Source organism: Pseudaminobacter soli (ex Zhang et al. 2022) (assembly GCF_014595955.1).
GTDB lineage: Bacteria > Pseudomonadota > Alphaproteobacteria > Rhizobiales > Rhizobiaceae > Kumtagia > Kumtagia pseudosoli.
Genome location: NZ_JABVCF010000002.1, coordinates 1 through 56,631 on the forward strand (window position 1 = coordinate 1; position 56,631 = coordinate 56,631).

Annotated in this window: 52 protein-coding genes (1 of these 52 only partly in view); 18 read left to right on the top strand and 34 right to left on the bottom strand. The window is 64.5% G+C overall.

Annotated features, from left to right (window positions below):
* From HUI96_RS03240 to HUI96_RS03275, 8 genes are all read right to left on the bottom strand, one after another.
* Positions 1–2,030: molybdopterin-dependent oxidoreductase (locus tag HUI96_RS03240; protein WP_188253213.1), on the bottom strand; the 2,030-nt coding region annotated here is incomplete at its 3' end.
* A gap of 7 nt (positions 2,031–2,037) precedes the next feature.
* The gene (locus tag HUI96_RS03245; RefSeq protein WP_188253214.1) at positions 2,038–2,247 is read right to left on the bottom strand and encodes a formate dehydrogenase; all 210 of its coding nucleotides are present in this window, start codon (positions 2,245–2,247) and stop codon (positions 2,038–2,040) included.
* A 51-nt stretch (positions 2,248–2,298) separates the two neighbouring features.
* Positions 2,299–2,970 (bottom strand): TorD/DmsD family molecular chaperone, encoded by a 672-nt coding sequence (locus tag HUI96_RS03250; RefSeq protein ID WP_188253215.1) that lies wholly within the window; start codon positions 2,968–2,970, stop codon positions 2,299–2,301.
* Positions 2,971–3,083: 113 nt separating this feature from the next.
* Complete coding sequence (locus HUI96_RS03255; RefSeq protein ID WP_188253216.1) at positions 3,084–3,827, bottom strand: DUF3306 domain-containing protein; 744 nt, start codon at positions 3,825–3,827, stop codon at positions 3,084–3,086.
* Complete coding sequence (locus HUI96_RS03260) at positions 3,824–4,336, bottom strand: DUF3305 domain-containing protein (protein WP_188253217.1); 513 nt, start codon at positions 4,334–4,336, stop codon at positions 3,824–3,826. Before HUI96_RS03260 ends, HUI96_RS03255 begins: the two co-directional genes overlap by 4 nt.
* A gap of 11 nt (positions 4,337–4,347) precedes the next feature.
* Entirely contained in the window at positions 4,348–5,364 is a 1,017-nt protein-coding gene (locus tag HUI96_RS03265) for a DUF6352 family protein (protein WP_188253218.1), read from the bottom strand.
* The gene (locus tag HUI96_RS03270) at positions 5,361–5,903 is read right to left on the bottom strand and encodes a DUF6505 family protein (RefSeq protein ID WP_188253219.1); all 543 of its coding nucleotides are present in this window, start codon (positions 5,901–5,903) and stop codon (positions 5,361–5,363) included. Before HUI96_RS03270 ends, HUI96_RS03265 begins: the two co-directional genes overlap by 4 nt.
* Entirely contained in the window at positions 5,894–6,622 is a 729-nt protein-coding gene (locus HUI96_RS03275; protein ID WP_188253220.1) for a biotin/lipoate--protein ligase family protein, read from the bottom strand. Before HUI96_RS03275 ends, HUI96_RS03270 begins: the two co-directional genes overlap by 10 nt.
* A gap of 102 nt (positions 6,623–6,724) precedes the next feature.
* Here HUI96_RS03275 and HUI96_RS03280 point away from each other — a divergent pair, with 102 nt between their 5' ends.
* Positions 6,725–8,764, top strand: a complete 2,040-nt coding sequence (locus tag HUI96_RS03280; protein ID WP_188253221.1) for a 4Fe-4S binding protein — start codon at positions 6,725–6,727, stop codon at positions 8,762–8,764.
* A 3-nt stretch (positions 8,765–8,767) separates the two neighbouring features.
* Here HUI96_RS03280 and HUI96_RS03285 read toward each other — a convergent pair whose 3' ends face one another.
* The gene (locus HUI96_RS03285; protein ID WP_188253222.1) at positions 8,768–10,057 is read right to left on the bottom strand and encodes a c-type cytochrome; all 1,290 of its coding nucleotides are present in this window, start codon (positions 10,055–10,057) and stop codon (positions 8,768–8,770) included.
* 101 nt (positions 10,058–10,158) lie between these two features.
* Between HUI96_RS03285 and HUI96_RS03290 the strand changes: the two genes are divergently transcribed.
* The 3 genes from HUI96_RS03290 to HUI96_RS03300 all read left to right on the top strand — a co-directional run bounded on the left by HUI96_RS03290 (position 10,159) and on the right by HUI96_RS03300 (position 13,595).
* Positions 10,159–10,365 carry a DUF6494 family protein gene (locus HUI96_RS03290; protein ID WP_188253223.1) on the top strand — a complete coding sequence of 69 codons (207 nt, stop codon included), beginning with the start codon at positions 10,159–10,161 and terminating at the stop codon, positions 10,363–10,365.
* Positions 10,366–10,504: 139 nt separating this feature from the next.
* The gene (locus HUI96_RS03295; protein ID WP_188253224.1) at positions 10,505–11,635 is read left to right on the top strand and encodes a molybdopterin-binding protein; all 1,131 of its coding nucleotides are present in this window, start codon (positions 10,505–10,507) and stop codon (positions 11,633–11,635) included.
* Positions 11,636–11,645: 10 nt separating this feature from the next.
* Positions 11,646–13,595, top strand: a complete 1,950-nt coding sequence (locus HUI96_RS03300; protein ID WP_188253225.1) for a molybdopterin biosynthesis protein — start codon at positions 11,646–11,648, stop codon at positions 13,593–13,595.
* 158 nt (positions 13,596–13,753) lie between these two features.
* Here the strand turns inward: HUI96_RS03300 and mobA are convergent, their stop codons facing one another.
* Together mobA and HUI96_RS03310 are read right to left on the bottom strand one after the other, a co-directional pair.
* Positions 13,754–14,383, bottom strand: a complete 630-nt coding sequence (gene mobA / locus HUI96_RS03305) for a molybdenum cofactor guanylyltransferase MobA (RefSeq protein ID WP_188253226.1) — start codon at positions 14,381–14,383, stop codon at positions 13,754–13,756.
* Complete coding sequence (locus tag HUI96_RS03310) at positions 14,373–15,266, bottom strand: formate dehydrogenase accessory sulfurtransferase FdhD (protein ID WP_188253227.1); 894 nt, start codon at positions 15,264–15,266, stop codon at positions 14,373–14,375. Before HUI96_RS03310 ends, mobA begins: the two co-directional genes overlap by 11 nt.
* Before the next feature lie 169 nt (positions 15,267–15,435).
* Between HUI96_RS03310 and glp the strand changes: the two genes are divergently transcribed.
* The 4 genes from glp to fdhF all read left to right on the top strand — a co-directional run bounded on the left by glp (position 15,436) and on the right by fdhF (position 21,636).
* Positions 15,436–16,692, top strand: coding sequence for a gephyrin-like molybdotransferase Glp (gene glp / locus HUI96_RS03315; RefSeq protein ID WP_188253228.1), 1,257 nt, complete (start codon positions 15,436–15,438; stop codon positions 16,690–16,692).
* An 88-nt stretch (positions 16,693–16,780) separates the two neighbouring features.
* On the top strand, positions 16,781–17,017 hold the full coding sequence (locus HUI96_RS03320; RefSeq protein ID WP_188253229.1) for a sulfurtransferase TusA family protein: 237 nt from the start codon (positions 16,781–16,783) through the stop codon (positions 17,015–17,017).
* A gap of 153 nt (positions 17,018–17,170) precedes the next feature.
* Positions 17,171–18,844, top strand: a complete 1,674-nt coding sequence (locus tag HUI96_RS03325; protein ID WP_188253230.1) for an NAD(P)H-dependent oxidoreductase subunit E — start codon at positions 17,171–17,173, stop codon at positions 18,842–18,844.
* Positions 18,844–21,636, top strand: a complete 2,793-nt coding sequence (fdhF, locus tag HUI96_RS03330) for a formate dehydrogenase subunit alpha (RefSeq protein WP_188253231.1) — start codon at positions 18,844–18,846, stop codon at positions 21,634–21,636. Before HUI96_RS03325 ends, fdhF begins: the two co-directional genes overlap by 1 nt.
* A gap of 225 nt (positions 21,637–21,861) precedes the next feature.
* Here fdhF and HUI96_RS03335 read toward each other — a convergent pair whose 3' ends face one another.
* From HUI96_RS03335 to HUI96_RS03375, 9 genes are all read right to left on the bottom strand, one after another.
* Positions 21,862–22,326, bottom strand: a complete 465-nt coding sequence (locus tag HUI96_RS03335) for a DUF1801 domain-containing protein (protein ID WP_188253232.1) — start codon at positions 22,324–22,326, stop codon at positions 21,862–21,864.
* Positions 22,327–22,477: 151 nt separating this feature from the next.
* A complete protein-coding gene (locus tag HUI96_RS03340; RefSeq protein WP_188253233.1) occupies positions 22,478–23,005 on the bottom strand; it encodes a DUF1801 domain-containing protein in 528 nt (175 codons plus the stop codon).
* 10 nt (positions 23,006–23,015) lie between these two features.
* Positions 23,016–24,470: an amidase gene (locus HUI96_RS03345; protein WP_188253234.1), complete on the bottom strand. Its 1,455-nt coding sequence runs from the start codon at positions 24,468–24,470 to the stop codon at positions 23,016–23,018.
* Between the two features lie 185 nt (positions 24,471–24,655).
* The gene (queC, locus tag HUI96_RS03350; RefSeq protein WP_188253235.1) at positions 24,656–25,387 is read right to left on the bottom strand and encodes a 7-cyano-7-deazaguanine synthase QueC; all 732 of its coding nucleotides are present in this window, start codon (positions 25,385–25,387) and stop codon (positions 24,656–24,658) included.
* A 3-nt stretch (positions 25,388–25,390) separates the two neighbouring features.
* A complete protein-coding gene (queD, locus tag HUI96_RS03355; protein ID WP_188253236.1) occupies positions 25,391–25,744 on the bottom strand; it encodes a 6-carboxytetrahydropterin synthase QueD in 354 nt (117 codons plus the stop codon).
* Positions 25,741–26,376 (bottom strand): 7-carboxy-7-deazaguanine synthase, encoded by a 636-nt coding sequence (gene queE, locus HUI96_RS03360; RefSeq protein WP_188253237.1) that lies wholly within the window; start codon positions 26,374–26,376, stop codon positions 25,741–25,743. Before queE ends, queD begins: the two co-directional genes overlap by 4 nt.
* Before the next feature lie 167 nt (positions 26,377–26,543).
* On the bottom strand, positions 26,544–27,218 hold the full coding sequence (locus HUI96_RS03365) for a 3-oxoacid CoA-transferase subunit B (RefSeq protein WP_188253238.1): 675 nt from the start codon (positions 27,216–27,218) through the stop codon (positions 26,544–26,546).
* Between the two features lie 4 nt (positions 27,219–27,222).
* The gene (locus HUI96_RS03370) at positions 27,223–27,870 is read right to left on the bottom strand and encodes a CoA transferase subunit A (protein ID WP_188253239.1); all 648 of its coding nucleotides are present in this window, start codon (positions 27,868–27,870) and stop codon (positions 27,223–27,225) included.
* A gap of 11 nt (positions 27,871–27,881) precedes the next feature.
* Positions 27,882–28,664: a 3-hydroxybutyrate dehydrogenase gene (locus HUI96_RS03375; protein WP_188253693.1), complete on the bottom strand. Its 783-nt coding sequence runs from the start codon at positions 28,662–28,664 to the stop codon at positions 27,882–27,884.
* 681 nt (positions 28,665–29,345) lie between these two features.
* Here HUI96_RS03375 and glnA point away from each other — a divergent pair.
* A complete protein-coding gene (gene glnA, locus HUI96_RS03380) occupies positions 29,346–30,767 on the top strand; it encodes a type I glutamate--ammonia ligase (protein ID WP_188253240.1) in 1,422 nt (473 codons plus the stop codon).
* A 324-nt stretch (positions 30,768–31,091) separates the two neighbouring features.
* On the opposite strand, the gene HUI96_RS03385 is transcribed toward glnA, so the two are convergent.
* From HUI96_RS03385 to HUI96_RS03410, 6 genes are all read right to left on the bottom strand, one after another.
* Complete coding sequence (locus tag HUI96_RS03385) at positions 31,092–31,565, bottom strand: aminoacyl-tRNA deacylase (RefSeq protein ID WP_188253241.1); 474 nt, start codon at positions 31,563–31,565, stop codon at positions 31,092–31,094.
* A gap of 142 nt (positions 31,566–31,707) precedes the next feature.
* A complete protein-coding gene (locus tag HUI96_RS03390) occupies positions 31,708–32,088 on the bottom strand; it encodes a cytochrome C oxidase subunit IV family protein (RefSeq protein WP_188253242.1) in 381 nt (126 codons plus the stop codon).
* Between the two features lie 9 nt (positions 32,089–32,097).
* Positions 32,098–32,820 (bottom strand): heme-copper oxidase subunit III family protein, encoded by a 723-nt coding sequence (locus HUI96_RS03395; RefSeq protein WP_188253243.1) that lies wholly within the window; start codon positions 32,818–32,820, stop codon positions 32,098–32,100.
* Positions 32,821–32,832: 12 nt separating this feature from the next.
* The gene (locus HUI96_RS03400; RefSeq protein ID WP_188253244.1) at positions 32,833–33,534 is read right to left on the bottom strand and encodes a cytochrome c oxidase subunit 3; all 702 of its coding nucleotides are present in this window, start codon (positions 33,532–33,534) and stop codon (positions 32,833–32,835) included.
* Positions 33,531–35,306, bottom strand: a complete 1,776-nt coding sequence (gene ctaD, locus HUI96_RS03405) for a cytochrome c oxidase subunit I (RefSeq protein WP_188253245.1) — start codon at positions 35,304–35,306, stop codon at positions 33,531–33,533. The genes HUI96_RS03400 and ctaD overlap by 4 nt, the downstream gene beginning before the upstream one ends.
* An 87-nt stretch (positions 35,307–35,393) precedes the next feature.
* Entirely contained in the window at positions 35,394–36,221 is an 828-nt protein-coding gene (locus HUI96_RS03410; RefSeq protein ID WP_188253246.1) for a cytochrome c oxidase subunit II, read from the bottom strand.
* 479 nt (positions 36,222–36,700) lie between these two features.
* On the opposite strand from HUI96_RS03410, the gene HUI96_RS03415 reads away from it, so the two are divergent.
* The 4 genes from HUI96_RS03415 to HUI96_RS03430 all read left to right on the top strand — a co-directional run bounded on the left by HUI96_RS03415 (position 36,701) and on the right by HUI96_RS03430 (position 41,503).
* Positions 36,701–38,173 carry an ABC transporter substrate-binding protein gene (locus HUI96_RS03415; RefSeq protein ID WP_237683947.1) on the top strand — a complete coding sequence of 491 codons (1,473 nt, stop codon included), beginning with the start codon at positions 36,701–36,703 and terminating at the stop codon, positions 38,171–38,173.
* 66 nt (positions 38,174–38,239) lie between these two features.
* A complete protein-coding gene (locus HUI96_RS03420; protein ID WP_188253248.1) occupies positions 38,240–39,379 on the top strand; it encodes a carbohydrate ABC transporter permease in 1,140 nt (379 codons plus the stop codon).
* Between the two features lie 17 nt (positions 39,380–39,396).
* Positions 39,397–40,422, top strand: coding sequence for a carbohydrate ABC transporter permease (locus HUI96_RS03425; RefSeq protein ID WP_237683948.1), 1,026 nt, complete (start codon positions 39,397–39,399; stop codon positions 40,420–40,422).
* Between the two features lie 4 nt (positions 40,423–40,426).
* Positions 40,427–41,503 carry an ABC transporter ATP-binding protein gene (locus tag HUI96_RS03430; RefSeq protein WP_188253250.1) on the top strand — a complete coding sequence of 359 codons (1,077 nt, stop codon included), beginning with the start codon at positions 40,427–40,429 and terminating at the stop codon, positions 41,501–41,503.
* A gap of 418 nt (positions 41,504–41,921) precedes the next feature.
* Here the strand turns inward: HUI96_RS03430 and HUI96_RS03435 are convergent, their stop codons facing one another.
* On the bottom strand, positions 41,922–42,734 hold the full coding sequence (locus HUI96_RS03435) for an iron-sulfur cluster assembly protein (RefSeq protein WP_188253251.1): 813 nt from the start codon (positions 42,732–42,734) through the stop codon (positions 41,922–41,924).
* A complete protein-coding gene (locus tag HUI96_RS03440; RefSeq protein WP_188253252.1) occupies positions 42,731–43,732 on the bottom strand; it encodes an amidohydrolase family protein in 1,002 nt (333 codons plus the stop codon). The genes HUI96_RS03435 and HUI96_RS03440 overlap by 4 nt, the downstream gene beginning before the upstream one ends.
* A 397-nt stretch (positions 43,733–44,129) precedes the next feature.
* Here HUI96_RS03440 and HUI96_RS03445 point away from each other — a divergent pair, with 397 nt between their 5' ends.
* Entirely contained in the window at positions 44,130–44,807 is a 678-nt protein-coding gene (locus HUI96_RS03445) for an adenylate/guanylate cyclase domain-containing protein (protein ID WP_188253253.1), read from the top strand.
* 17 nt (positions 44,808–44,824) lie between these two features.
* Here the strand turns inward: HUI96_RS03445 and HUI96_RS03450 are convergent, their stop codons facing one another.
* The 3 genes from HUI96_RS03450 to HUI96_RS03460 all read right to left on the bottom strand — a co-directional run bounded on the left by HUI96_RS03450 (position 44,825) and on the right by HUI96_RS03460 (position 48,495).
* Complete coding sequence (locus HUI96_RS03450) at positions 44,825–45,544, bottom strand: Crp/Fnr family transcriptional regulator (protein ID WP_188253254.1); 720 nt, start codon at positions 45,542–45,544, stop codon at positions 44,825–44,827.
* Positions 45,545–45,720: 176 nt separating this feature from the next.
* Entirely contained in the window at positions 45,721–46,125 is a 405-nt protein-coding gene (locus HUI96_RS03455) for a response regulator (RefSeq protein WP_188253694.1), read from the bottom strand.
* A 51-nt stretch (positions 46,126–46,176) separates the two neighbouring features.
* Positions 46,177–48,495 (bottom strand): PAS domain S-box protein, encoded by a 2,319-nt coding sequence (locus tag HUI96_RS03460; RefSeq protein WP_188253255.1) that lies wholly within the window; start codon positions 48,493–48,495, stop codon positions 46,177–46,179.
* 321 nt (positions 48,496–48,816) lie between these two features.
* Between HUI96_RS03460 and HUI96_RS03465 the strand changes: the two genes are divergently transcribed.
* The gene (locus HUI96_RS03465) at positions 48,817–50,313 is read left to right on the top strand and encodes a CoA-acylating methylmalonate-semialdehyde dehydrogenase (protein ID WP_188253256.1); all 1,497 of its coding nucleotides are present in this window, start codon (positions 48,817–48,819) and stop codon (positions 50,311–50,313) included.
* 111 nt (positions 50,314–50,424) lie between these two features.
* Here the strand turns inward: HUI96_RS03465 and HUI96_RS03470 are convergent, their stop codons facing one another.
* Positions 50,425–51,033, bottom strand: coding sequence for a thermonuclease family protein (locus tag HUI96_RS03470; protein ID WP_188253257.1), 609 nt, complete (start codon positions 51,031–51,033; stop codon positions 50,425–50,427).
* Between the two features lie 259 nt (positions 51,034–51,292).
* Between HUI96_RS03470 and HUI96_RS03475 the strand changes: the two genes are divergently transcribed.
* Both HUI96_RS03475 and HUI96_RS03480 read left to right on the top strand, forming a co-directional pair.
* Positions 51,293–52,189, top strand: a complete 897-nt coding sequence (locus tag HUI96_RS03475) for an NAD(P)-dependent oxidoreductase (RefSeq protein WP_188253258.1) — start codon at positions 51,293–51,295, stop codon at positions 52,187–52,189.
* Between the two features lie 79 nt (positions 52,190–52,268).
* Positions 52,269–54,041 carry an SLC13 family permease gene (locus HUI96_RS03480; protein ID WP_188253695.1) on the top strand — a complete coding sequence of 591 codons (1,773 nt, stop codon included), beginning with the start codon at positions 52,269–52,271 and terminating at the stop codon, positions 54,039–54,041.
* Between the two features lie 30 nt (positions 54,042–54,071).
* Here the strand turns inward: HUI96_RS03480 and lpdA are convergent, their stop codons facing one another.
* Positions 54,072–55,469, bottom strand: a complete 1,398-nt coding sequence (lpdA, locus tag HUI96_RS03485) for a dihydrolipoyl dehydrogenase (RefSeq protein ID WP_188253259.1) — start codon at positions 55,467–55,469, stop codon at positions 54,072–54,074.
* A gap of 170 nt (positions 55,470–55,639) precedes the next feature.
* Entirely contained in the window at positions 55,640–55,861 is a 222-nt protein-coding gene (gene rpmE, locus HUI96_RS03490) for a 50S ribosomal protein L31 (protein ID WP_188253260.1), read from the bottom strand.
* Positions 55,862–56,027: 166 nt separating this feature from the next.
* On the opposite strand from rpmE, the gene HUI96_RS03495 reads away from it, so the two are divergent.
* Positions 56,028–56,631, top strand: the 5' portion of a protein-coding gene (locus HUI96_RS03495) for an ABC transporter transmembrane domain-containing protein (protein ID WP_188253261.1). 1,178 nt of this gene lie beyond the right edge of the window; the window shows 604 of its 1,782 coding nt (coding positions 1–604); the start codon lies at positions 56,028–56,030; the stop codon falls past the right edge of the window.

The window sequence follows — 56,631 nt, forward strand, 5'->3', positions numbered from 1 at the left end:
TCCATCACATGCAAGCCGGTGCTGTAGAGATTGGCGGTTCCGGGATGGCGGATCTCCGGCTTTCCCCAGCACGGCCATGGCAGGCCGTAATAGTCGCCGCCGACCTCCGGATCATCCTTGGGGGCGCGCAAAGTCACCAGATCGAACTTCGCCTGGTTCTTCATGTGCGCCTTGAGCCGCTCGGGTGACTGTCCGCAATAGCCGGTCGACCAGCTTCCGCGGTTCATCTCGCGCAATATGTCCTCGGGTACCGGGCGGTCGCCCTCGACGGCGATCCTCTTGAACATCCAGTCGGCGAGGCCGAGCTTCTTCGAAAGGAGATAGAGGACCTGATAGTCGTCCTTCTGCTCGAAGCTCGGCTTGACGATCTGTTCGCCCCACTGGAGGGCGCGGTTGGAGGCAACGCGCGACCCCGATGTCTCGAACTGAGTGCAGACCGGCAGGAGGTAGGTGTTCTCCTTGCGCCCGGCCTGCACCGCCAATGATGCCCAGGTCGTCGGATGCGGGTCCGCGATGACGAGCAGTTCCAGGCCGGCCAGACCTTTCATGGACTCGGGTATGCGGGTGATACTGTTGCTGGCATGGCCCTGGACGAACATCGCCCGCGTTACGTCGGGTTGCTGGACGTCTTCCTTCGGCAGCGAAACCGAGTCGAACCACCGGGTCAGCGGTATGCCGGGCGTCTCCATCAGTTCCTTGGAGCTGAACTGGCCCAGCAGGTCCTGGTAAGGAATCTCCCAGACCCGCGCCCAATGCTTCCAGGCGCCCTCGGTCAGACCGTAGTAGAAGGGCAGGGTGACCACATCGAGCCCGATATCCGTCGCCCCCTGCACGTTGTCGTGGCCACGGAAGATGTTCGCGCCGGTGCCGGGCTTGCCGATATTGCCGGTGGCGAGGCACAGGATGCAGCTTGCCCGCGTATTGGCCGTTCCAACCGTGTGGTGTGTCTGGCCCATGCACCAGATAATCGTTGCCGGCTTCTGCGTCGCGAACGTCTCGGCGATGCGCTTGAGCTGATCGCCGGGAACGCCGGTGATCGTTTCCACCTCGTCAGGCGTGTACTTCGCGACCTCCTTGCGGACCTCGTCCATCCCGTAGACGCGCTGGGCGATGAATTCCTTGTCCTCCCAGCCGTTCTCGAAGATGTGCCAGAGCATGCCCCAGATGAGCGCGATGTCCGTGCCGGACCGAAACCGGACGTATTCCGTAGCGTGGGCGGCCGTGCGGGTGAAGCGCGGGTCCATGACGATGAGGTTGGCGTTGTTGAGTTCCTTGCCCTCGAGCAGGTGCTGCATCGCGACCGGATGCGCCTCGGCCGGGTTCCCGCCCAGGATGAGCATCGTCTTGGAGTTTCGGATATCGTTGTACGAGTTGGTCATTGCGCCGTAGCCCCAGGTATTGGCTACGCCGGCGACTGTCGTCGAATGGCAGATGCGGGCCTGGTGGTCCTGATTGTTCGTTCCCCACAAGGCGGCGAGCTTGCGGAAAAGATAAGTCCCCTCGTTGGAGAACTTCGCCGATCCCATCCAGTAGACGGATTCCGGCCCGGACTTCTCACGAATTTCGAGAAGCTTGTCGCCGATGCCGTTGATAGCTTCATCCCAGGACGTGCGCTCCCATCGCCCGCCGACGAGCTTCATGGGGTACTTCAGGCGGCGGTCGCTGTGCACCAGTTCGCGCACGCTGGCCCCCTTGGCGCAATGCGAGCCACGGTTGAATGGGCTGTCCCAGGACGGTTCCTGACCGGTCCATACGCCGTTCTGGACTTGGGCGGTGACGGTACACCCAACCGAGCAATGCGTGCAGATGTTCTTCTTCAGCTCGATTGGCACGCCCGGCTGAGGCGGGCTGATCGCGGCGGCCTTCTTGACCGTGCCGAACTGGAAGGTGCCGAGTGCCGCCATGCCGCCGACGGCGAGGCCGGAGCGCTGAAGGAAGGTTCGACGGTCCATGGGAGCCGACACGGCGCTCCCCATCAGACCCCGAAGTTTCGTGCGGCTCGCTTGCCCGCTCTTGCGCTTCGTCAGCATGGCGCCCTCACTTCTTCTTGGGATAGCCGTTCACGCGGTAGAAGGCCTTGACGTGATCCGTCTCTCGATAGCGGGCCCGCGCCTCCTCCTGGCCGGGGTTGTAGGCCTGCGCCTCGCCCGGAGTGAGCGCCACGGCCGCTACAGCGGTAGTGGAGGCACCGCCGAACGCTCGGAGGAAGTTGCGCCGGCTGAGTTCCGTCGGTCGCTTGTCGTGCATCTTCCGTCCTCCCTTTGTGTCCAGGCTTTCACCTGGCGGTGTCTTTCGGTTCTATGCGCTCCGCCGCGTCTCCATGGCGAAGGCCTCGTTCTCGATCTCGATGAAGAGCCGCCCGACCGTGCCGACAGCTCGGTAGAATTTTGCGGCTGTCGCGCTTTCCAGATCGGCGAAGAAGCGACCGGCCCAAGGCGCGACGTGCCTTTCGAAGAAATCCTGTTCCTCGCCGGCAGGAACCACGAAGTGTTTGCCGGCAAAGCCGCTCATCATTTCGCAAAGCGTACCGAGGTGATCCTCGGGGTCGGAATGGCCGTCGGCGCATTCGATGCCGAGGCGCATCATGTCCCCGCGCAGACGCGCAAGCGGCCGTTCGTTGAGGAAGCCGGTCAGGTAGTATGACGCGTAGGGGAGAAGCTCCCCGCGGGCGACACCGATGAACAGGTCGGAGTATTCCCGACCGACCGCATCGGCGGAAGCAGAACCAGCCGCCTGTCCGAGAGCGGCGTGAGCACGGCCGAGCGGCGTGTCGCTGCTGTCCTGCAGGAAGGCAAGGCGGGCGAGGAAGTCGGCATCGGGCGGGGTGAGCAGCAGCGAGGCGAGGAGGGCGTACTCGTCCGCGCGGGCTTGGTCGAGGTCGATAAGATCAGCAGCCCCCGCGCCGAAGATCGAAGCATCCGCTCCGTCTGACGATCCATGCGCCTGGTCCAGGGGCAAGTCTGAGTTCATCGTCTGACCTCGACCGTGCTGCCCAAGATTGGGTGGCTCATAGTAGCCCTACCTGAAACGATTGCAACAGCTTAAACCGGCTAACAATGGTCCGGTTCCTGGCATGAGCCGCGTCAGCGCGGCATCGCGCCACCGTGGCGCGGCCGGGTGAGGGGTTCGGGAGCCTGCGAAGGCTTGTCCGGGTCGGAAAATTGCGAGGGCGTGGCCGGTTCGGTCTCGCCTGAGGCGGCCGCGGTTGCATCCGGCGAAGCATCTGGTGGGCGCGATGCAATCGGCTCGGTTGTTGGGGAAATCTCTGCTGGGTCGGGATCAGCGACGCCGTCCGACGCAACGCTCGCCTGCTCGGGCGGCACATCGTCGGATGGCTGCGTCCGGGCAAACTCAGCTGATTCTTCTGTGTCTGTTCCGATCGCGCGAGCCGTCCTCGACAGGAACCCCACCACTGTCTCCTTAGCGTCGAGCGGGCCGAACCCTGCCATCGAGCCCGGCTGGTTGAAGTCCCAGGCATATTCGGCGGGACCGACATAATCGCGGATTCCCGGATCGAGCGACCACATCTTGCGCATCGCGGCGCTCCTCAGCGCCAAGGGTACGCCCTTCCTCAGGAAGGCGGATAGATCGCTTTCGGCAGTCAGATCTTCGATGCGGGGGAGGGGCTCTGCGGGTTCAGCCGCTTCGGTCTCCGGCGCTTCCGGTTCAGGGATATTCGATCGCGGGATGAGAACGTTTGCGTCACTCTCCGTAGCGGCCTCGTCAAGCGGGTGCTCTCTTTCCTCCGGCGCCTGAGCCTCGCTCGTCTGAGGAGCCAGTTTGCGGCGCGACCAGCGGGCGAGAAAACTATCGTTTCCGCCGCTCATTCCGCGTCCTCCCTCCGCTGCGAACTGGGCTCCCGTCTTGCCAACGCCTCGGGATTCGCTGGATCGCGCTTGCGTTTGACGAAGGGGCGTTCGACGTGGTGGGCCTCCACGAAGGCGGCCAGCCGCTGCTGTACCTCAACGGGCATCGACACAGCCTCGATGATATCCGTACCGGTCTCCGTCAGCGACTCGGCATCGGAGGGATCAGCGGTCACCAGGTGCAGCACGACCCCGGGAGGCGCATCCGTGTGCCGGAGTGACACCCATAGGCTCGGTTGCTGAGAACGAAGATTCTCCCTGTACATGGTCGTGTCCGTTCCGAAGAATTCGAGCTCCACCTTTCCCGCATAATAGCGGGTCACCTCGGTGGTTTCATGGAGTGCCGTCCAAGGTGCGGCCGCCGGTACGCCGACGAGCACGGCCACGGGCACCCAGGCGTGATCGACCCAGGGATTCTTCAGAGCCCGCCGCTCCACGACGACACCGACTTCGACTGTTTCCCGAATCAATCCGAAATCCTCTAGTTCGCCGGCCCCGCGGCGCGCAGCGGCAGACCGGCGATGAGATTCTGCGGCTTCATGCGGATCGTCCGATCGGGCGCCACTGCCATGATCAGCCAGATCGGCCGCGCACCCACTTCCGGCATGACTTCGCCGATGTCGGAAAAGCCGAGCCGGAACAATGCTATGATGCGCTCCCCTGCCTCGGGGTCAAGGTCCTTGCCCGTCCACAACGCGTTGCCGATGCGCGTCGCCTCGGTGTCCAGGCCGACGAACCATGCCCAGTTGTCGTCCTCGATCCGCTCGACCGGCTCGATCGTCACCTCAACAGCGAGCAGGTGGCGTATCCAGGCCTCCATCGCGGCGGCGAGGCCGCGCCTCGTCGGGCTGTCGGCGCCGCCGAGACTGAGCACCGTGTCGAAGGTATCACTCCTCTCGAAATAGCTGTCGGCATTCTCCTCCTCGAGGATTTCGAGCTCGGTGACGGCTGGTCCGCCAAGCATGCTCAGAAGGGGGGAGGCGTGACGGTTCTGCTCATGAACTTCTATGGTTTCCGCGTCGGCGAGCAGCAGCGCTCCTTCGTGGAAGGTTACCCGCTGCGCACGGTAGAACAACTCGGCCGCACGCAGCACGAAGGGATCGTTCTCGCCATCGAGCGCATTTCGCAGCACCACCTGCGCAAGCTGGTTCATGAAGAGCGGGGGAGTGTCGGCGGCCGAACTGCGCGCCAGCCTGAGATAGGCGGCCTCCAGGGAGGGTGCGGTCAGGAGGCGGTCGCGGAAGGCCATCATGAACTCCCAGTTCTCCCGCGCATCCGGATCCTGCATGGCGGCGATCTCGTCCGGCCCGACCGGCCGGCGCGGATGGTGCATCAGGAGGTCATGATGCAGGCGCAGTTCCGCCTCGCAGGCCGATTCCGGAGGAACAAGCTCGGGGCGGGCGAGATAGGCCTTGAGGAAGGCATCGGTCACCGTCAGCCGTCCTGCCTCGTCTCGGTCGAGGAGGTGGTGACCCGAAGAAACCCAGAAGTCCTTCACGTTTGTCTCCCTGCCAGCGCCCGGATATCGACTTCTTCCGCCGGCCCGTCCTCCTCATCGATCTCGATGACGCGAAATGCCCTTGCCGGATCGAGCCGGCTTACCTTCTGGTGGAGAGTGCGGAACGACTCCCTAATACCCGCCTCCTCGTCTGCGCGGTGAAGGGCAAGCAGGGTGTTTGGCGGGTGGTCGCAAAGGGACTGAACGAAGGCGATTTCTTCCTCGGCAGCCGGGCGCGCGGCCTCCATGCCGGGCGCTCCGCAACGCGCGACGAGTTGCTCGGCGAGTCTTTCGACCGCAGCCGCGCGCTCCTCCGCGGTAGCCTCGGTCACGACGACGAGCGTGGACCAGCCGAAGCTCTCGACGCCCAGGAAGCCCCCGCGGAACGCCTGCCGTTCCTTGCCGGAGAGGTTTTCGACATCGGCGCCGAAGAACAGGAAGGTGCCGGTAACGGCCCACTCGCCGGGTTCCGCGGCACGGGCATAGACGAAGGTATCCGAAGGATCGAGACGGATCGTACGCGGCAGCTTCAGAGCCATGGCATTCCAGTCGCGGGATCAAACCAGGTGGGCGACGCAAGAGCCTCCGCCAGGCTTTGTCTTTCGAACCCTGAAAGCAGCAGGTCGCCGTTGTCGGCGATCCGGACATTCTGGCCGCTTGGCGACACGCGGTCGAGCCACCGCCTGGCGAGGGGTGCGAAACCGGCGTCGCTCCATTCATCGAACGCGGTCATCAGATGGCGGGAGAAGCTGGCGATGATCTCGCCGGAATCGGCGCTTTCGAAGCCCAGTTCGTCGAGCGCGCCGAGCAGCGGCCGCAGGCCCGGCTCGTGAGTGTCGACGACCGCGGTGCGGATCATGGCCGAGAAGACGAGCCAAGCCGGCGTCTCGTCGTCGCGCGTTCCCTCGGGCCAGCCCAACCGCCCGCCGCCCACGAGAACCCCGTCGACACGGATCGCGTCGGGCCAGTCGAAGGTGACCGGCCGCGACGGCGGCGCAAGCGCAGTAAGCGCGTCGGCCAGCGCGCTCATGCCGGCATAGATTGCCAGGCGCGAATGTGCGAACGCCTCTTCCGGCTCCAGAACGACGGCGAATTCGGCCACATCAAAGCGTCGCACCCAGACCATCGCCCCGGCGCCCTGCTCGCCGGCAATGGCGCAGGCGTGCGCGAAAGCGTCGCCGGCCTCTCGCAGGACAACGAGGCTGTAGGGCGGGGGCAGATCGAGGGCGCGGTCGATGACCGAAGCGCACTGGGACATGATGCCGGTCCATTTCTGATGACGGCGGCCGTATTGTCCTTATAATGCTTCTAAAGTGAAGGCGCTACCGCAGCGGGCGGTGTCGCGCCGCGGGGAGGCGCAATGAGCCTGGACAAACCGCGCAAGGTGTTCGTCTGCTCCTGTGAGCGGAGCATGCCTGGATTTGGCGACAGCGTGGCCCGTGGATGCAAAAACGCTCAGATCCAGTCTGGGGATCAGCTCTGCGGCGCCGAACTCGATCGCGTCCGAAGCGCATTGAGCGCGGGTGAAGCTGTCACGATAGCCTGCACGCAGCAGGCGCCGCTTTTCCGAGAGGTCGCGGAGGACATCGGCTTCTCGGGCGATCTCGCTTTCGCGAACATCCGCGAGACGGCAGGCTGGTCGCGGGAGGCCGCGTCCGCCGGCGCGAAGGCCGCAGCACTCGTCGCAATGGCGGCGGAGCCGGTCGCGCCGCCAGCGCTCGTCACACTCACGAGCAACGGCGTGGTGCTGGTCTACGGCCGCGACGAGGCGGCGATCGAGGCCGGCCGGCAACTCGCCGACGAACTGGACGTCACCGTCGTGCTGACGCGACCGGACGAAGTTGCACCCAACCGCGTCTGGGATTTCCCCGTCGTGCAGGGCACGATCCGGAATGCGCGGGGTCATCTCGGCGCCTTCGAACTGACGGTCGACGATTTCGCGGTGCCGGCGCCCTCTTCGCGCGACCGTCTGCGCTTCGGGCCCTCACGCGACGGTGCGGTCTCGAAGGCGGACGTCATTCTCGACCTTTCCGGCGGCATGCCCCTTTTTCCGGCCCACGACCTGCGCGAGGGCTATCTCAAGGCGGATCCTGCCGACCGTGCCGGAGTCACCGCCGCGATTGCCAAAGCGGCCCGTCTCGTCGGGGAATTCGACAAGCCGCGCTACGTCAATTTCTCCGCCGATCTGTGCGCCCATTCGCGCTCGCGCATCACCGGGTGCACGCGCTGCCTCGACCTGTGTCCGACCGGTGCGATTGCGCCAGCGGGCGACCACGTCGCCATCGACGCGGAAATCTGTGCCGGCTGCGGCAGTTGCGCGGCGGCCTGTCCGACCGGCGCCGCCGCATATGCCTTCCCGGATGCCGAGGCGCTGCTGCGGCGCCTGCGTACGCTGCTGGTCACCTATCGGGAAGCAGGCGGCCACGAGCCGATCGTGCTGTTCCACGATGTCGACCATGGCGAGGCGCTCATCGATGCCCTTGCGCGCTTCGGTCCGGGGCTGCCGGCGAACGTCCTTCCAGTGGCGGTGAACGAGATCACGCAGTTGGGGGTGGAAGCCTGGACGGCGCCGGTGGCCTGGGGCGCCGTCGCGGTGAGGGCGCTCTGTTCGGCGCGGCCGAAGCACGATCTCACCGGGGTTGGCAGGAACGTCACCATCGCGAACCTTCTTGGAAATTCGCTCGGCTACGGCGCGGAAATCTGCGGGGTGATCGAAGCCGACGACCCGGATATCCTGAGATCGGCGCTCGATCAGGTGAAGCCGGGCTCCAACGCGCGGAAGCCGGCGACCTTTCTGCCGCTCGGCGACAAGCGCAGCCTGCTGAGAAGCACGATGTCCGAACTGCATCGCGCCGCGCCGACGCCGGTCGACCGCGTGGTGTTGCCGGCGGCAGCGCCGTTCGGGGGGCTCGACGTCAATGTCGAAGGCTGCACGCTCTGCCTCTCCTGCGTATCGGCCTGCCCGACCGGCGCGCTCTCCGACAGCGAGGATCATCCCGCATTGTATTTCTCCGAGAGCGCCTGCGTCCAATGCGGCCTCTGTGCGGCGACCTGTCCTGAGAAGGTGATCACCCTCGCGCCGCGGGTGGATTTTCCCGCATGGAGCGCACCGCGCCAGGCGATCAAGGAAGAAGAGCCCTACGAGTGCGTCCGTTGCGGCAAGCCGTTCGGCACCAGGAGCACGGTCGAACGGATCGTCGCCAAGCTCGAAGGCAAGCACTGGATGTTCGCGGGGGAGAACGCGCGGCGGCTGGAACTGGTGCGGATGTGCGACAATTGCCGTGTCGATGCTGTCATGAACGAAGGTTTCGACCCGTACCAAGCTCCAGCCCGCCCGGCGCCACGAACGACGGAGGATTATCTGCGGGAGCACGAGAAACCCGACACCAAGCCGGTGTGAGGCTCAGTCGCTGCGGGTCTCGGCCTGAAGGAAGCGGATCAGCGCCGCACGATCCTCGGGATTGCTGATCCTCTGCTCGGGCATCTTGGTGCCCGGCGTGTATTTGCTGGGGCCAAGCTCGAACAGCTTCGACACGGTCTCCGGCGTCCAGACTATGTCCATCTCCCGAAAGGCGGGCGAGTAGTGGTAGCCTGGCACCGAAGCGATGCGCCGGCCAAAAATGCCGTGCAGCGTCGGGCCGGCACGATTGCCGTCATCCGGATCGAGTGTGTGGCATGCGATGCAGGCGCGGAAAACCTGCGCGTCCGGATTGCCGGCATACCGAGCCATGAGATCGGTTTCAGCGGCCACGCTCGACCCGAGGCGCTCTCCCGATTGCACATCCCACTCGCGTACCAGCCGATCGGCGCCGCCAGCCAGAAGCGTCCTGCCCTCTGCCGTGAAGGCGAGCGACCAGACCGGTACGCCCGATGTGTCGAGCGTGCGAAGCGGGGAGAGATCTTTCGCGTCGAGCAACCGAATGGAATCACCGACAGCCGCGGCAGCGATGCGCTTTCCGTCGGGTGACACAGCGAGGGCGATGAGCGGACCGGACGAAATCTGCGTTTCGATGAGAACGGCGCCGCTGCGGTCGATCAGGCGCAGCTTTCCGTCGGCCCCACCCACCGCCAGTCGATCCTCCGCGACGGCCACGAGCGCGTTGAGCGGCGCAGGAATCTCCACCCGCAAAGGCGCGGTCCCTTGATCCCGCGGCCAGAAGAACACGGCGGCATCATACCCGGCGCTGACGAGCGTGCCGTCGGAGAGGAAAGCAACGGCGTTGACATTGCCGTGATGGCCTTCGAGGACACGCGGCTGTCCACCGGAGAGCGGCCAGAGCCGCACGGTCGTGTCCCAAGATGCGGAAGCGAGCGTCGAGCCATCAGGCGATACGGCAAGCGCTGAGATCGGCCCCGTGTGCCCTTCCAGGAGAGAAACAGGCGCGCTTCGGCCGCTGTCCCAGATCGCGATGCGGCCGTCTGCACCTGCGGTTGCGAAGCGGCCGTCCGGCAGGGCCGCGACGGCATTGACCTGGCCCTCATGAAACAGCAGCACTTCGCGCGCTTCGCCGGTCTCGAGCGACCAGACGATCGCCTTGGTATCGAAGCTGCCGGTGATCGCCGTCTGACCGTCGGCCGTCACGGCGATCGCCCGCACCGGGCCGCCATGGCCGCGCAGTTCCGCGCTATACGCGGCCGCGCCGAAGATGAGGGGGGCAACTGCCATCAGGCGTATCGCGAGCTTCGTCTTCATTGCGCACCAGCCCGTTCCGTGCTCCGTTGGCGGCAGCGCCGCCGTCACATGCGATGAGCATGCCGGAGGGCCATACCGTTCACACTGTCCGAGGTAATCATATGACCCAGAATATGGAAACCGATCCCTTCAACGTGTCGATGCGCAAGTTCCTCAAGCAGGTCGGCGTGACCTCGCAGCAGGCTATCGAGAAAGCGGTGGAGCAGAATGGGCTGAGAGGCCAGGGGCGACTGACCGTGAGGGCCGTCATCACGTCTGAGGCTGCCGGCCTGAACCATGTCGTGGAAGGCGAGATCGATCTCGGATGAGATGGTCGCGGCCCCGATCGGGGCCGCCAGTAGCTCTTTTCCCGAACGCAGAGCAGAAGCGTTCCTAGGTTCGTAGATCCCCGGCCGTGACGGCCTGTCAGGCTTGCAAAGCGGTTTGCGTCTGTCCCATCATCGGGACATGATGAGAACGCTTCCTCCGACCGGCATGCTGACCAGCCTCGAAGCGGCGCTCGGTGCGCTGCTCGACGGTCTGGTGCCGGTCGCCCCTAGCTTTTTGCCGCTTGACCAGGCGCTCGGCCGCGTCGCGGCCGAAATGCCGGCTCTCCTGGAGGCGCAGCCGGCGCATAGCATCGCTGCGCTGGACGGCTGGGCGTGCCGTGCCCTCGACCTCGTCGGTGCGTCGGCCTACTCGCCCCTGGCGCTGCCGGCCGTTCCGGCCTGGGTGGAGGCGGGCGATGCCATGCCGGAGGGCTGCGACTGTGTCCTCCAGGCCGATCTCGTCGATTGCAGCGGCCCGATCCCCCAAGCCGTCGGCGAAGCTGCGCCCGGCCAGGGCGTTCGCCGGGCGGGCGAGGACATGGCGGCGGGCCGCCCCGTCGCGTTGTCAGGGCAAAGCCTATCGGCCGCAGACCTGCTGGTCGCGCGCAAGGCAGGCTATCGCGAGTTGGCCGTGCGGGCTCCGCGTATCCGCGTCATCGATGTCGCCGCGGGGAGCGGTGAGACGTTTTCGACGCTTCTCGTTGCGGAGAGCCTGAAAGCCTGGGGCGCGACGGTGGTCGCCACCGATGCCGCGGGGCGGGAGGCTGCCTCGATCGCCGCCGCGCTTGATGGTGAGGCCTGCGATCTACTCCTCCTGGTCGGAGGCACGGGCGACGGCCGCACCGATGAGAGCGCAGAGGCCCTTGCTCGGCGCGGGGTGCTGCTTGCACACCGGATCGCTTTGCGGCCCGGCGGGACTACGGCGATCGGCCGCCTCGGCAGCACGCCGGTTGTCGTGCTGCCCGGCGCGCCCGACCAGGCCTTCGCCGCATTCCTCTCCCTCGTGCAGCCGGTTCTGGACCGCTTGTCGGGGCGACACCAACGGCGAAGCATCGTCTTGCCGCTCTCGCGAAAGATTGCATCAACAGTCGGGCTGAGCGAGATCGCCCTGCTCAATGAGCACCAAGGCGCCTGGACGCCGCTCGCCGTCGGCGATTTTTCGCTGGACGCCATGCGGCTTGCCGACGCCTGGCTTGCAGTCCCGGGCGACAGCGAGGGATATGCCGCGGGCACACCCATTGCCGCTGTTCCGCTCCCCGATTCGAATTGAGCCTGCCGACATGACGAATACTCCACCTCCTATCCGGCAGGACGCCGATCAGGAGCAGTTCCTGACGATACTGTCGCGCGAGGACGCGCTGGCGCGATTCCAAGCGGCGCTGTTTCCCCGGCCCGTGCCGACCGAAGAACGGGTCTTGGCCGATGCGCTCGGGCTGGCTCTTGCCGAAGACGTTGCGGCACCGGTCGACGTACCACCCTTCGACCGTTCCAACGTCGATGGTTTCGCGGTGCGCGCGGCCGACCTGGCCGCCGCCTCCGAAACGCGTCCCATCCGGCTCGTGCTCAATGCGGAGGCGATTGCCTGCGGCATCGTCCCGCAACTTCCGGTGTTGCCGGGCACCGCCACCGCCATCGCCACCGGGGGGCCGCTGCCACGCGGCGCCGACGCGATCGTCATGGTCGAGCATACCCAGCCGGCGGATGCTGGCGCGATCGAGGTGAGGCGCGGTGTCTCCCCTGGCCAGTTCATCTCCAATGCCGGCTCGGACATGGCCCGAGGCGAGGTCGTGCTGCGCGCCGGAACCGTGATTGGCTCCCGCGAGATCGGCATGCTCGCCGCCTGCGGCATCGCGCGCGTGACGGTCGCTCGCAAGCTGCGCGTCGCGATCCTCTCCACCGGCGACGAACTCGTCCAACCCGGCGAGCCGCTGCGGCCGGCCGGCATCTACGACGCCAACGGGCCGATCATCAGGGCGGCGGTGATCGAAAACGGCGGCGAGGCGCATTTTCTCGGCGCCATGCCCGACGACGAAGGCGTCCTTGAGCGCGCGATGCGCGAGGCGCTTGCGGCCCACGACGTGCTGATCCTCTCGGGCGGAACATCGAAGGGGGCGGGGGATGTCAGCCACCGCATCCTCGGCCGGCTCGGCAAGCCAGGCATTATCGCCCATGGCGTGGCGCTGAAGCCCGGCAAGCCGCTCTGCCTGGCCGTCTGCGACGGCAAGCCGGTCATCATCCTGCCGGGATTTCCCACCTCGGCCATGTTCACCTTCCACGATATGGTCGTGCCCGTGCTGCGGCGCGTGGCGGGTCTGCCGCCGCGTATCGATGCGCAGGTCGCGGCAAGGCTTCCGTTCCGGGTGCCATCCGAACTCGGACGTACCGAATTCGTGATGGTCTCCCTCGTGCAAGGGCAGGACGGGCTGGCTGCCTATCCGACCGGCAAGGGTTCAGGGGCCATAACGTCCTTCACCCAGGCCGATGGCTTCATCCGCATCGAGGCCCTGGCCGATCACATGCCCGCCGGCGCTGAAGTGCCAGTGACGCTGTTCACGCCGCAGGTACGCGTTCCAGATCTCGTCGTCATCGGTAGCCACTGCACGGGCCTCGATCTGGTCGTGGGCGAACTGTCGCGCAGCGGGATTTCGGTGCGTTCGCTCGCTGTCGGAAGCCTGGGCGGACTTGCCGCCGTGAAACGCGGTGAGTGCGACCTCGCGCCAATCCATCTCTTCGACCCGAACACGCACACCTACAATGCACCCTTCCTCAGCGACGGCCTCGAACTCGTGCCGGGCTGGCGGCGCATGCAGGGTCTCGTGTTCCGCCGGGGCGACGAGCGCTTCGAGGGCCGCAGCGCGGAGGAGGCGGTGCGCGCCGCGCTCGCCGATCCCGAATGCATGATGGTCAACCGCAACCAGGGTTCGGGAACGCGCATCCTGATCGATCAACTGCTCGGCTCGGACCGCCCAGACGGCTACTGGAACCAGCCGCGTTCCCACAGTGCCGTCGCCGCCGCGGTGGCGCAGATGCGCGCCGACTGGGGAATCACCATCGCGCCCGTCGCCGGGGCGGCCGGACTCGGCTTCATTCCGCTGACGGAAGAGCATTACGATTTCGCGCTGGTCTCGGCCCGCAAGGATCGGCCGGCCGTGCAGGCGTTCCTTGCTGCCCTCCAGTCGGCCGACATACAAGCAGCGCTGGAACGGGCGGGGTTCAGCCGGGCCGTCTAACGCGTCCAGGAAAGTCGGTATGCCCCTCATCCGCCTGCCGGCATCTTCTCCCCGTCAGTCACGGGGAGAAGGACGAGGCGGCTACGCCGGTGTCTCCCTCTCCCCGTCCTTCACGAGGAGAGGGTAAGGGTGAGGGGCAGCGCCACAGGCCATCTTCTCTAACCTTGAAGGAGCCCTGCAAGACGCTCGGCTTCGTCAAGGTCCTCGACCGTGTTGGCGTTGAAGAACGGATCCACGGGCTCGGCCGGCCATGACACCGTGGCGAGGTGGTAACGGGCGGTCCAGCGGTCGATCTTGCGCATGTCCTCCTCGACGAGCGCGTGGCGCAGTTCATCTCGCAGGGCGACTTTCCAGAGACCGATCACCGGGTGAGGACGGCCGCCGGATGCCGCCACCGCGAGGTCCGCATCCTCGGTCATGCGCGCCTGCTGCAGGCGTGCCACGAGGTCGCGCGGCAGGAAGGGGCAGTCGCCGGCGGCGCTGACGACCCATTCGACGCCCGGCCTGTTCGCCGCCGTCCAGTCGAGCGCGGCGAGGATGCCGGCGAGCGGCCCCGGATAGCCTTCGATCGTGTCGGCCACTACCGGGAGCCCGAAACGGGCGAAGCGCGAAGGGTCGCCGTTGGCATTGAGCACCAGCCCGTCGCATTGGGGCTCCAGCCGGTCGATGACGTGGTCGAGGATCATGCGTCCGCCGATCTCGCGCATCGGCTTGTCGCCGCCGCCCATGCGGCGGCCGAGTCCTCCTGCGAGCACGACGCACAGGGTCTCAGGCCGGTCAGTCGTCATGCTCGGCGCCTTTGCGTCTGCTGCGGGGCGCTTCTTCGTCGACAGAGGCAATATCCTGGTCGAAGATGATCCGCTCCTGGCCCGACAGCGCGATGAACCGCTTGCCGCGGGCCCGGCCGACCAGCGTCAACCCAACCTCACGCGCCAAGGCGACGCCCCAGGCCGTGAAACCCGAGCGCGACACGAGGATCGGGATGCCCATCCTCACGGTCTTGATCGTCATTTCCGACGTTAGTCGCCCGGTGGTGTAAAGGATCTTGTCGGAGGGATCGACGCCGTGGCGGTACATCCAGCCGGCGATCTTGTCGACGGCATTGTGGCGGCCGACGTCCTCCATATAGCAGATCGGCGTCCCTTCCCGGCAGAGCACGCATCCGTGGATGGCGCCTGCCTCGAGATACAGCGATGGCGTGGTGTTGATCTTGCGCGTCAATTGGTAGAGCCAGGAGGTGCGCAATTCCGATGCGGGCAGGCTGATGTCCTCGATCGCTTCGAGGAGATCGCCAAACGCCGTACCTTGCGCGCATCCCGACGTCTGCGTGCGCTTCCTGAGCTTCTGCTCGTAGTCGGTGTTGCGCTCCGTGCGCACAACGACGACCTGCAGGTCCTCGTCGTGCTCGACCTCCGTCACCACGTCGTCAGGCAGCAGCATGTTCTGGTTGAGCAGATAGCCGAGCGCCAGATATTCGGGATAGTCGCTGATCGTCATCATCGTGACGATCTCTTGCGCATTGAGGTAAAGCGTCAGTGCCCGCTCCACCGGCACGCGTATGTCGACTGCCGCGCCGTTATGATCGAGGCCGCCAACCAGTTCCGTCAGCCTCGTGTCTCCAGGGTCCGGCATGATGATGGCGAGGTCTGCTGAACTTGTCGTCTGATCCATGGTCGTTCCCTGAACAGCCACCGACGGCCGGCACAGCGTGCCAGTTCCGGCTTGACCCCTACCTTATAGCCTGTTCAAACCAAGGTCGGTCAAAAAACGCCTTGATCGAATGCGCACTCTGCTGGGTGCCGATTGCGTGGTCGATCACGTCGTTGAAGCTGAAGAGAGCATGGCGCAACTTTCCGACGACTGCTTCGCCTTCGGGGGGCCTTTGCGGCCGCTCGACGAAACCGCCGCTCTCATTGCATCGCGGCTCAGCGCCGTCGATGAGAGCGAAACCGTCCCGCTCACGCTCGCCGACGGACGCGTCCTTGCAAGAGACCTCGTCGCGCCCTTGCCGCTGCCGCCCTTTACCAACTCCGCCGTGGACGGCTACGCCCTAGGTGGCGACGACCTGCCCAGGGATGCCGAGAAGACATTTGCCGTCGTGGACAGGATCCAGGCGGGTATGTCGCCGCATCAGGTCGTCACCCCCGGACAGGTCGCCCGCATCTTCACAGGCGCGCAGATGCCCGAAGGCGCCGACACCGTATTCATGCAGGAGGACGTGCGAATCGATGAGACGGGCCGAATTGTTCTCCCGCCCGGATTGAAGCGCGGCGCCAATGTCCGGCCGGCAGGCGAGGATATCCAGATGGGGGAGGCGGTTCTGCCCGCCGGCCAGCGCATCCGCCCGCAGGACGTGGCACTCGCCGCCGCACTCGGCCTGACGGGGCTCGAGGTCCGGCGGAGGGTCCGCGTCGCCGTCTTCTCGACAGGAGACGAGATCGTCCCGCCGGGGAGCCATCGGGGGCCAGCGCAGCTTTTCGATTCCAACCGCTTCATGCTGATGGCGATGCTCACGCGGCTCGGCTGCGAGATCACCGACCTGGGCATATTGGCCGACGATAGTGAACTGATCGCCGACCGCCTGAGCGAGGCCGCTTCGGCGCATGACCTGATCCTGACCTCGGGCGGGGTGTCGACTGGCGAAGCCGACTGCGTGAGAGCCGGGATCGAGAGAGTCGGAACGCTGGTGTTCTGGCGGGTGGCGATCAAGCCGGGACGGCCTGTGGCCATGGGGGTGATCAAGGGAACTCCGTTGATCGGCCTGCCCGGCAACCCCGTCGCGAGCTTCGTCACTTTCGCGCATATCGCGCGGGTGGCGATCCTTGCACTGGCCGGTGCCCGGCCGCAACCATCGATCTCGACGCCGCTGCGGGCCGCCTTCTCCTACCGCAAAAAGGAGGGGCGTCGCGAATATGTGCGCGTAAGCTTACGCAATGCCGGCGACGGATCCGTGGAGGCCGTGAAATTTCCGCGCGAGGGTGCCGGGCTGCTTTCCTCACTGGTCGCTACCGACGGTCTGGTGGAACTGGGCGAGGAGGTCACCCGCGTCGAGCCGGGGCAGACGGTTCAGTTCCTTACTTATTCCAGCCTGCTCTGAAATCCGTCTCTGTGCCCATTTCCGACAATGCTGCGACGCCGGTGTTCAATTGACGACGCGCCGCGGCGTCGGGCATCATGAGAGCATGATGACCACGACGAAACTCGATCTCACCGGGTTGAAATGTCCCTTGCCCGCTCTCAAGACTCGCAAGGCCTTGAAGGGCTTGCAACCGAGCGAGCGGCTGGAGGTGCATTGCACCGATCCTTTGGCCATCATCGACATCCCCAATTTGCTCAACGAGGTGGGGGATAGCCTCGTAGCGACGGAACGCGACGGCAATCGCATCGTGTTCCTGATCGAGAAAGGGCATGTCACCACCTGACGCTGGTCGACAAGGCCCCACCACATATGCGAAGCCTTCCGCCACCAGCGCAGACTAGCCGCTCAGGGAAAAAATCTTGCCTCATAATAAACATCCTCACTGGCCCGAATTGTCATTAAGAGGTAAGGAAATTGCGCTGGGTGAGGTGAGAGTATGACGATGCACGAACGGCGGCCGCGAGATCGAGGCCCGAAGGGGCGCCCGCTGGACGATGCCGCGTTGGCCGAGGTACGCGAACTGCTCGGCGCGCGCGAACGGCGCCGCGATCTTCTGATCGAGTTCCTTCACCTGATCCAGGACCGCTATGGCTGCCTGTCGGCGCGGCATTTGCGGGCGCTGGCCGAGGATATGCGTCTGTCGCAGGCCGAGATCTACGAGGTGGCGACCTTCTACGACCATTTCGATGTGGTGAAAGAAGGCGAGACGCCGCCGGCGCCGCTGACGATCCGTGTGTGCGATTCGGTGAGCTGCATGCTGGCGGGCGCCGAGACGCTCATTGCCGAGTTGCAGGCGGGCGCCGATCCGGCGGCGATCCGGGTCATGCGCGCCCCCTGCATGGGCCGTTGCGCCGGCGCGCCTGCCGCGCGCATAGGTGATCGCGAAGTCGACGAGGCGAGCGCCGAGGGCCTGCTGCGCATGGCCGCGGCAAGTGAGACCGATGTCAGGGTGCCCGACTATGTCGGGTTCGAGGCGTATCGCCAGGCCGGCGGCTACCAGCTTTTGCAGCGGGTCCGGGACGGGGCGCTGGCCACGGACGAGATCATCGCCGTGCTGGGCGACGCAGGCTTGAAGGGGTTGGGCGGCGCCGGTTTTCCCGCTGGGAAGAAGTGGCAGTTCGTGCGCTCCTATCCCGGTCCTCGCCTGATGTCGATCAATGGTGACGAAGGCGAGCCCGGCACCTTCAAGGACCGCATCTATCTCGAACGCGATCCTCATCGCACTTTGGAGGGCGCGCTGATCGCCGCTCATGCGGTCGAGGCCGAGCGCATCTATTTTTACATGCGCGACGAGTACCCCGCGGTTTTGGCCATCCTACGCGCCGAGATCGCGGCCCTCGAAGCGGCCGGAATCGCCAGTCCTGGCTTCATCGAGCTGCGGCGTGGCGCCGGCGCCTATATCTGCGGCGAGGAGAGCGCGATGCTGGAGAGCATCGAGGGCCGGCGCGGAATGCCGCGCCACCGCCCGCCCTACATCGCCGAGGTCGGGCTGTTCGGTCGTCCGACTCTCAACCACAATGTCGAGACGCTGTGGTGGATCCGCGACATCGTCGAGAAGGGTCCGTCCTGGTTCGCCGGCCTGGGCAAGCCTGGCCATCCGGGTATCCGGTCCTGGTCCGTTTCCGGCCGCGTTAAGGAGCCCGGCGTCAAGCTGGCGCCCGCCGGCGTGACGGTTCGCGAACTGATCGAGGACTATTGCGGCGGCATGGCCGACGGGCACGAGTTCAAGGCCTATCTGCCGGGCGGCGCGTCCGGCGGCGTCCTGCCGGCCTCGCTGGGAGACATCCCGCTCGATTTCGGCGGTGAGCTTGCGAAGCAGGGCGCCTTCGTCGGATCGCATGCCGTGGTGGTGTTCTCGCAGGCCGACAACATCAGGGACGTTACGCTCAACCTCATGAACTTCTTCAAGCATGAGAGCTGTGGCAAATGCACGCCCTGCCGCGAAGGAACCGAAAAGCTGGTGACCCTCTTGAAGGAGCAGGGTTCGCTGAATGAAATCGCGATCCGCGACCTCGAGATCGTGATGCGCGATTCTTCCATCTGCGGCCTGGGCCAGGCAGCGCCCAATCCGGTCAACCATCTCTTGACGCATTTCCGGGGTGATCTCTGATGGCAAACAGCGTCGTATTCGAGCTCGACGGAAAGACCGTCACCGCCGCTGAAGGCGAGACGATCTGGGACGTCGCCAAGCGCGAAGGCACGAAGATCCCGCATCTCTGCCATGTCGACATGCCGGGCTATCGTCCTGACGGCAACTGCCGCGCCTGCATGGTCGACATCGAAGGCGAGCGCGTGCTGGCTGCCTCCTGCATCCGCAAGCCGACCGCTGGCATGGTCGTGAACACCGAAACCGAGCGCGCCCGCAAATCGCGCGAGATGGTGTTCGAGCTTCTCGCCAGCAACATGCGCCCCGCCGCCGAAGGCCCCGACCAGCAGTCGATGTTCTGGCAATGGGCCGGAGAAATGGGGATTTCCGGCGACCGCTATGGTTCCAAGTTCGTCAGCGACGACATGCTGGCGGAGTTCGACGTCACCAATCCGGCCATCGCCGTCAACCTCGACGCCTGCATCACCTGCGGCGCCTGCGTGCGCGCCTGCCGCGAGGTGCAGGTCAACGACGTGATCGGCATGGCCGCGCGTGGCAACCATTCGGTTCCCGTCTTCGATATGCACGACCCGATGGGTCTTTCAACCTGTGTGACCTGTGGCGAATGCGTCCAGGCCTGCCCGACCGGCGCGCTCTACGAGAAGTCGCTGATGGACGATGCCGGCAAGACCCGTGTCGTCCAGGAGTTCGACAAGGTCGTCGACTCGGTCTGTCCGTTCTGCGGCGTCGGCTGCCAGACGAAAGTTGCGGTCAAGGACAACAAGATCGTCCAGGTCGACGGTCGCGACGGCCCGGCCAACGAGAACCGGCTCTGCGTCAAGGGCCGCTTCGGCTTCGACTATGTCATGTCGCCAGAACGGCTAACGAAGCCGCTGATCCGCCGCGACGACGCGCCCAAGGCCGGCGACATCGACCTGCGCGGCGTCGATCCGCTGACGATCTTCCGCGAGGCCACGTGGGAAGAGGCGCTGCAGCGCGCCGCCGGCGGCCTGAAGCGCATTCGCGACGAGCATGGCGGCAAGGCGCTGGCCGGCTTCGGCTCGGCGAAGGGCTCGAACGAGGAGGCCTATCTCTTCCAGAAGTTCGTGCGCCAAGGCTTTGGCACCAACAATGTCGACCACTGTACGCGGCTCTGCCACGCCTCCTCGGTCGCCGCCCTTATGGAAGGCGTCGGTTCGGGTGCGGTTTCGGCGCCGTTCATGGACGCCATGAAGGCAGACTGCGTGATCGTCATCGGTGCGCGACCCGCGACCAACCATCCGGTTGCCGCCACCTATTTCAAGCAGGCGGCCAAGCGCGGCACCAATCTGATCGTCATGGACCCGCGCGGCCAGGAGTTGATGCGCCACGCTACCTATGCCCTGCGCTTCAAGCCAGGCGCCGACGTCGCCATGCTCAACGCGCTGCTGCACGTCATCATCGAGGAGAAGCTCTACGACGAGCAGTACATCCAGGCCAATGTCTCCGGGTTCGAAGCGCTGAAGAACAAGGTCAAGGAGTTCTCGCCGGAGGCGATGGCGCCGGTCTGCGGCATCGAGGCGGACGTGCTGCGCGCGGTGGCGCGCACCTATGCCAAGGCCGAACGCTCGATGATCTTCTGGGGCATGGGTATCTCGCAGCATACCCACGGCACCGACAATTCGCGTTGCCTGATCGCGCTGGCGCTGATCACCGGCCATGTTGGGCGCCCCGGCACCGGGCTCCACCCCCTGCGCGGCCAGAACAACGTGCAGGGCGCATCGGACGCCGGCCTCATCCCGATGTATTTCCCGGACTACAAGTCGGTGGAGAACATCGACATCCGCGGCCAATACGAGAATTTCTGGGGCCAGACGCTCGATCCGAAACGTGGCTTGACCGTCGTCGAAATCGTCGACGCCATCCATGAGGGCGAGATCCGCGCGATGTACATCATGGGCGAAAACCCCGCGATGTCGGATCCCGACCAGAGCCACGCCCGCGCCGCACTCGCCAAGCTCGAGCATCTGGTGGTGCAGGACATCTTCCTGACCGAGACGGCGTGGCACGCCGATGTGGTGCTGCCGGCCTCCGCCCATGCGGAAAAGCTCGGCACCTTCACCAACACCAACCGGCAGGTGCAGATGGGCCGGCCGGCGCTCGACCCGCCCGGCGATGCGCGGCAGGACCTCGAACTGATCATCGAGCTTGCCAACCGCATGGGGCTGGGCTGGAACTACAGCCACGTCTCGGAGGTCTATACCGAGATGGCGCAGGTGATGCCGTCGCTGAGGCACATCTCCTGGGAGCGCATCGACCGTGAGGAGTCCGTCGTCTACCCGGCCGACGGCCCGGACGTGCCGGGTAACGAGATCGTCTTCTCCTCCGGCTTCCCGACCACCGACGGGCGAGGGCGCATCGTGCCGGCAGATCTCCTGCCGCCCGACGAGGTGCCGGACGACGAGTATCCGATGGTGCTGACCACCGGGCGCCTGCTCGAACACTGGCATACGGGCGCCATGACCCGGCGCGCCGGGGTGCTCAACGCCATCGAGCCCTATGGAATTGCCGCGATGAATCCCTACGAGATCAAGCGCCGCGGCCTGTCGCAGGGAGACATGATCGCGGTGGAGACGCGGCGCGGCACGGTCGAAGCCATTCTGCGGGCCGATCGCGAGGTGGCCGACGGCATGGTGTTCATGCCGTTCTGCTTCAACGAGAGCCCGGCCAACCAACTCACCAACCCGATGCTTGATCCGTACGGCAAGATTCCGGAGTTCAAATACTGCGCCGCGCGAATTGCGCCGGCAGCGAGGGCGGTCGAAGCTGCCGAATAACAGCGTTGTGGAAATATACCCCCGGCGGAGGCATTGAAGTCCGCCGGGCGGTCGGGGCGCCAGCCGCAACGTATGCGGACTGGCTTCCAGTATAGCGGCGTCCGGTCGCTAATTCAGTGACTGCTGCGGAAGTTCGTCGCCATAGCGAGAACCTCTTTTACTGCCTCGGCAGTCTTTCCGACGTTCGCGCCCGCCTCGGTCCCCGTCTGCCCGAACAGATAGGCCTCAAGCGCCTTTCGAGTTCTTCCGGGAGGAACGCGCGGAAGCTCGCGCCAAAGTGTTCAGCGCCGCGGCGGCGCGGATAAGTGCCTTCAACGCCTCCTCGTCGATCTTGCCGCCCTCGTGGAAATCGACTGCACGCCGGGTGTTGCCTTCAAGGCTGGAGTTGAAGAGCCCCGAAGGGTCCTCCAGCAAGGCGCCCTTGGCGAAGGTCAGCTTCACCTTGTCCTTGTACGTCTCGCCGGTGCAGATGATGCCCTCGTGCTCCCACACCGGCACCCCCAGCATGTTCGACGGCTTTCGCCACTTCACCTCCTCGACGACGTCGGGGTCGGCCTGCTTGATGAGAGCCCGGATGCGCGCGAGCATCTCGCCCCGCCAGTCACTCAGCCCGGCAATCTTTGCGTCGATCAACTGAGAGGGAGTTTTCTCGTCGGCGGCTTCCTCTGAGGAATTCGTTCTCTCCTGCATGGCGGCAGTCGCTCCTTCATGTCCGTGGCAAGGCAATGCCCCTGGATGGCCTTCTGCACATCGCGCGTGCCGGTGTCACCATGTGGTGATTCCACGAGCGTAGAGTTGTGGTTTGACGAGCCGGCGTCCAATCACGCCACGTTGGTGCTGCTCACATCTTTTCGCCGGGCAGTTCGCTTGCCTGCTTCACCCAGTCCGAAAACTGGGCTTCGTCGAACTGGTCGTCCTCGCGGATGTCGAGATAGCGCACGTCCTTCTGCTTGGACGTGCCGGGCGGGAGGGGATGCAGCGACGCGCCGCGGAAGAACGCCACCTTGATGTATTTCGTGAAGCAGTGGAAGCTGAGGAACCAGACCTGATCCTCGACGCCGTAGAAGGGCGAGTTCCATTTGACCGCCTTGCGCACGCCGGGAACGGTGCGCTCGATGAGCGCGTCGAGGCGACCTCCGACCTCGCTTTTCCAGCCTGGCATGGCCGCGATATAGGCCTGGACCGGCGCATCGCCGTAGCCCTTCGCGATCTGGGGGTTGCCGCCTGACAACAGCGTCGGCGCCTCGGCAGGGCCGTTGCTCCCGGCCGTGTTGGCTTTTGCCTTGCCGGGCTTGCGGGCGGCTGACTTGCCCGGCTCGGCGGACTTCTTCGCGATCTTTCCTGATTTGTTGGATGCTTCGTCGGCCATTGTCGTCATCTCACCCGTGGACGGAGTGTGTCTGGGCATGCGCCTCAGCTTCGAGGCGCGGCGGGTGGCGTCCGGGCCAGTCCGTCACTTGATGATAGACGTCTCCGAGTTGCAGGACGGCAGCATCGGCGCTGCGGGGACCTATTAGCTGCATGCCCATGGGCAGCCCTGCCTTCGAAAACCCTACCGGCACGTTCAAGGCGGGCAGGCCGGCGATCGAGGCCGGCACCACGACCTCCATCCATTGGTGATAGGTGGTCATCCGGCGTCCTGCCACGCTCTCGGGCCAGCGCAGTTCGGCGTCGAACGGGAGTAGCTGGGCGCTGGGCAACACCAGAGCATCATAGTCCTCGAAGAGTTTTGCCGCGGCCGAAAACCATTCCGAGCGAACGACGCTCGCCTCGTGCACCTCCATGGCCGAGACGGCGAGGCCGCTCTCGATCTCGTAGACGAGTTCCGGCTTCAGTAGGGCGCGGGACGACGGGTCCTCATAGAGGTGGCGCTTGCTCGCGGCATTGGCGAAGCTGCGTAGCGTCAGCCAGGCATGCCACATGCGCTGCGGATCGAACGGCGGCGTGACGTGCTCAACCACGATGCCGGCATCCTCGAAGACCCCAAGCGCTCCCTCGCAAAGCTCCAGCACCTCCTTCTCGATGGCGAAATGGCCGGCCCAGTCGCCTATCCAGCCGATCCGTCTTGCCCCGGACGGCTCATCGAGCAGGGCGAGGAATGAGGGATGGGAGGGCAATCCGTGCGGATCGTGCTCGGCCGGACCGGCGATGACGTCCATCAGCATGGCGAGATCGCGTATGCTGCGCGCCATCGGCCCGTCCATGGAGATCTGGTTCAGGAAGAGGTCGCCGACCGCATCGCGGGCAATGCGCCCGTAGCTCGGCCGGAAGCCGTAGACGTTGCAGAAGGCGGCCGGATTGCGCAGCGACCCCATCGTGTCCGATCCGTCGGCGAGCGGCACCAGTTTTGTGGCGAGGGCCGCGGCCGCCCCGCCGCTCGATCCTCCTGCCGTTTTGGAGAGGTCGTAGGGGTTCCGGGTGACGCCGTGGACCGGGTTGTAGCTGTGCGAGCCGAGCCCGAATTCGGGCGTGTTGGTCTTGCCGATCAGAATAGCGCCGGCAGCCCGGATCCTGGCTGCGAGCAGGTCGTCAGAAGTGGGCACATGGTCGGCAAAGAGCGGAGAACCGTGCGTCGTCCGGATGCCCGCCGTCTCGACAAGATCCTTGATGGCAAACGGGAAGCCATGCAACGGCCCGCGCCGCGGCGCAGCGTCGGCCGCCTGCGCCTCCGCCATGAGTTCGTCCCGCGGCCGCAGCGAGACGATCGCGTTGATCGCCGGATTGAGTCGTTCGATGCGATCGAGGAACGCGGCCATTACCTCGGCGCAGGATACTTTTCGGGCGGCGATTGCCTGCGAAAGGATTTCGGCGGGAAGATACGTCGGGTCTGTCATTAGAACGGTCGGCGCGTTGATTTCGGGAAATGGCAGGGCAATCGTCCATCTCCTAGTCGGGTAAGGAGCAGGTTACAGGCGCTTTGCCATCGATAGAAGTGGCTTTTGGTGAAAAGGGCCGCGCTGCCGCCAGGCGATCAGGCCATGCTCATCACGAAACAGCCGTTTCCCGCGCCGGGCAGGGCTCATTGCGGGTGAGTGGCGACGCTGGCTCTCAGCGATTGAAACCGCTCCCATCCCTGCGCGCGCAGTTGGCAGGCGGGGCAGGTTCCGCAGCCAAAACCCCATTCGTGGTGGTGCTCGCGATCGCCATTGTAGCAGCTGTGGGTGTCTTCCCGGATCAGTTCGACAAGAGGCTGTCCCCCGAGGGTTTCCGCCAATGCCCAGGTCTGAGCCTTGTCGATCCACATGAGCGGCGTGTGGATGACGAAGCGCGCCTCCATTCCGAGATTGAGGGCGAGCTGCATCGCCTTGATCGTGTCGTCGCGGCAGTCGGGATAGCCGGAATAGTCGGTCTCGCACATGCCGGCGACCAGATGCTTTGCGCCGCGGCGATAGGCGAGGGCGCCGGCAAAGCCCAGGAACAGGAGATTCCGCCCGGGCACAAATGTGTTCGGCAACCCGTTTTCCTGCACCGCGATCTCGACGCTGCGTGTCAGTGCGGTGTCGCTGATCTGACCGAGCACCGTCAGATCGATCAAGTGATCTTCGCCGAGCTGGCCTTGCCAGTGCTGGAAGTCGCTGCGGATACGGTGCAGGATTCGCGGCCGGACCTCGATCTCGATCCGGTGCCGCTGGCCATAGTCGAAGCCGATCGTCTCCACGTGCTCGAACCTGGCGAGTGCCCAGGCCAGGCAGGTCGTCGAATCCTGTCCGCCCGAGAAGAGCACGAGCGCGGTCTGCGGGTCCTGTCGCATCGCTCATCCCTCGTACTCGGCCCAGCACTGGGGCGTCTCATAGATCCTGACCGAGGCTAGTTGGGGCACGAACGGCTTCACCCGGTCAAAAATCCAGATCGCGATGTTCTCGGCGGTGGGGTTCTCGAGCCCTTCGATCTCGTTCAGACAATGATGGTCCAGCCGCTGCAGGATCGGGCCGAACGCGGCCTCTATTTCGAAGAAGTCGATGACGAAGCCGGTCTGCGGATCGACAGGTGCTTCGAGGCAGAGTTCGACACGGTAGGAATGGCCGTGCATGCGGTAGCAGCGATGGGCTTCCGGGACGCGCGGGAGGCGGTGCGCCGCCTCGAAGGTGAATGCCTGCGTGATCTTCATGGGATCCCAAGAAACTTGTGGGTCTGAAGGCTGAGCCGCCAGCGCGGGTGGGCGAGGCAATAGGCTACGGCAGCGGCGGTGTTCGCCTCTCGCTCGGGCCCGTCCATCGGCTGGAGCAGCAGGTGCCTGAAGGCGAGGGCCTCGAAACGCTCGGGCTCCGCATCGGCCTGCGGAAAGACGAGCTTCAACTCGTCGCCGGCAGTGACCACGAGCGGGGCGCCGGCCTTCGGGCTGACGCATAGCCAGTCGATGCCGGCTGGCGGCACGACTGTCCCATTGGTCTCCGCGGCGACCTCGAAGCCCGCGCTGTGCAAGGCATCGACAAGGTCTTTGTCAACCTGCAGGAGCGGCTCGCCCCCTGTGAGCACGACGAATCGTTGCCCGACCGCTGAGCCCCGCCAGGCCTGCTCGATGGCTGACGCAAGATCCCTCGCGCTGTCAAAACGGCCGCCGCCCACACCATCCATGCCGACAAAATCCGTATCGCAGAAGGTGCAGACGGCTGTCGCGCGATCAACCTCCCGCCCGGACCAGAGATTGCATCCGGCGAAGCGGCAGAACACCGCGGCGCGGCCGGCATTCCGTCCCTCGCCCTGCAGCGTGTAGAAGATCTCCTTGACCGCGTACGACATGGCTCGCGCCGCCCGATCGCCGGCGCGATATGTTCGGCCGGCTCCTGGATGCTGTGGCGGCTGTCCGATCAAATAGGGACGCGGCTGGCTTCGACCATATCCGTGCTCGCTCTTGCCCGGTGCAAGCATCAAGTTGAGTGACGTGGAGCTCGGAGCGGCAAGGATCCTCAGGCGCTTTCATAGCTTGTCGAGGCTCCGCCCCCCTCCTTCACATTCGAAGGGATCACCAGCTCGGCCTCGGTCGCGGCAATCACCTGATCGACGGTCACTCCATCTGCCGTCTCGAGCAATGTCGCCCGTCCCTCCGGAAAACCGATCACCGCAAGCTCGGTAACGACCAGATCAACGGGGCGATCCGAGGTGAGCGGCAGCGAACACTCCCGGACGATCTTCGAGCGCCCCTTGGCCGCATGCTGCATGGCGACGATGACGCGTCTAGCGCCGGTCACGAGATCCATCGCGCCACCCATGCCCGGAACCATCTTGCCCGGGATCATCCAGTTCGCCAGCCGCCCATTCTGGTCGACCTGGAGCCCGCCGAGAACCGTGAGGTCGAGATGGCCGCCTCGAATCAGGCCGAACGAAATCGCGCTGTCGAAGGCGCATGCGCCTGGCAGTGCGGTGACGGGCTTGCCACCGGCATCGGTGAGCCACGCCAGCGCCATGCCGGGCTCGGGTACCGGTCCGGTGCCGATCAGGCCGTTCTCCGACTGGAAGAAGACATGGATGCCTTCAGGAACGAAGTTCGCGACAAGTGTGGGAATGCCGATGCCAAGGTTCACCAGCATGCCGTCGCGGAGCTCGCGGGCGATGCGCCTGGCAATAAGAGTCTGGGCGTCCATGGCTCTACCCTTTCGTGACGAGGTAATCGACGAGCGGCGCCGGCGTCACGACGTGATCCGGCGCGATGAGCCCGACCGGGACTATGTTCTCCGTCTGGACCAGCACCGTTTCCGCGGCCATCGCCATCAGCGGATTGAAATTGCGCGCCGTCAGCACGTAGCTGAGATTGCCCAGGTAATCGGCGATGAAAGCGTGCACGAGCGCGAAGTCGGCGCGAAGCGCGGTCTCGAGCAGGTAGTCGCGCCCGTCCACCTCGATCCTGCGCTTGCCCTCCTCGACCACGGTGCCCACGCCGGTGGGCGTGAGTATGCCACCGAGCCCGGAGCCGCCCGCCCGGATGCGCTCGGTGAGCGTCCCCTGCGGGACGAGATCGACCTTCAGCTCCCCGGCGATCATCTGCTGCTGCGTTTCCGGGTTCAGTCCGATGTGGCTGACGATCAGGTGCCGGACCAGCCTGGCGGATATGAGCTTGCCGATCCCGATGCCGGGAGATGCGGTGTCATTGGCAATGACAGTCAGATCGCTTTTTTGCTGCCGCACGAGTTCATCGATCAGCGGCTCGGGCGTGCCCACGCCCATGAAGCCGCCGATCATCAGGCTCGACCCGGCGGGGATCATTGCGACGGCGTTCGTGAGAGAAATTGTCTTCATCGCTCGTCTCCTCACTGAGCGGTCCAGCCGCCGTCGACCGGTATCGCCGTGCCGCGTATTTGCGCCGCGGCATCAGAGCAGAGGAATACGGCCAGCGCGCCGATCTGTGCTGGGGTCGCGAACTCGAGAGATGGCTGCTTCTCGCCAAGCAGTTCCTCAGTCGCCGCCGCCCTGCTCAGGCCTTGCCGATTGGCGATATCGTCGATCTGCTTCTCGACCAGGGGGGTCAGGACCCAGCCCGGGCAGATCGCATTGCAGGTCACCGGGGTTGTGGCGGTCTCGAGCGCAACGACCTTGGTGAGCCCAAGCAGTCCATGCTTGGCCGCGACGTAAGCCGCCTTGTGCACCGACGCGACGAGCCCATGTGCGGACGCGATATTGATGATGCGCCCCCACCCGCGTCTTTTCATCTGCGGCAGGACCGCCCGGATCGCCCAGAAGGCGGCGGAGAGATTGATGGCGAGGATCGCGTCCCAGCGGTCGAGCGGGAACTCCTCAACCGGCGCGGTGTATTGGATGCCGGCATTGTTGACGAGGATGTCGACGCTTCCGAGTTCTCGCGTCGCCTGCGCGATCATCGCGTCTACTTCGGCCTGCTTCGACATATCGGCCGCGCTGTAGGAGACGCGTACTCCATGGGTCTCGGCCAGAGATGTGCGGAGCTTGTCGATTTCGGCAGCATCGCCGAACCCGTTCAGCATCACGTCGGCGCCGTGAGTAGCGAGCGCCTCGGCGATGCCGAGACCAATGCCGCTGGTCGATCCGGTCACTATGGCGCATCTGCCCTTCAGCATGCCGGACGATGACAGCGGGGCAGCCATGCTGGAAGCGGAGATGCTCATGCACCTTCTCCTTCAGGATGAGCAAAACAGCCCTCTCGGAGATGATGTATGCCGCCGACCTATTCGCCAGTTTCTGCCGCCTGGCCTGTCGATTGCCGAGCCGATGTCTTTCGTCTCGGGGGCGGTACCAGCTGTAAACCCCAGCCTTGCGCCCGAAATGCTAGGTCATGATCAAACTATGTTACGTTGCCGCAGGCTTGTCCAGCACGTCCAGCGAGCATGAGGGCTTGTTCTGGGAGCCGTAGCGATACTGGCGGGGAGGATGTAGTATTGAAATGATCATGCATCGTGAGGTTTAAGCTGGCCACATGATGCGAGGTCTGCTCGCCCGGGAGGGTGAGACCATGACCGTTGCTTCTACATCCTGGTTCCATGTCGGGCCGACAATACGCCGAGCGCGGTCTGGTCGGCCACTGGGCGACCGAACCTGGATCCCGGATACCGGCTCAATCCATCTTCCTCGCGGCCTCTGGCCGTCTAACAGGTGCTGCGCGCCGTCGACGGCATCGCAGGCACGCTTTGGTGCGAACTCCGCGAACGAGCTATCCGGCCGGGAACGACGAACCGGGGCGAGCCGGCTCCCGAGAAATGCGGAACGGGTTCAAGCGACCGACACATAGAAAGGAAGCGCAGATGGCCTACACCTTTGCCAATCCGGACGATGTGCTCAAGGCGATCAAGGACGACAAGATCGAGATGATCGATCTGCGGTTCGTGGACCTTCCCGGCACCTGGCAGCATTTTTCCGTCCCGCCGCAGGCCATCGCAGCCGACAGCTTCAGCGACGGCGTCGGGTTCGACGGTTCCTCCATCCGCGGTTTTCAGGAGATCCAGGAAAGCGACATGCTCGTCGTGCCCGACCCGGCCACGGCGTTTCTCGATCCGTTCACCGAGGCGCCCACACTCGTCCTCATCTGCAACATAATGGACCCGATTACCGGTCAGCCCTACAGCCGCGATGCCCGCCACATCGCCCAGAAGGCGGAGACGCATCTCAGGGCCTCGGGGATCGGCGATGTCGCCTATTTCGGCCCCGAGCTCGAATTCTTCGTCTTCGACGAGGTCCACTACGACCAGGGCACCAACTACGCCTATTTCGACATCGAGGCAGCCGAGGCCAACTGGAGCGGGCGGGGCGGATCCGGCCTCGGGCACAAGCTGCGTCCCAAGGAGGGGTATTTCCCCGTGCCACCGGCAGACACCTTGCAGGACGCCCGAACCGAGATGGTCACCCTCCTAGAGCAGATCGGGATTCCGGTGGAGGCGCATCACCACGAGGTTGCGACGGGCGGCCAGGGCGAGATCGACATGCGTTTTGCGCCGCTGACGCGCATGGCCGACGATGTGATGATCTACAAATACGTGGTGAAGAACGTCGCGCGCCGCCGCGGCATGACGGCCACCTTCATGCCGAAGCCGCTGTTCGGCGACAACGGCTCGGGCATGCACGTCCACCAGAGCATCTGGCAGAGCGATCGCCCGCTCTTCGCCGGCGACGGCTATGCGGGCTCGAGCGAAGCGATGCGCTACTACATCGGCGGGCTGCTGAAGCACGCGCCGGCGCTGCTCGGCATCTGCGCACCGACCGTCAACTCCTACCGACGGCTCGTGCCCGGCTTCGAGGCGCCGGTCAATCTGGGCTACTCGCGGCGCAACCGCTCAGCGGCCGTCCGGATCCCCATGTACTCGCCCGATCCAAAATCGAAGCGCGTGGAATTCCGCTGCCCTGATCCCTCCTGCAACCCCTACCTGGCCTTCGCGGCGATGTTGATGGCCGGGCTGGACGGCATCCGCAGCCATCTCGATCCGGGAGAGCCAATCGACAAGAACCTTTACGACCTGCCGCCGGTGCAGCGTGCGCAGATCCCGTCGACGCCGGGCTCGCTCGAGGAGGCTCTGAATGCGCTGGAGTCGGACGGCAAATTCCTCGGCATCGACGAGGTGTTCACGCACGACGTCCTCGAGACCTACTTGAGCTACAAGCGTGTGCACGAGATTGAAGAGATCCGCATACGGCCGCATCCTTACGAGTTCGTGCTCTACTATGATGCCTAGAGCCTCGAGCTTCAGGTGCGTCCTTCGAGGCTCGCCCACGTAAGCAGGCAAAACACCGGAAGCACCGTGCGGGCGAGCACCTCAGGATGAGGACGCCGTACCTGCAAATGCCACCTGCAAAGGCGGCGCAGATTATCGCCGCCTGCTGCTGCGCACAGACTTCTGCGATTGGCGCCGCAACACCTACGGTCCTCATCCTGAGGTGCGAGCCCGCAGGGAGTCGGAAGGGAGGAATTGACCTCGGCGGGCGAGCCTCGAAGGACGCACCTGAACCAAGCGGGCGCAGATCCCCCTTCGCGCCGGCGGTGAAAATGCTGCGACCGGTCAGAACGCCGGGTGGCTGATGCGGGCGCGGACCGCGTCCTTGGTCAGGTCCCGGAAGGCGTTTCCGCTGACATGCACCAGCGTTTTGTGGTCGCCGCCTTCGAAATAAATCTCCGCGGCGTCGCCCAGGCTTTCCTCGAGGACCACCGGCACGTTGTAGGCAGCTCCGATCGGCGGAATGGCGCCGACATCGCAGTCGTCGAACAGCACGGCGGTCTCGTCTTCCGTGGCAAGACCGAGCCGTTTGTCCATGACCGCCTGCAAGGTGCCGAGTTCGACCCGATACGTGCTTGGGACGACAGCCAGCGCGTAGCCGAGTTCGTGGTGGACGAGTACCGACTTGGCCATATTGCTGCCCGGCACATGCGCGGCGACGGCGGACTGCCTGCTGGTGGCTGTGCGGTGGTGCGGAACGGTTTCGTAGGAAACCCCTTCGCCCTCGATATAGGTCTTGAGTTTGGGTGCGATCGTCATCTGAGGCGTCCCTTCTGCACATGGTGGGTGACGCATAACGAGACCGCGATTCTCGCCCCGACGGTTACGGTGTCAACCGAAATGGCGCGCCCGGCCAGTCCTACCAAGCGAAGATAGCACTGGCCGAGCCCCGTGGGACAACTCACGAGCCGGCGAAGAAAGTCAGCCGGGTCCAGAGCGTATGGTCGGACTCCAGCACCATGATCGCCACGAAGACGAGCACCAGCACCGGCGGCACGATGATCGCATAGGCGAGCGCGAGCCGCTCCCAGGCCATGTGCATGAAGACGGCGACGATCAGGCCGGCCTTCAGCATCATGAAGGCTATGATCAGCGACCAGCGGAGATATCCCTGCAGGCCGAAATAGTCGACCAGATAGGAGCCGGTGCTGAGGACGAACAGCCATCCCCAAACAACTAGGTACAGCTTGATCGGCTGCGCCTGGTGGGTGTCCGCCGGCACCGCCAGCGCGGCCCGTGCATCTGGCGAGTGCCCGTGATCCTGTAGGACTGCTTCAGCCATATCTGCCTCTCACCAAAGATAGAAGAAGGCGAAGATGAACACCCAGACGAGATCGACGAAGTGCCAGTAGAGTCCCATGATCTCGACATTCTCGTAGCTGCCCCTTCGGCTGGTGAAGAAGCCGCGCCGTCCGACGTCATAGTCGCCGCGCAAGACCTTGCGCGCGATGATGATCAGGAAAATCACGCCGATCGTGACATGGGTGCCGTGGAAGCCGGTGATCATGAAGAAGGACGAGCCGAACTGCTCCGCGCCCCAGGGATTGCCCCAGGGCCGCACGCCCTCCCGGATCAGCTTGGTCCACTCGAAGGCCTGCATGCCCACGAAGGTCGCGCCGAGGACGGCGGTGAGCAGCATCAGGATGGCGGTCTTCCTGCGGGCGTGCCGGTAGCCGAAATTCACCGCCATCGCCATGGTGCCGCTCGAGGAGATCAGCACGAAGGTCATGATGGCGATGAGGATCAGCGGGATGTCGGAGCCGCCGATTTGCAGCGCGAAGACCTCGCTCGGATTGGGCCAGGGCACGGTCGTCGACATGCGTGCCGTCATGTAGGATAGGAGGAAGCAGCCGAAGATGAAGGTGTCGCTGAGCAGGAAGATCCACATCATGGCCTTCCCCCACGACACGTTCTTGAAGGCGCGCTGGTCGGACGACCAGTCGGCGGCTATGCCGCGCCAGCCTTGGGGCCGGGCCTGCGCCATGTGCGTGTTCGTGAGCGTCGTCTCGGCCATGCGGTTGATCCTTCAGTTCAAGAGCCCTCGGCAGATCTCCAGGAAATCACCCGCCCAGCCCGCAAGCAGCACGAGGAGGCCGAGCCACACGAGGAGCAGGAAGTGCCAGTACATGGCGCAGAGCTCCACGCCGAGGCGGACCCGTTCCGTCTTCGGCTCCTCCCAGGCCCGGATGGTCGTCCTGCCCAGTCCGAACAGGCCGCCGAGAATGTGCAGCCCGTGCATGCCGGTGAGCAGGTAGAAGAAGCTGTTGGCCGGGTTCGTGCTGAGGAAGAAGCCAGCGGCCACGAGTTCGCGGCACACCACCACCTGTCCGAACAGGAAGGCTAGGGCAGTCAACCCGCCGGTGACGAGCGCGAGGCGAACCGTCTCCATGCTGCCTTTGCGCGCCGCGAGCACCGCAAAATGGAGCGCGATGCTGCTGAGCGCCAGCAGGCCCGTGTTGAGCCACAGAAGTTGCGGCAGCGGCAGCGCCTGCCAGTCCGGCAGTTGCATGCGCATCACATAGGCGCTGGTCAGCAGCGCGAAGAGGCAGCCGACGACGGCGAGGAAGACGGCCAGGCCGATCTTGGCCGACGGCAGGCTGGTGCCGGTGTCGAAGGACGGGCCGATCACTCCCTCTTCCAGCCATGGCTTCGACATCAGCCGCTGCTGCGACAGCCACCAGCCGGCGATGCCGGCGATCACGGTAAGGAAGATGACGATGACGCTCATGCCATCCCCATCGCCGTCCTGCCGGTGCCGGGGTCGTTCTGCGGAATGAAATCCTGCGGCGCGCCGGGCACGCTGTAGTCATAGGCCCAGCGATAGACGACCGGCAGTTCCTTGCCCCAGTTGCCGTGGCGCGGCGGCGTGTGCGGCGTCTGCCATTCCAGGCTCGTGGCGCGCCAGGGATTGCCGCCGGCTTCCTTGCCGTGGCGGATGCTCCAGATGAGATTGAACAGGAAGACCATCTGCGCAAAGCCCACGATCAGGGCCGCGATGGAGATGAAGGCGTTGAGCGTATGCACGGAGTCAGGGATGAAGGCGGTCTGGCCGAGCTCCGGATAGCGCCGCGGCACGCCGACCAGGCCGAGATAGTGCATTGGAAAGAAGATCGCGTAGGCGCCGAGGAAGGTTACCCAGAAGTGGAACTGGCCCATGGTCTGGTTGAGCATGCGGCCGGTGATCTTCGGATACCAGTGGTAGATCGCGCCGAACACCACGAGGATCGGCGCCACGCCCATCACCATGTGGAAATGCGCAACCACGAACATCGTGTCGGAGAGCGGCACGTCGACCACCACATTGCCCAGGAACAGCCCGGTGAGCCCGCCATTCACGAAGGTCACGATGAAGGCGAGCGCAAACAGCATCGGCAGCGTCAGGTGGATGTCGCCACGCCAGAGCGTCAGCACCCAGTTGTAGACCTTGATGGCGGTGGGAACGGCGATGATCAGCGTCGTCGTGGCGAAGAAGAAGCCGAAATAAGGGTTCATGCCGCTGACGTACATGTGGTGCGCCCAGACGACGAAACTAAGCGCGCCGATGCCGACGATGGCCCACACCATCATGCGGTAGCCAAAAATGTTCTTGCGCGCATGCGTGCTGATGAGGTCGGAGACGATGCCGAAGGCCGGCAGCGCGACGATGTAGACCTCCGGATGCCCGAAGAACCAGAACAGATGCTGAAAGAGCAGCGGGCTGCCGCCGCGATGCTGGAGCTGAGTGCCCATCTCGACCACCGCCGGCATGAAGAACGAGGTGCCGAGCAGGCGGTCGAACAGCATCATCACGCAGGCGACGAAGAGCGCGGGAAAGGCGAGCAGCGCCATCACGGTCGCGGTGAAGATACCCCACACCGTAAGCGGCAGGCGCATCAGCGTCATGCCGCGCGTGCGTCCCTGCAGCACGGTCACGACATAGTTCAGCCCACCCATGGTGAAGCCGATGATGAAGAGGATGAGGGAGGACAGCATCAGGATGATGCCCCAGTCCTGCCCGCCCGGCGTGCCGGAGAGGATCGCCTGTGGGGGGTAGAGCGTCCAGCCGGCGCCGGTCGGGCCGCCCGGCGCGAAGAAGCTCGTCACCAGCACCAGCACGGCGAGCAGATAGATCCAGTAGCTCAGCATGTTGACATAGGGGAAGACCATGTCCCTGGCCCCGACCATGAGCGGGATCAGGTAGTTGCCGAAGCCGCCCAGGAACAGCGCCGTGAGCAGATAGATCACCATGATCATGCCGTGCATGGTGATGAACTGGTAATAGGCTTCGGGCGTGATGAAGGAGAAAGCATCGGGGAAGCCCAGTTGCAGGCGCATCAGCCACGACAGCACCAGGGCGACCAGGCCGATCGCCAATGCGGTGCAAGCATACTGGATCGCGATGACCTTGGCGTCCTGCGCGAAAACGTAGGTCGTCCACCAACTCCTCGGATGGTAGAGTTCGACTTCCGGCACTTCGGCAGGCGGAATGGCGTCGACCGCGCGAGGTGTGATATCGACCATTCCTTCACCTCCTCCTCATTCCGATAGGACCGAAGCGGCTCGGTCCCTGTCATGTGAATGCCCAGCGCTTGGCCGCCGTCTCCCTCTTCAGGGCTTGATCTGGTCGGCTGCGCTGGCCTGGTTCTGCGCCGTCATCTGCGCGAAGGTCGGCTGCCCCTGCAGCCATGCCTGATAGTTATCCGGCGTATCGACGATCACCGTGCCGCGCATGACATTGTGACCGACACCGCAAAGCTCCGCGCAGAGGACCTCGAAGGTTCCGGTTTGCGTGGGCGTAAACCAGAAATAGGTGACGCTGCCCGGCACCAGATCCATCTTGGCGCGGAACTCGGGCACGTAAAAATCGTGCAGGACATCGATGGAGCGCAGAAGCACCTTGACCGGCTTGCCTTCCGGCAGATGCAGATCCCCGCCCTGGATGACGACATCATCCGCGCCGGCGGGGTCGTCTGGGTTCACGCCGAGCGGATTTTCGGGAGTGACCTTGCGGTTGTCGGAGGTGCCGAGGCGACCATCGGCTCCCGGCAGCCGGAAGCTCCACTGCCACTGCTGGCCGACCACCTCGATCTCGGTCGCATCGGCCGGAACCGAGATGAAGCGGTGCCAGACGAAGAGGCCGGGGGTCAGCATGGCCGCCACCCCGATGGCCGTCACGATGGTGAGCCAGCCTTCGAGCCGCCTGCTTTCCGGCTCGTAGGCCGCCTGCTGGCCTTCCCGATGACGGAAGCGGAAGACGCAATAGGCCATGAACAGGATCACCGCAGCGAAGACGAAGCCGGTGATCCAGAAGGTGATGACGAGCGTGTCGTCGATATAGCCCCAGTTCGAAGCAATCGGCGTCCACCACCAGGGGCTTAGCAGGTGGAACAGGATCGAGCCGACTACGATCAGCACCAGGACGAGCGCTACTGCCATACCGTCCCTCCCGGTATATCAAGGCAGTTCGTTGGGCATTTTGACCGCGCCTCGGCGGACAGCAGCTTCGTGCGTGCCAGATGTTGCGAATGTCGATGGGGAGGCGGCGCAAACCTAGGTCTCACCGACAGGCCGCACTCTCCGCGGGGCGGCTTCCGATCTGGAAAAGTCGCCCGAAAGGCTGCTGCGCGGCCAGTGTTCCAATCCGCGCAAGCTATGGACGCCTTGCCGGCGGCCCGCATGTTTGATCTCGCGGCGAAAACGCGAGCAGTCTGTCACAGAAGCGGAACCCTATCAAGCGAAGCGAAAGGTGGTCAGCCCTTAGCCCTTCCCTTGCGGCATAGGCGCTGGACTCGCCGTGCGATGCCGATATTGTAAGCCGCAAAGAGCGGTGCCGTCCCTTGGGGCGCAGCAACCGACAGCAGGTACCGGCGGGCCTGATTGCCAGGAAGACGTGCGGTCACATGGGAGGAAGATCGATGCGAGTTGGAGCCTTTGTGGCCGGAGTATCGGCCTTATGCGTAGTGGCAAGCGCACCTGCGCTTGCCCAGGACAAGCCGTTCGCCGGCGTGACGGTGAACCTGATCACGCAGACCGGCGCGATCCAAGAGCCGCTGCAGCGGCGCGCGCCTGATTTCGAGGCCAAGACCGGCGCCAAGATCAACGTCATCGCCGTGCCGTTCTCGGATCTCTACCAGAAGATCCTCACCGACTGGGCGAGCGGCACCAACTCGGTCGATGCCGCCGTCTACGCGCCGCAATGGATGGTGGACTATATCGCCGGCGGCTACCTCGAGGATCTCACACCGCGCATCGAGGCCGACAAGGACATTCAGGAGGACGATGTCGGCGCCTTCTTCCGCGACTTCTCCCAGAAGTACAACGGCAAGGCCTACATGATCACCCTCGATGGTGATTTCCACATGATGTACTACCGCAAGGACGTGCTCGACGCCGCCGGACAGAAGGTGCCGACGACCTGGGACGAGTACCTCGCGGTCGCGAAGGCCGTGCACGGCCAGGACATGAACGGCGACGGCAATCCGGACTTCGGCTCCTGCATCGCCAAGAAGCGCAACGCACAGAGCTACTGGTTTGTCACCGACGTGGTCGGCTCGATGACGCAGTCGAAGGGCACCAGCCAGGGCACCTTCTTCAACGCCGCGGACATGACGCCGCTGGTCAACAACGACGCCTTCCGCAAGGCGCTCGACTTCCTCTCGGAGTCGACGAAGTACGGGCCGCCGGACGAACTCAACCTCGACGTCTCCGACACGCGACCGCTGTTCGCGTCGGGCCGCTGCGCGCTCAACCTCGACTGGGGCGACGTCGGCACCATCTCCATCGATCCCAAGCAGTCCAAGGTGCAGGGCAAGTGGGGCGCGGCGATCATGCCGGGCTCGAAGGAAGTGCTGAACTGGGAGACCGGCAAGCTCGAAGCCTGCAGCGCGGACAACTGCCCGCACGCCATCGACGGCGTGAACCATGCTCCGTTCGCCGCATTCGGCGGCTGGGGCGGCGGCATCAACGCGGCGGCCGACGCCAAGGTGAAGGACGCAGCCTTTGCCTTCTTCTCCTACATGACCCAGCCGGCGCAGTCGAACAGCGACGTGACGATCGGCGGCACCGGCTTCAACCCGTACCGTACGTCACAGCTCAGCTATAGCGACCTTTGGAAGCACGCCGGCATGACCGAAGAGGAAGCCAAGGTCTATCTCGGCGCCATCAACGCCAGTATGTCGAGCCCAAACATGATCCTCGACCTGCGCATCCCGCAGAACCAGAAGTACCAGCAGGTGGTGCTCGACGAGGCGGTTTCGCGCTTTCTCGCCGGCGAGATCGACAAGGAAGCCACCGTCAAAGCCGTCGAGGACGGCTGGAACGAGTTGAACGACGAGATCGGCAAGGACGAACAGCTCAAGTTCTACAAGGCGACGATTGGCGCAAAATAAGCTTCCGAGGCGAGGACCCGGCGCCGAAGGCCGTGCCGGGTCCGTCCATTGGCGCGTAGGCTGCCGATGACCGCAACCGCCATTCCCGTGACCGGAGCCGCACCCCGGCGGAGTTGGGCCGAGTGGCTCGATCGCCAGTCGGGGCGCATCATGGTGATGCCGGCCGTGATCGTGCTGCTCTGCTTCGCGATCTTTCCGCTGATCATCTCGGCCTACCTGTCCCTGTCGCGCTTCGCGCTGGCGCCTGGCGGATTCACGCTGCGTTTCATCGGGCTTGCCAACTTTCGCAAGCTTCTGACCGGATCGCAGCAGTACCACTTGCTCGGCAAGTTCGGTGCTATCGGTGCGCTGCAGTGGACGATCATGGCGATCGTTACAGGCGGACTGCTTTTCCTGCTTGCGCGCTATTTCTTGCGCGGTCGGGCCACAGTGGTGGGCACGTTCGGCCGGCTGATCGCCACGCTGGTGGCGTTCTCGCTGGCGCTGGTGACCGTCGCCACCTTCGCCCAAGGCGGCGTGCCCGGCACCATCGTCAACACGCTGCTCTACGTGGTGATCGGCGTTGCCGTGCAGTTCGGACTCGGTCTCGGCCTGGCGCTGCTCTGCGGCCAGCCGATCCGCGGCCGCAATTTCTTCCGTGTGCTCTTCTTCATCCCACTGATGGTGACGCCCGTCGGCATTGCCTACACCTTCCGCATGCTGGCCGACATGCAGAAGGGGCCGTTCGCGCCGCTGCTGCAGGCCTTCGGCGTCAGTGAATGGTCGTGGGCGACCGAGGCCTGGTCGGCGCGCCTGATGGTGCTGGTGGGCGACACCTGGCAGTGGACGCCGTTCATGTTCATCGTGCTGCTCGCGGCCATCGAGAACCAGCCGCGCGACCAAGTCGAGGCGGCGCGCCTCGACGGCGCCAACGGCTTTCAGATTTTCCGCGATATCACCTGGCCTGCGATCGCGCCGGTGGCCGCGACCGTGGTGCTCATCCGGCTTATCGAGGCGTTCAAGATCATTGACCTGCCAAACGTGCTCACCGGCGGCGGCCCGGGCCTGGCGACGGAGTCGATGACGCTACACTCCTTCATCGCCTGGCGAACGCAGGATCTCGGCGGTTCGGCGGCGGTCGGCTACATGCTGCTCTTCATCTCGACGGTGGTGTGCGTGTCCTTCTTCAACTTCGTGGTCCGGCCGGCGCGCCGGTTCGAGACATGAGCGGGGAGGGGCGGTCGATGATGCGCCGGCTGTTCGAGCCGGCAACGGTGGAGGAGCAGGCGCCGGCGGGCAAGGTCGTCACCTATGCGCTGCTCGCCCTCTGGTCGCTCGTGGTTCTGGTGCCGCTCTACTGGGTGCTGATCACCTCGTTCAAGGGACCGGGCGAGGTCGATAACGGACCGTTCTACATCCCCTTCGTCGACTTCACGCCGTCGCTCGAAGCGTGGGACTTCATGCTGCTGCAGAACTACACGCTGGGGCCGTACCTCAACTCGGTTGTGGTGGCGCTCGCCAGCACGCTGCTTGCAGTGCTGATCGGATCGCTGGCGGCCTACGCGCTGGTGCGTATCCGCTTCCAGGCGAAGCTCGCCGGCGTCGCCGTGTTCCTCATCCTGCTGGTGGCGGTGATCATCGCAGTGGCGACCTTCGGCGTGCAGTGGGAAGTCGCCGTCGCGGTCGCCGGGGCGCTGTTCCTGATCTCGCTGCTGACCTTCGTCGGCCGCACCCGGCTGGCGCTCGGCAACAGCGACGTCGAGTTCTGGATCATCTCCAACCGCATCATGCCGCCGATCGTCGCCGTGCTGCCGATCTACGTGATGTTCCAGCAACTGAGATTGCTCGATACGCAGGTGGCGCTCATCGCCACCTACACGGCCGTCAACCTCCCGATCGTCGTGTGGCTGACGCGCGACTTCTTCGCCGGTATCCCGCTCGACCTGGAGGAGAGCGCGGAGATCGACGGCGCCTCGAAATTCCGCGTCTTCTTCACCATCGCGCTGCCGCTGGTGCGCTCCGGCCTGGTCGCCACCTTCCTGCTGGTTCTGATCCTTGCCTGGAACGAGTACCTGCTGGCGCTCTTCCTCTCCAACGCCAAGGCGCAGACCATGCCGGTGCTGGTGTCGGCGCAGAACACCACGCGCGGCCCGCAGTGGTGGAACATGTCGGTGCTGATCGTGGTGATGATCGCACCCGTCGTGGTCATCGCCAGCGTGCTGCAGAAGCACATCGCGCGCGGCCTCCTGGTCGGTGCAGTCAAGGGGTAGCGCGATGCGGGTGACGCTTTCTCAGATCCACAAGTCGTTCGGCGCGGTGCAGGTGGTGAAGGGACTGGACCTGACCATCCAGGACGGCGAGTTCCTGGTGCTGCTCGGGCCGTCCGGCTGCGGCAAGACCACGGCGCTGCGCATGGTGGCCGGACTGGAGTCGGTGACCTCCGGTCGCATCCTGATCGGCGAGCGCGACGTCACCAACGTGCTGCCGAAATACCGGGACGTCGCGATGGTGTTCCAGTCCTACGCGCTCTATCCGCACATGACGGTCGCCGAGAACATCGCCTATCCGCTGAAGCTGCGGAAGGTCCCGCCGGCCGAGCGCGACGCCGCCGTGCGCGGCGCGGCCGCCAAGGTGCATCTCGAGGAATTTTTGGACCGCTATCCGCGCCAGCTATCCGGCGGCCAGCGGCAGCGCGTCGCGCTTGCCCGCGCCATGGTCCGGCGGCCGAGTGTCTTCCTGATGGACGAGCCGCTGTCCAACCTCGACGCCAAGCTGCGCGGCCACATGCGCTCCGAGCTGAAACGGCTGCAGGCGGAGCTTGGCGTGACGACGATCTACGTCACACACGACCAGGTCGAGGCGATGACGCTGGCGCACCGCGTGGCGATCATGAACAAGGGCGTCGTCCAGCAGATCGCCACCCCGCGCGAGATCTACGAGGACCCGGCGAACCTGTTCGTAGCCGGCTTCATCGGCTCGCCACCGATGAATTTTTTGCAGGGCAGTCTTTCGGGCGGGACGTTCGCCTTTGGCGAGGGGCGCTTTGCGGTGGGCGTCGAGGGGGACAGGCGAAACGTCACGGCGGGCATCCGGCCGGAGGACTGCACCGTAACTAGCCCCTCGAACGGCAGGATCTCGGCAAGAGTCTATTCGATCGAACTGATGGGCGATCATACGCTGGTGACCTGCCAGATCGGGCAGGAGTACCTGACCGTAAAGGCCGACAAGCTGGCGCAATACGCGATGGACGAGCCGATCGGCATCACCTTCAAGGATGCCGCCGTGTTTCTGTTCGACAGCGAAAGTGGGGAGCGGATCAGAAGCCGGGCGAGAGTGGACGCAATGGCGTGAGGGCGTGGAAGGTCCGCATTACGGCGCAACGCTTACGAATCCCTCTCCCCATCTGCGTTTCGGCGGGTATGAATGCGAAATCTCCTCGCAAGGCTTTTGGCTTCGCCACCTCCGAGGCATGGATTCCCGACACTCTCCGCGTCGCTGCGCTCGCTCACGAGGTCGGGAATGACGCACTTCATTTTCCTTCTCCGCCAATCTCCAACGTTGGCGATTAGCGAACTTACAGACGAACGCCGTCATTCCCGACCTCGTGAACGAGCGAAGCGGGTGGAGAGTGTCGGGAATCCATGCCTCGGACTCGAAACCGCAAAGCCGAGGGAGAAATAGGCGTCGACCGTATGCACCTAACCCATCATTCGCGGGGAGGGGTAAGGGTGAGGGGCAGTTTGATAAGCTCAGCAGTCGGGGATGCCAATCAGGTGCTCCCAGTCTTGCTACTTGGCCCGCCAACTGAGTTTCCAACATGCGCCGCCCCGCAACCCGACCCACTGCGCCGCGCTTCCATAAGAATGCGGCACATCTCGCCATTCGCACTGGCGCTGTTCGTAAGCCTTCGTGTCTGGCGAAGATGACTGACGAGGTCGCCGGCGGTGATCGGCCTTCCCTCGAGGTTCACGACGATGCGGGCGTCGGGCTGGGGCGGGAAATCCAGCATCTCCCATTTTTGGCGGTAGGCCGACCACGCTGCGGCAAGCTCATCATCGCCCGTGACCCTGCCGGCGACCTGCGCCGCGGTCGCGTAAGCGATGATTTCGTCGCTCCAGCCCCTTCGTCGCAGGAGCGAGACCAAGGCGCTCTGCCGCATGAGGAATGCCTTGCGGTCGAAGGTACGTCTGAGCTCGTCAAGGTTGCGCGTCGCCTGGCCGGGAAACGCTTCGGAAAACGACAGGCCTTCGCCGATGGCGCGGTTGATCTCGTCGGCCGCGAAGTGGTCGACCAGCCGTAGCCGGAACTCTTTCACCCAAGGCAGCGCCACCACGGCCCGGCGCATCTCGCCCGCCATGAGATAGACGAAGTTGGCCGGACACCAGAAGGTCGGCAGGCGGAAGGAGACGGTAACGAGGTCGCCGGTAACGTCAACGTCGACGATGAATTGCAGCGCCTCAACCGTCTCATCGATCTCCGGGTCCCGAACGGTGGCAATCGCCGCCCGCACCTGGGCGATCCGGGAGGCCGCCTCGGCCGACGAGGCGTGTTGCGTTTGTGTGACGGCTGGCACGCTGGTCATTGCACCGCCGACGCCTGGAACCTGGAGGGCACCGCCACGCCGTAAAGTTTCGCGGCGTTGAGGCCAAGAATCTTGCGCTTCACCTCCAGCGTGAGCGGCGTGCCGGCTTCCTGCGCGGTCTCCTCGTCGAACTCGAATTCCATGAATTTCTCGATGATCCATTGCGGGCTGGTGATCGCGTAATCCGAGCCAAAGAGCAGCCTGTCGGGGCCGACGAAGAACAGGAGGTCGCTCATCATGTTGGCGAAATATTTTGGGCGCGCGTGGATGTAGGAGGCGACGAGCGCCAGGCCGCCATAGACGTTCGGCTCCTGGCCGGCGATGAAGCAGAAATCGTCGATGCGTGGCAGTCCGCAGTGGTCGACGATGAAGTTGAGGTCCGGGAAACTGGTCGCGATGTAGTCGATGTCGCGCACGTCGAAGGCGTCATAGTCAAGCGGGTGCGTCGTGGGACCCTTGTGGATATGGATGTTGCGGATGCCGAGTTTTCGGCATTTCTCCAGATACGGCGCGACGAACGGGTCCTTCAGGGAATAGCCGCGCGAGACGCCGTTCCATTCCGCCGTGTAGAGTTTTACGCCGTTGAACCGGAATTTTTCGAAATCCTCTTCGAGCTTGTCCAGGCCCATCTGGCCGTCCCGCGGATCGAAGCGTCCGTTGAGGATGACCTTGTCCGGGAAGAGATCCTTCAGCGTCGAGCAGAGTTCCGTCGTGTTGAAGCCGTTCACGTAGAAGTCGCGGAGATAGACCGGCAGCATGACGGCTAAATCGCAATAGCCATCCTCGAACAGGTCCGTTGCCGCGCCCTGCGCGCCATAATAGTCGAACCGCTCGCGATCCCAGCGCCGGTTCGCCGGCGTGAGGCCGACATGCGCGCCGTAGAACGTGTCGATGAAGGTCTGGCCGTAGTGGTTGCGCCGGTTCTGGGGCCGAGCGTCCCAGACGTGGGCATGGGAGTCGATGACGAAGATCTCGTCGCCAGCTTCCGTGACGTACATCGCCGCCCTCTCGCCAGTGGACTTCGCCCGCAGCCGGACAAGAGGCAACGGAACGAAGCGGCTAAGACAAGGCATGGTCAGCCAAGAATTGATCGCTGTCCAGAGTGAATTCACCCGGCCTTGAAAGGATCGTCGCCTACGCCCGGCGTGCCTGCTTGGGCTCCCGCCGTAGTCCCGCGCCGATTTCAGTCAGGTCTCCTTCGGCAGCTTGAGCGAGCCGCCAGGGCCGGCACAAGTGGCGGCGGCGCTCGGTCAGACCCTGCATGGATGCCTTTTTCCATAGGAAGGGCAAATCATGCCTACCGAAGCAAGAAATTGCTGCATAAAAGGAAAGGTTCGGCAAAGTGGCGCCATCGCATCCACCTTGTCGGCTTCGGGCATTGTGGGGATCCTAGCAATGAACCGCGGACGCTCCAGTCAAGCGCACGACCCCGCAGGTGCATCGGCAACCCTCGCCTTCGTCGATCTCGCAGGGTTCTCCGCAATCGCAGACGTCTATGGAGACAAGACCGCCCTTGCCGTGGTCGAAATATTCGAGAGCATGGTGAGCGAGGCGCTGGACGGCCATGGGCCGCCGATCAAATGGATCGGCGACGAGGCGATGCTGTCGTTCCCTGAGCCGGATCTTGCCATCCAGGCACTTGGCGCGCTGTTGCAGGCGTGCCGAAAGGAGCCGCGACTGCCGCTCACCCGCGCGGGACTGAACCATGGGCCGGTGATCAGGAGGGCAAACGATCTGTTCGGCTCGACCGTCAACATAGCGGCGCGCCTCTCCGCTCTCGCGGCGCCTGGTCAACTGCTGGCTACGCAACCCATCGCGGAGGCTGCTGCGGCCAAAGGCATTGTCGTGCGGGATCTCGGCAAGATGGCGTTGCGTTCGGTGGCCGCCGAAGTGCCTGTTTTCGAGATCGAATTTGCCCCGACCATCGACCCTGCCTGGATTGATCCTGTGTGCAAGATGCATGCGCCCTATGAATTCTACAGAAGAGCGCATCCGGAAGGCCCGTGGTTCTGCTCTCCCGTCTGTGAGGAGGCCTATCGCAGGTCCCCGAAGTCATATCCGTCGTCGATATGACAACTGCGGCGCGCGGTTCAGCGCGGTTCCTTGCGCAGGCTGAGATAAGTGGGATCGAATTCGGCGACCTCGACCAGCTTGTCCCAGTCGAGGATGGTGATTATCTGGTTGACCCAGGTGATCAGCCCTTCCCGCCTGAGGCCCTGGATGACGCGGTTGACGTGCACGACGGAAAGCCCGAGCACGTCGGCTATGGAGGTTTGCGAGAGCGGCAAGCGGAAGCTCCATCCCTCGACGCGCTCAACGGCCCGAAGGCGCACAAAAAGTTCGCATATCAGGTGTGCAAGATGCGACTTCTTGGACCTGCGGCCCATCGCGACCAGCCATTCGCGGTGGATGGCCCCATCCACGATGGTGGAAAGCCAGAGCAGCCGGGTGAGGTGAGGGGCCTCTTCGGTGATGCGCTTGAGATCGTCGTGGTCGGCGTAGGCAACCTGGCAAGGCGACATTGCCATTACGCCATGATCGATCGTCCGCAGCAGGAACACGTGCAGGTCGACGAAGTCGCCCGTCACGTGCAGGGCGCTGATCTGGCGGCTGCCATCGGCAAGCAGTTTGTAGCGCGCGGCAAAGCCGTCTACCAGGAGCACGCTGTGGGGCGGCCGAGTACCGGATGTGACCAGATCCTGTCCGGTCGAGATATGCCTAGTCTGCACCATAGCCGATGAGAGGAGCGACTTTTCGTAGCTGCTCACCACGTCATGCCGCTCAAGATGCAGGAAGAGCGTCTCGAGCAAGATCCACCCCTTGGTCATTCTTTTGGCGGGGTCTTTCACGAAGTCGGGGCGGTCAAGAACGCTCCGGACGTGCGCCATCCGCGGGCCAATGATGGCCGATTTCCCTAGCGTGCGCTATGGTTTCGTGATGAGGGGCGAGCGTAGGACGGATTTTGCCACACCCTTTTTGCGCCTGGTCAGTTGCCGCTCCGCACCCGCGCAATTTCGCGGAGCAAGGCTGCGGGATCATAGGGCTTGGGGAGCCTGTTCGATTTCCGGAATCGCTCCGGCAGGTCGTTGGCCACGTAGCCGGTCAGGAAAATGAAACGCATGCCACGCGCGATCAAGTCGTCGGCCAGAGGATAGACCATCTCCCCATCAAGGTTGACGTCCAAAATGGCGACGTCGAATGCCTCTCTTTGCGAGGCTGCCATGGCACTGGAAAGGCTGTTGTAGGGTCCCACAACGGTATATCCGGCGGCCGCCAAGTCGTCTTCCAGGACAAGCGCCAGCAGGAATTCATCCTCGACCACCAGAATCCGCAGGGGTTCACGCCAACCTGCGCCCCCCTCTCCGCTGGATATTGCGGCAACCGGCAGCATTATCTCCGATAAATCGCCATCATCGTCGGCCTGCATCCCATTACGCAGCCGTCACCTCGGCTGCAGCGGCATGTCGATCTCACAACACAGACCGCCGCTGGCAAAATCGATACGCACGTCGCCGCCCAGATCGGCGGCGACGATGCGCTCAAGCAGCATGCGGCCAAAGCCATAGCGGGTCGGAGCCACGACTTTGGGTCCACCCGTCTCGCACCATTTCAGGCGGAGTTGCCCTTCGGTCTTGGTCCACTCGACCTCGACGCGCCCGCCACGGTGGCTCAGGGCGCCATATTTGGCGGCATTGGTAGCCAGTTCGTGCGCGGCCATCGCAAGCGTCAGCGCCTGCTTCGGCGTCAGGCTCGTATAGGGTCCCGAGATCGAGAGATTCGTCTGATCTTCGCGGCGGTATGGAGCCAACTCATCGAGAAGTATGGTTTCCAGTGACACGCCGGACCAACTGGCCTCCGCGAGTCGGCTATGCGTCTGGCCGAGGGCCCTGATGCGTGCGTTGAACGAACGTTGCGCTTCTACGGCATCAGGATTGGTGGCGAAGGATTGTCGGGCGATCGAGATGACGGTCGCGAGCGTGTTCTTAACCCGGTGGCTCAGTTCTGCCACGAGAAGGTCGCGCTGTGTCTCGGTCTGCTTGCGCTCCGTAATGTCCATGCAGACGCCGGCAATCCGGGGCGACCGCCCTTCGGCGGGACGATTGAACCTGCCGAAGGACTCCATCCATCGGATTGTGCCCGAGGGATGATCGATGCGGTAGACGACGTGATAGTCTTCGCTGGTGCGCAACGCGTCGCCGATCCTGGCCTCGACCATGGGGAGATCGTCAGGGTGGATATTGCGTTTGAAATCGTCGAACGTTCCCCCGAAAGTGCCGGGCTCGAGCCCGTGCAATTCCTCTAAGCCGGGCGACCAGATGACACGGCCCGAGCCGAGTTCCCATTCCCAGGCGCCCATGCGGCCTGCCGTCAGGGCCAATTGCAGCCGCTGTTCGCTCTCCCGCAGGGCCTCCTCGACGCGGCGCCGGGCTTCCTCGGCCCGCAGCCGCTCGACGCTGAAGCCCAGTTGCCGGGCAATCGTAAGGCAAAGATCGGCCTCCGCCCTGCTGTAGACGTGCGGCCGATCGTAGTAGGTCATGAACTTGCCGACGAGGGCGCCTTTTGTGACGAGGGGGACGAAGCCGAGCGCCCGCATGCCCTCGCTCCTGATCTGCTCTTTCAGGTGATCGGACAGGTCTGCCGTTTCGATATCGTCGACGAAGATCGGATTCGGGTCTGACGAGTCCTTCGTCCACGGTGAGTGGCCGTTGACCGCCATGCGATAGCCTTCGGAAAGGCCACGCCAGGCGACGAATCGCATCACTTCGTTCTCGTCAAACAGCAACAGGGATGCGCGGTCGCAGCCAAGCGCCTTGATGATGGCATCGAGACCCGCTTGATAGACTTCCTTCAGGGATGTGGCGCGATGCAGCCGTGCCGTAAACTCATGCAGGGCCGCCTGTTCGTTTACACGGCGCGCCAAAGCCTCTTCCGCTCGCTTGCGGCCGGTGACGTCCCTGGCGATCTTGGATGCGCCTATGACGTTGCCGAGATGGTCGCGAACAGGGGAAATGGTGAGCGAAACGTCGATGATCGTGCCGTCTTTCCTGCGCCGCTTCGTTTCGTAGTGCTCGACACGCTCGCCATTCCTGATACGACGCAGGATGCCCGGCTCTTCATCGGACTGCTCCTCCGGGATGAGAATCGTGACCGGCTGCCCGATGGCTTCCTCTGCAGTGTAGCCGAAGATGCGCTCGGCCCCCTTGTTCCAGGTGGAGATCGTTCCGCTGAGGTCCTTGCTGATGATCGCATCATTTGAGAATTCGACGATTGCCGCGAGCCTGCTCTGGAGGACGTCGAACCGCTCCGACTGGTCGCGCATGACTGTGTCGGCGCTGCGCTCGGAAACGTTCACCAGCATGTTGACGGCGCCGATGAGTTCCCCGTTGGCCGAAAAGAGCGGTGTCGGATAGGCGAGGAAAGGAACGAGCGACCCATCCGGGCGCTCGGCGACCGCTTCCTCGCCGCGCACCGGCAGCCCCGACTTCAGGGCGATCGCCATCGGGCATTCGTCGTGCGGCAGGAGGGTTCCGTCGTGCCGCCGCAGCCGCCAGCTCACACACCACTTATCCTTCCCCAGTTCAGGCTCTCGCCCGGCCAGTTCCGCGGCTGCGCGATTGTAGAAGGTGATCCGCCCTTCGGCGTCCGTCATATAGATGGCGGCAGGAAGGTGCTCCAGGATCCTCTCGTGCAATCCGGGCTCGGAAGCCGACTGTGGAACCGCAGAGTCAGCGACCAGCAACGCGACCTGCAGGCCGTTCATCACCTGCTGACCTGCTGGACCAGAAGCGTCAGGTTGCGTTGGCAGGGAAGCTCGAGCGGTCGTTTCCACGCTGATTGTGCCTGATACCCCCCGCGCCACTTTCGCGCGCGCCCGTGCCTCGAAATCAATCGGCTTCAACGCCCCTCTTCGGGCTAGGTTCCATCACCGCCCGGAATTTTGCTCATTCTTGGCTTCGAGGCCTGGCAAAGATGCACAGGCCGCCCTCTGTTTTGCGCACATCGGCTGCGATTTCCCTCGCGTTGCCAATTGCCTGCCGACGCGAGAAAATGGCGATCGAACGAACAGTCTGGGAGAGCAATTATGATCGAGTATGGGCACTTCATTGGCGGCAAGCGCGTCGCCGGCACGAGCGGGCGCACACAGGAAGTATTTCAGCCGATGGACGGCTCGGTGCGAGGCACCGTCGCGCTCGCATCTGTCGCCGAACTAAAAGCTGCCGTCGAGAATGCCAAGGCGGCACAGCCGGCCTGGGCAGCGACCAACCCGCAGCGCCGCGTCCGCGTGCTGATGAAATTTTTGGAACTGGTCAATCGCGAGTACGACGAACTGGCCGACATCCTTGCCCGCGAGCACGGCAAGACGATCGCGGACGCGAAGGGCGACATCCAGCGCGGCCTGGAAGTGGTCGAGGTCTGCATCGGCGCGCCGCACATGATGAAGGGCGAGTTCACCGACAATGCCGGCCCCGGCATCGACACCTATTCGATGCGCCAGCCGCTCGGCGTCGTGGCCGGCATCACGCCGTTCAACTTCCCCGCCATGATCCCGCTGTGGAAGATCGCCCCGGCGATCGCCTGCGGAAATGCCTTCATCCTGAAGCCGTCGGAGCGCGACCCCGGCGTGCCGTTGCGGATCGCAGAACTCTTCCTCGAGGCGGGTCTGCCGGCAGGCGTGCTCAACGTCGTCAATGGCGACAAGGAAGTGGTCGACGCGATCCTCGACGACCATGACATCAAGGCGGTCGGTTTCGTCGGCTCGACGCCGATCGCGCAGTACATCTATGCGCGTGGCTGTGCGGCGGGCAAACGCGTGCAATGCTTCGGCGGCGCCAAGAACCACATGATCATCATGCCCGACGCCGACATGGACCAGACGGTCGACGCCCTCATCGGCGCAGGCTACGGCTCGGCGGGTGAGCGCTGCATGGCGATCTCGGTCGCGGTACCGGTCGGCAAGGAGACGGCTGACCGGCTGGTCGAGCGCCTGATCCCGCGTGTCGAAAGCCTGAAGGTCGGTCCCTCCACCGACGCTTCGGCCGACTTCGGTCCGCTGGTCACGAGGCAGGCACTCGAGCGCGTGAAGGGTTACGTCGACCTCGGCGTCCAGGAAGGTGCAAAGCTCGTGGTCGATGGCCGCAACTTCAAGATGCAGGGCTACGAGAACGGCTACTACATGGGCGGCTGCCTGTTCGACGATGTGAAGCCGGAGATGCGCATCTACAAGGAGGAGATTTTTGGGCCGGTCCTCTCCGTCGTGCGGGCCAGGAACTACGAGGAGGCCCTGCGCCTGCCGAACGAGCACGAATACGGCAACGGCGTCGCGATCTTTACCCGCGACGGCGATGCGGCCCGCGATTTCGCTGCCAAGGTGCAGGTAGGCATGGTCGGCATCAACGTCCCGATCCCCGTGCCGATCGCCTACTACACCTTCGGCGGCTGGAAGGGCTCTGGCTTCGGCGACCTCAATCAGCACGGGCCGGATGCCTTCCGGTTCTACACCAAGACCAAGACGGTGACCTCGCGCTGGCCGTCCGGCGTGAAGGAAGGCGCGGAGTTCGTCATCCCGACGATGAACTGACGTCCGCCTTCGCAATTCAGTGATCAAGGGCGCGCAGCTTGCCGGCTGCGCGCCCTTTCTTGCTCGTCGCTCTCCTGATCCACCCGGGAGTGGCCGGAGCCCTCCTGCAGCTCAATTCGACAAGACTGCTTCCGCTGCCCAGACCCCCATCCTTTGCTCGCGCGCCTCGTTCTCTTCGGCGCGGTAGCGGTCCCGTCCCTGCTGCGATAGCGCAAATCCCGCCGCCGCAAGCGTGCTCCCGAGATCCTTGTTGGTGGAGACGCACTCGACCAGCGTGAAGCCGTCCGTTTCCCCGAGCGGTGCACAGCGGATCAGCTTTCCCTTCAGGAGACGGCTGAGGGTCACACGTGATTTCAATCCGCAGGCCCAGCGTACGCCGTCCCGGTTCTTGCAGGTTTTTGCCGAAGGCACCGGGTCGAGGTTGGCGAGCCGGTATTTCTTGCCTGCCTGCGCGAAGGTGACGCTGTCGATCACCCTGTAGGGACGAGTACGGTCGAGACGCAGCGTATATCGCTCCGGCTTGGCCCCGATCACCGGCGCCTTCTTTGCCGGCAAGCGTTCCAGGCTCTGGCTATCGCGGTTGACGCGTATCGGCCTGTCCGGCCAGAGCGGCTTGTCAGCCTCGGCGAACGCGGCCTGACAGCCCAAAAGGAGGAACGCCGTCGCCGACGCGCACCGCCAGATGCGCGCCAACGCGGTGCGAACAGGAGGAATGTTCAATCCTCGAACCCGGGTCACTAGCTTTTACTGTCTCTACCGATCACTGGGGCCCAGACGCTGCGATGCACTTGGGCGCCTTCCAATCTACCGCGCCTCGTCCGGTTGCGCATTGATGGGGACTGCGCGGCTGAAACTTTGCGAGAGAAGATGGTCGTACTGCAACAGTCGGAATGGCATCCAAGCACGAAGTGCCCCTTGCGCTCTGCCGAGGCAGATGGATTATTCGCGCGAGACAGGAGAGGCAGGAGGAGGAAGCGCCATGAAGGAGAAGATCGGTTTCATCGGACTTGGCCATATGGGAGCCGGCATGGCGACAAACATCCTCAAGAAGGGTTGGCCGCTCGCCGTGCTGGCGCATCGCAGCCGGGACGCTATCGATCGCCTCGTTGCTGCAGGCGCCTCGGAAGCCAAGAGCGCCCGCGAACTCGCGGAAAAGTCCGACATCGTGGTCCTGTGCGTCACCGGTTCGCCGCAGGTGGAGCAGGCCATCAATGGCCCCGACGGTCTCGCCTCCGCCGGCAAGCCGCTGATGATCATCGACTGCTCGACCTCGGATCCGGCCGTGACGGTCAGGCTGGCGCCTGAACTTGCCAAGCGCGGCATCATCCTCATCGACGCGCCGCTCGGCCGCACGCCGAAGGAGGCGGTGGAGGGGACGCTGGATGTCATGGTCGGCGCTTCGGACGACGAACTGGAGCGCGCGCGGCCGGTGCTCGAGGCGTTTGCCGGGCGCGTCATCCATACCGGACCGGTGGGTACCGGCCACACAATGAAGCTCCTGAACAACTTCCTGTCCATGGGCTACGCCGCGCTCTATTCGGAGGCGCTGGCGCTGGGCGCCAAGGCCGGGCTCACCCCAAAAGTGTTCGACAGCGTGATCCGTGGCGGCCGGATGGACTGCGGCTTCTACCAGACCTTCTTCGACTATGTGGTCAACCGCAATCCGAACGCGCACCGTTTCGCATTGTCGAATGGGCTAAAGGACATGACCTATCTGTCCTCCTTCGCGAACGCGACTGGGCTCGCCAATCCGCTGGGCGCAGCGGTCCGCAACAGTTTCGCCGCCGCCGTGGCGACGGGGCATGGCGCCGAGTTCGTACCGACCCTCTCCGACTTCATCGCCCATGCGAATGGGGTCGATCTGGACCAGTCCTGAACCCGTCAAACAGACCAGGGTGCCGCAACGAAAGCCGGCACCGAACGTTCCTGGATGCCATTTCCAGGGGTTGCTCTTGCTGACATTTCCGCAAGTGCTGTCGATTACCGTCATCGCCCTGATGATGGCGGCCTTCATATGGGGACGTTTCCGCTACGATCTCATCGCGGCGGTGTCGCTGCTCCTTGCCGTGGCGGTCGGGGTCGTGCCGATGGACCACGCATTCAGCGGCTTCAGTGACGACATCGTCATCATCGTCGGCAGCGCACTGCTTGTGAGTGCCGGCATGGCTCGTAGCGGCATCATGGAATACGCAATTCGGCGATACGCGCCGGAACTCTCCTCCGTTCGCGCCCAACTTGCCCTGCTGGTCATCGTCGTCGGCCTGCTGTCCGCCTTCGTGAAGAACATCGGGGCGCTCGCCATCATGATTCCGATCGCCTTTCAGTTCGCGCGCCGATCGAACACCTCGCCCTCCGTCTTCCTCATGCCGATGGCGTTCGCCTCGCTGCTCGGGGGGCTGATGACGCAGGTCGGCACCTCGCCCAACATCGTGGTCTCGCGCCTGCGCCAGGAGATCACGGGCGAGAGCTTCACCATGTTCGACTTCACACCCGTCGGCCTGGCGCTGACGGCGGCCGGCGTGGCCTTCCTCGTCCTCTTCTACTGGATCGTGCCGCCGCGGACCCGGCAGGACGCATCGCTGCACCACGCGATCGACATCAAGAACTATGTCGCCGAGGCCAAGGTCACCGCAGAGTCCGCGGTCGCGGGCAAGACGGTAGCTGATCTGCTCAAGATCGCTGGCGGCGAGGCGGTGATCACGTCGATCATTCGTGACGGGGTTCTGCGCATCACACCCTTCCCTGATGCAGTGCTCCGCGTTGGGGACCGGCTGATCATCGAAGGCGATCCGGAAGCCCTCGACCAGTTGGTTGGGCAGGCAAAGCTCAGCCTGACCGGCGACCGCAAACTAGGGCAGCAGACCGGCTCCGCCGAAATCATTTCCATCGAAGCGGTGGTCACGGAGGGATCGAGCCTGATCGGCTGGTCTGCCAAGGCCATGCTGCTGTTCCACCGCTTCAATGTCAATCTGCTGGCCGTCAGCCGGAAGGGCGAGCGGATCGACCGGGATCCGGGCACAATCGTCTTCAGGTTGGGCGATGTGATCCTGTTGCAGGGCGCGGAATCGCAGATGCCCGACTTCCTGCGCGAGTTCCATCTCCTGCCGCTCGCCGAACGCTCCTTGCCGATCGGCAGCGTTCGTCGCGGCATCGTGCCGGTCGCGATCCTTGCGGCGGCGATCGGAACGACGGCCCTGGGCCTCGTGCCCGTGGCCCTCGCCTTCTTCAGCGCCGCTGTGGCGATGGTTCTGTTCCGGGTCATCCCCTCGCGCGAGGTCTATTCGGCAATCGACGGGCCGATCCTTGTCATGCTCGCCGCGCTGATCCCCGTCAGCGACTCGCTGCGCACGACCGGGGCGACGGATGTGCTTGCACAGCTTCTCGCAGGCGTCGGCTCCGCGCTGCCTGCCTATGGGGCGCTGGCGCTCATCGTGGTTGCGGCCATGGCGGTGACGCCGTTCCTGAACAATGCGGCGACGGTGCTGGTCATGGCGCCGATCGCGGCAGGCTTCGCCTCCACGCTCGGCTACAGGCCGGAAGCCTTCCTAATGGGCGTCGCCATCGGGGCCGGCTGCGATTTCCTCACCCCGATTGGCCACCAGTGCAATACGCTGGTGATGGGACCGGGCGGCTACCGCTTCTCGGATTATTCCCGGCTGGGGCTGCCGCTCTCGATCCTGGTGATCATCGTCGCGGTACCGCTGTTGCTGATCGTGTGGCCGGTGTAGCGTTCTCGGAGGCCGGCCCCCAGTTGTCCTTCAGATATGCAGGGCGTGTCCCAGCGCCTTCAACGCCGCCTCCTGGACCGCTTCGCCGAGCGTCGGGTGGGCGTGGATCGTGCCGGCGACGTCTTCCAGGCGAACTCCCATCTCTATGGCGATACCGAAAGCAGCGGAAAGCTCCGAGACGCCCTGTCCCACCGCCTGGATGCCAAGCACGAGGTGGTCGTCTGCGCGCGCGACAACCCGGACAAAACCCTCCTCGCCATGCCTGGTCATGGCGCGCCCGTTGGCTGAGAACGGGAACTGCCCGATCCTGATCTCATGGCCGGCGGCTCTGGCCTCGTCCGGCGACAGGCCCGCGCTCACGACTTCGGGATCGGTGAAGCAGATGGCGGGGATCACGCGCTTGTCCCAACTGCGTTTGCGGCCCGCGACGATCTCCGCCACCATCTCGCCCTGAGCCATGGCGCGATGCGCCAGCATCGGCTCGCCCGTGACGTCGCCGATCGCAAAAACGCCGCGCATGGACGTGCGGCACTGCTCGTCGATCCGGATGAACGGCCCGGCTCGGTCGAGGTCCAATTCCTCGAGCCCCCAGCCGTCCACCGCGGGTCGGCGGCCGACCGCGACCAGCACGTTCTCCGCTTCGATCTGACCGCTGTTCCCGTCCGCTGTGGCAACCGTCAGGTGCTTTGCTTTCGGGTCGAACGCCTGCGCCTGGGTGCCCGTGAACACCTCTATTCCGAGCGCTGCGAGACGGCGCGCGACCGGCCTGGACAATTCCGCATCGTAAAGCGGCAGGATCCGGTCCTGCGCCTCGATGACGGACACTTTTGCGCCGAGCTTGGCGATGGCGATTCCAAGTTCCAGTCCGATGTAGCCTGCTCCCACGACCGCCAGCGTCTGCGGAACAGCAGGTAAGGAGAGCGCGTCTGTCGAGGAGATGACCGGACCGCCGAAGGGCAGGGAGGGTAGCTCGACCGGAGTTGATCCCGCGGCTATCACCACCGTCTCGGCGCGGATCACCTGCATTCCCGTCTCGGTCTCGACCTCGACGGTCTTGCCGTCGCGGAACCGCGCCCAACCCTGGACGGTCTTCACGCCGGCTCTTTTCAGGAGAGAACTCACGCCTCCCGTCAGCCGGCCGACGATACGGTCCTTCCAGGCGACCGTCGCCTGCAGATTGATCCTGGGTTCCGCGACGGTTATTCCGATGGAGTTCTTGCCGGCGGCCGCCTGTCGAAACGACCAGAACTCCTCGGCTGCGTGGATCAGCGCCTTTGACGGGATGCAGCCGATGGTGAGGCAGGTTCCTCCCGGCTTCTTCGTCTCCACGACCACCGTGTCGATGCCGAGTTGGCCGGACCTGATCGCGCAGACATAACCGCCCGGCCCGGCGCCCACGACCAGCAGCTTGCAGGCGATTTCCTTCATGGCGCTCCTCCCGCGTGGCCCTCAGCCGGACCGAAGTTCTACGGGAAGTATTAAGACGAGAGGCGGCCAAGCATCGGCCGCGCCGCACTCCACGAGCAAGCTCATGCCCGCATCGTCAACCCAATAAAAAACCCCGCCTGAGCGGGGTCTTTTTCTGGTCTCGCCGAGGCTCAGATGCCGAGGCCTTCGTAGCGCTTCTTGAACTTCGAGAGGCGCCCGCCGCGGTCGAGCAGAGTCTGCTGGCCGCCGGTCCACGCCGGATGGGTGGTGGGGTCGATGTCGAGGTTCATCGTGTCGCCCTCATTGCCCCAGGTCGAGCGGGTCATGTATTCAGTGCCGTCGGTCATGACGACCTTGATCATGTGGTAGTCGGGGTGGATCTTCTCTTTCATCGGTCTATCCCTGGCTGCGCGGGCAGCCGCTGCGGCGATCGGCCCACTATCAAAACGAACGAGGCCGTAGCTATTGCATCGCCACGGCCGCGAAAAACGATCGGCGGACCTATACACCAGCAGGAGCCGAATCACAAGGCCGCTGGAGCCCCTGGAAAGGACGCGCATGGAGGATAGCAGAAGGCGATCGCTGAAGCCGCTGCGGCGCCTGTTCCCATATCTCCTGCGCTACCGGGCGCTTGGGATCGGAGCGCTGATCTCCCTCGTAGCCGCCGCAGTCACCACGCTGACACTGCCCTTGGCAGTACGGCGCATGATTGACCACGGATTCTCCGGATCCGACTCCACCTTCATCGCCAACTATTTCGGCATGCTTGTGGTGATCGCGGCGGTGCTGGCCGCTGCCTCTGCCGCCCGCTACTATTTCGTCATCACGCTCGGCGAACGGGTGGTCGCGGATCTGAGACGCGACGTCTTCGCGCATGTGACGAAGCTCTCGCCCGGCTTCTTCGATACCGTCCAGTCCGGCGAGATCGTGTCGCGGCTGACGGCGGACACCACCCAGATCAAGTCGGCAGTCGGCGCCACCGCCTCGGTCGCCCTGCGCAACGTCATCCTCGGTTTCGGTGCGGTGACGATGATGGTGGTGACCAGCCCAAAGCTCTCCGGGCTGGTGATCGTCGCCATCCCTGTCATCGTCCTGCCGCTGGTTGCGTTCGGCCGCTCGGTGCGGCGCAAATCCCGGCTGGCGCAGGACACGCTGGCGCAGG

Excerpts from the sequence above, each read along its gene's own strand:
- HUI96_RS03245 (WP_188253214.1), bottom strand. The coding sequence starts at position 2,247 with ATGCACGACAAGCGACCGACGGAACTCAGCCGGCGCAACTTCCTCCGA.
- HUI96_RS03250 (WP_188253215.1), bottom strand. The coding sequence starts at position 2,970 with ATGAACTCAGACTTGCCCCTGGACCAGGCGCATGGATCGTCAGACGGA.
- HUI96_RS03255 (WP_188253216.1), bottom strand. The coding sequence starts at position 3,827 with ATGAGCGGCGGAAACGATAGTTTTCTCGCCCGCTGGTCGCGCCGCAAA.
- HUI96_RS03270 (WP_188253219.1), bottom strand. The coding sequence starts at position 5,903 with ATGGCTCTGAAGCTGCCGCGTACGATCCGTCTCGATCCTTCGGATACC.
- HUI96_RS03275 (WP_188253220.1), bottom strand. The coding sequence starts at position 6,622 with ATGTCCCAGTGCGCTTCGGTCATCGACCGCGCCCTCGATCTGCCCCCG.
- HUI96_RS03280 (WP_188253221.1), top strand. The coding sequence starts at position 6,725 with ATGAGCCTGGACAAACCGCGCAAGGTGTTCGTCTGCTCCTGTGAGCGG.
- HUI96_RS03285 (WP_188253222.1), bottom strand. The coding sequence starts at position 10,057 with ATGAAGACGAAGCTCGCGATACGCCTGATGGCAGTTGCCCCCCTCATC.
- HUI96_RS03290 (WP_188253223.1), top strand. The coding sequence starts at position 10,159 with ATGACCCAGAATATGGAAACCGATCCCTTCAACGTGTCGATGCGCAAG.
- HUI96_RS03295 (WP_188253224.1), top strand. The coding sequence starts at position 10,505 with ATGATGAGAACGCTTCCTCCGACCGGCATGCTGACCAGCCTCGAAGCG.
- HUI96_RS03300 (WP_188253225.1), top strand. The coding sequence starts at position 11,646 with ATGACGAATACTCCACCTCCTATCCGGCAGGACGCCGATCAGGAGCAG.
- mobA (WP_188253226.1), bottom strand. The coding sequence starts at position 14,383 with ATGACGACTGACCGGCCTGAGACCCTGTGCGTCGTGCTCGCAGGAGGA.
- HUI96_RS03310 (WP_188253227.1), bottom strand. The coding sequence starts at position 15,266 with ATGGATCAGACGACAAGTTCAGCAGACCTCGCCATCATCATGCCGGAC.
- glp (WP_188253228.1), top strand. The coding sequence starts at position 15,436 with ATGGCGCAACTTTCCGACGACTGCTTCGCCTTCGGGGGGCCTTTGCGG.
- HUI96_RS03320 (WP_188253229.1), top strand. The coding sequence starts at position 16,781 with ATGACCACGACGAAACTCGATCTCACCGGGTTGAAATGTCCCTTGCCC.
- HUI96_RS03325 (WP_188253230.1), top strand. The coding sequence starts at position 17,171 with ATGACGATGCACGAACGGCGGCCGCGAGATCGAGGCCCGAAGGGGCGC.
- fdhF (WP_188253231.1), top strand. The coding sequence starts at position 18,844 with ATGGCAAACAGCGTCGTATTCGAGCTCGACGGAAAGACCGTCACCGCC.
- HUI96_RS03335 (WP_188253232.1), bottom strand. The coding sequence starts at position 22,326 with ATGCAGGAGAGAACGAATTCCTCAGAGGAAGCCGCCGACGAGAAAACT.
- HUI96_RS03340 (WP_188253233.1), bottom strand. The coding sequence starts at position 23,005 with ATGGCCGACGAAGCATCCAACAAATCAGGAAAGATCGCGAAGAAGTCC.
- HUI96_RS03345 (WP_188253234.1), bottom strand. The coding sequence starts at position 24,470 with ATGACAGACCCGACGTATCTTCCCGCCGAAATCCTTTCGCAGGCAATC.
- queC (WP_188253235.1), bottom strand. The coding sequence starts at position 25,387 with ATGCGACAGGACCCGCAGACCGCGCTCGTGCTCTTCTCGGGCGGACAG.
- queD (WP_188253236.1), bottom strand. The coding sequence starts at position 25,744 with ATGAAGATCACGCAGGCATTCACCTTCGAGGCGGCGCACCGCCTCCCG.
- queE (WP_188253237.1), bottom strand. The coding sequence starts at position 26,376 with ATGTCGTACGCGGTCAAGGAGATCTTCTACACGCTGCAGGGCGAGGGA.
- HUI96_RS03365 (WP_188253238.1), bottom strand. The coding sequence starts at position 27,218 with ATGGACGCCCAGACTCTTATTGCCAGGCGCATCGCCCGCGAGCTCCGC.
- HUI96_RS03370 (WP_188253239.1), bottom strand. The coding sequence starts at position 27,870 with ATGAAGACAATTTCTCTCACGAACGCCGTCGCAATGATCCCCGCCGGG.
- HUI96_RS03375 (WP_188253693.1), bottom strand. The coding sequence starts at position 28,664 with ATGCTGAAGGGCAGATGCGCCATAGTGACCGGATCGACCAGCGGCATT.
- glnA (WP_188253240.1), top strand. The coding sequence starts at position 29,346 with ATGGCCTACACCTTTGCCAATCCGGACGATGTGCTCAAGGCGATCAAG.
- HUI96_RS03385 (WP_188253241.1), bottom strand. The coding sequence starts at position 31,565 with ATGACGATCGCACCCAAACTCAAGACCTATATCGAGGGCGAAGGGGTT.
- HUI96_RS03390 (WP_188253242.1), bottom strand. The coding sequence starts at position 32,088 with ATGGCTGAAGCAGTCCTACAGGATCACGGGCACTCGCCAGATGCACGG.
- HUI96_RS03395 (WP_188253243.1), bottom strand. The coding sequence starts at position 32,820 with ATGGCCGAGACGACGCTCACGAACACGCACATGGCGCAGGCCCGGCCC.
- HUI96_RS03400 (WP_188253244.1), bottom strand. The coding sequence starts at position 33,534 with ATGAGCGTCATCGTCATCTTCCTTACCGTGATCGCCGGCATCGCCGGC.
- ctaD (WP_188253245.1), bottom strand. The coding sequence starts at position 35,306 with ATGGTCGATATCACACCTCGCGCGGTCGACGCCATTCCGCCTGCCGAA.
- HUI96_RS03410 (WP_188253246.1), bottom strand. The coding sequence starts at position 36,221 with ATGGCAGTAGCGCTCGTCCTGGTGCTGATCGTAGTCGGCTCGATCCTG.
- HUI96_RS03415 (WP_237683947.1), top strand. The coding sequence starts at position 36,701 with ATGCGAGTTGGAGCCTTTGTGGCCGGAGTATCGGCCTTATGCGTAGTG.
- HUI96_RS03420 (WP_188253248.1), top strand. The coding sequence starts at position 38,240 with ATGACCGCAACCGCCATTCCCGTGACCGGAGCCGCACCCCGGCGGAGT.
- HUI96_RS03425 (WP_237683948.1), top strand. The coding sequence starts at position 39,397 with ATGATGCGCCGGCTGTTCGAGCCGGCAACGGTGGAGGAGCAGGCGCCG.
- HUI96_RS03430 (WP_188253250.1), top strand. The coding sequence starts at position 40,427 with ATGCGGGTGACGCTTTCTCAGATCCACAAGTCGTTCGGCGCGGTGCAG.
- HUI96_RS03435 (WP_188253251.1), bottom strand. The coding sequence starts at position 42,734 with ATGACCAGCGTGCCAGCCGTCACACAAACGCAACACGCCTCGTCGGCC.
- HUI96_RS03440 (WP_188253252.1), bottom strand. The coding sequence starts at position 43,732 with ATGTACGTCACGGAAGCTGGCGACGAGATCTTCGTCATCGACTCCCAT.
- HUI96_RS03445 (WP_188253253.1), top strand. The coding sequence starts at position 44,130 with ATGAACCGCGGACGCTCCAGTCAAGCGCACGACCCCGCAGGTGCATCG.
- HUI96_RS03455 (WP_188253694.1), bottom strand. The coding sequence starts at position 46,125 with ATGCTGCCGGTTGCCGCAATATCCAGCGGAGAGGGGGGCGCAGGTTGG.
- HUI96_RS03460 (WP_188253255.1), bottom strand. The coding sequence starts at position 48,495 with ATGAACGGCCTGCAGGTCGCGTTGCTGGTCGCTGACTCTGCGGTTCCA.
- HUI96_RS03465 (WP_188253256.1), top strand. The coding sequence starts at position 48,817 with ATGATCGAGTATGGGCACTTCATTGGCGGCAAGCGCGTCGCCGGCACG.
- HUI96_RS03475 (WP_188253258.1), top strand. The coding sequence starts at position 51,293 with ATGAAGGAGAAGATCGGTTTCATCGGACTTGGCCATATGGGAGCCGGC.
- lpdA (WP_188253259.1), bottom strand. The coding sequence starts at position 55,469 with ATGAAGGAAATCGCCTGCAAGCTGCTGGTCGTGGGCGCCGGGCCGGGC.
- rpmE (WP_188253260.1), bottom strand. The coding sequence starts at position 55,861 with ATGAAAGAGAAGATCCACCCCGACTACCACATGATCAAGGTCGTCATG.